Source organism: Allobosea sp. OK403 (assembly GCF_900113835.1).
GTDB lineage: Bacteria > Pseudomonadota > Alphaproteobacteria > Rhizobiales > Beijerinckiaceae > Allobosea.
In genome coordinates this window covers 225,586-281,051 of record NZ_FOQV01000004.1, presented here as the reverse complement: position 1 = coordinate 281,051, position 55,466 = coordinate 225,586, and the positions used below count along the sequence as shown (strand labels likewise).

At 64.8% G+C, this 55,466-nt stretch carries 56 protein-coding genes and 1 tRNA gene (2 of these 57 only partly in view); 41 read left to right on the top strand and 16 right to left on the bottom strand.

Annotated features, from left to right (window positions below):
* The 3 genes from BMZ97_RS17435 to BMZ97_RS17425 all read left to right on the top strand — a co-directional run.
* Positions 1-274, top strand: the final stretch of a protein-coding gene (locus BMZ97_RS17435; RefSeq protein WP_092172150.1) for an ABC transporter permease. The gene continues 590 nt to the left of window position 1, outside the view; only the last 274 of its 864 coding nucleotides appear in the window; its start codon lies beyond the left edge, outside the window; the stop codon is at positions 272-274.
* Positions 271-1,689 (top strand): ABC transporter ATP-binding protein, encoded by a 1,419-nt coding sequence (locus BMZ97_RS17430; protein ID WP_092172147.1) that lies wholly within the window; start codon positions 271-273, stop codon positions 1,687-1,689. The genes BMZ97_RS17435 and BMZ97_RS17430 overlap by 4 nt, the downstream gene beginning before the upstream one ends.
* 117 nt (positions 1,690-1,806) lie before the next feature.
* On the top strand, positions 1,807-2,421 hold the full coding sequence (locus BMZ97_RS17425; RefSeq protein WP_175525603.1) for a GNAT family N-acetyltransferase: 615 nt from the start codon (positions 1,807-1,809) through the stop codon (positions 2,419-2,421).
* Between the two features lie 184 nt (positions 2,422-2,605).
* On the opposite strand, the gene BMZ97_RS17420 is transcribed toward BMZ97_RS17425, so the two are convergent.
* A complete protein-coding gene (locus tag BMZ97_RS17420; protein ID WP_175525610.1) occupies positions 2,606-3,271 on the bottom strand; it encodes an AprI/Inh family metalloprotease inhibitor in 666 nt (221 codons plus the stop codon).
* Positions 3,272-3,616: 345 nt separating this feature from the next.
* Between BMZ97_RS17420 and BMZ97_RS17415 the strand changes: the two genes are divergently transcribed.
* Both BMZ97_RS17415 and BMZ97_RS17410 read left to right on the top strand, forming a co-directional pair.
* Positions 3,617-4,006 carry a RidA family protein gene (locus BMZ97_RS17415; protein WP_092172141.1) on the top strand — a complete coding sequence of 130 codons (390 nt, stop codon included), beginning with the start codon at positions 3,617-3,619 and terminating at the stop codon, positions 4,004-4,006.
* 99 nt (positions 4,007-4,105) lie between these two features.
* A complete protein-coding gene (locus BMZ97_RS17410; RefSeq protein ID WP_092172138.1) occupies positions 4,106-4,675 on the top strand; it encodes a DUF4337 domain-containing protein in 570 nt (189 codons plus the stop codon).
* A 183-nt stretch (positions 4,676-4,858) separates the two neighbouring features.
* Here BMZ97_RS17410 and BMZ97_RS17405 read toward each other — a convergent pair whose 3' ends face one another.
* The gene (locus BMZ97_RS17405) at positions 4,859-6,445 is read right to left on the bottom strand and encodes an OpgD/OpgG family glucan biosynthesis protein (RefSeq protein ID WP_092172135.1); all 1,587 of its coding nucleotides are present in this window, start codon (positions 6,443-6,445) and stop codon (positions 4,859-4,861) included.
* 790 nt (positions 6,446-7,235) lie between these two features.
* Here BMZ97_RS17405 and BMZ97_RS17400 point away from each other — a divergent pair.
* From BMZ97_RS17400 to BMZ97_RS17370, 7 genes are all read left to right on the top strand, one after another.
* Positions 7,236-8,381 carry a type III PLP-dependent enzyme gene (locus BMZ97_RS17400; protein WP_092172132.1) on the top strand — a complete coding sequence of 382 codons (1,146 nt, stop codon included), beginning with the start codon at positions 7,236-7,238 and terminating at the stop codon, positions 8,379-8,381.
* A gap of 299 nt (positions 8,382-8,680) precedes the next feature.
* On the top strand, positions 8,681-9,232 hold the full coding sequence (locus tag BMZ97_RS17395; RefSeq protein ID WP_092172129.1) for a GNAT family N-acetyltransferase: 552 nt from the start codon (positions 8,681-8,683) through the stop codon (positions 9,230-9,232).
* A gap of 136 nt (positions 9,233-9,368) precedes the next feature.
* Positions 9,369-10,277, top strand: a complete 909-nt coding sequence (locus tag BMZ97_RS17390; RefSeq protein WP_244546464.1) for a carbohydrate ABC transporter permease — start codon at positions 9,369-9,371, stop codon at positions 10,275-10,277.
* On the top strand, positions 10,274-11,107 hold the full coding sequence (locus tag BMZ97_RS17385) for a carbohydrate ABC transporter permease (RefSeq protein ID WP_092172126.1): 834 nt from the start codon (positions 10,274-10,276) through the stop codon (positions 11,105-11,107). Before BMZ97_RS17390 ends, BMZ97_RS17385 begins: the two co-directional genes overlap by 4 nt.
* Positions 11,108-11,119: 12 nt before the next feature.
* On the top strand, positions 11,120-12,451 hold the full coding sequence (locus BMZ97_RS17380) for an ABC transporter substrate-binding protein (protein ID WP_092172123.1): 1,332 nt from the start codon (positions 11,120-11,122) through the stop codon (positions 12,449-12,451).
* Between the two features lie 142 nt (positions 12,452-12,593).
* On the top strand, positions 12,594-13,421 hold the full coding sequence (locus BMZ97_RS17375; protein WP_092172120.1) for a phosphodiesterase: 828 nt from the start codon (positions 12,594-12,596) through the stop codon (positions 13,419-13,421).
* A gap of 162 nt (positions 13,422-13,583) precedes the next feature.
* Positions 13,584-15,020 carry a homospermidine synthase gene (locus BMZ97_RS17370; protein ID WP_092172117.1) on the top strand — a complete coding sequence of 479 codons (1,437 nt, stop codon included), beginning with the start codon at positions 13,584-13,586 and terminating at the stop codon, positions 15,018-15,020.
* A 138-nt stretch (positions 15,021-15,158) separates the two neighbouring features.
* Here BMZ97_RS17370 and BMZ97_RS17365 read toward each other — a convergent pair whose 3' ends face one another.
* The 5 genes from BMZ97_RS17365 to BMZ97_RS17345 form a co-directional block, all read right to left on the bottom strand.
* Complete coding sequence (locus tag BMZ97_RS17365; RefSeq protein ID WP_092172115.1) at positions 15,159-16,556, bottom strand: MFS transporter; 1,398 nt, start codon at positions 16,554-16,556, stop codon at positions 15,159-15,161.
* Positions 16,553-17,224 carry an LON peptidase substrate-binding domain-containing protein gene (locus BMZ97_RS17360; protein ID WP_092172112.1) on the bottom strand — a complete coding sequence of 224 codons (672 nt, stop codon included), beginning with the start codon at positions 17,222-17,224 and terminating at the stop codon, positions 16,553-16,555. Before BMZ97_RS17360 ends, BMZ97_RS17365 begins: the two co-directional genes overlap by 4 nt.
* Positions 17,225-17,244: 20 nt before the next feature.
* Positions 17,245-18,144: a thioredoxin gene (gene trxA, locus BMZ97_RS17355; RefSeq protein ID WP_092172109.1), complete on the bottom strand. Its 900-nt coding sequence runs from the start codon at positions 18,142-18,144 to the stop codon at positions 17,245-17,247.
* 525 nt (positions 18,145-18,669) lie between these two features.
* A complete protein-coding gene (locus BMZ97_RS17350; RefSeq protein WP_092172106.1) occupies positions 18,670-19,233 on the bottom strand; it encodes a prolyl-tRNA synthetase associated domain-containing protein in 564 nt (187 codons plus the stop codon).
* Positions 19,233-19,925 (bottom strand): DUF2459 domain-containing protein, encoded by a 693-nt coding sequence (locus BMZ97_RS17345; protein WP_175525602.1) that lies wholly within the window; start codon positions 19,923-19,925, stop codon positions 19,233-19,235. Before BMZ97_RS17345 ends, BMZ97_RS17350 begins: the two co-directional genes overlap by 1 nt.
* A gap of 206 nt (positions 19,926-20,131) precedes the next feature.
* Here BMZ97_RS17345 and BMZ97_RS17340 point away from each other — a divergent pair.
* From BMZ97_RS17340 to BMZ97_RS17285, 11 genes are all read left to right on the top strand, one after another.
* Positions 20,132-20,206, top strand: a tRNA-Gly gene (locus tag BMZ97_RS17340).
* A gap of 600 nt (positions 20,207-20,806) precedes the next feature.
* Positions 20,807-21,502 (top strand): 8-oxoguanine DNA glycosylase, encoded by a 696-nt coding sequence (locus tag BMZ97_RS17330; protein ID WP_244546463.1) that lies wholly within the window; start codon positions 20,807-20,809, stop codon positions 21,500-21,502.
* Between the two features lie 49 nt (positions 21,503-21,551).
* Positions 21,552-21,914 (top strand): hypothetical protein, encoded by a 363-nt coding sequence (locus BMZ97_RS30780; RefSeq protein ID WP_139221247.1) that lies wholly within the window; start codon positions 21,552-21,554, stop codon positions 21,912-21,914.
* Positions 21,914-23,095 carry a nucleoside 2-deoxyribosyltransferase gene (locus BMZ97_RS17320; protein ID WP_092172093.1) on the top strand — a complete coding sequence of 394 codons (1,182 nt, stop codon included), beginning with the start codon at positions 21,914-21,916 and terminating at the stop codon, positions 23,093-23,095. Before BMZ97_RS30780 ends, BMZ97_RS17320 begins: the two co-directional genes overlap by 1 nt.
* Positions 23,092-23,694, top strand: coding sequence for a 7-cyano-7-deazaguanine synthase (locus BMZ97_RS17315; RefSeq protein ID WP_092172090.1), 603 nt, complete (start codon positions 23,092-23,094; stop codon positions 23,692-23,694). The genes BMZ97_RS17320 and BMZ97_RS17315 overlap by 4 nt, the downstream gene beginning before the upstream one ends.
* Complete coding sequence (locus tag BMZ97_RS17310) at positions 23,694-24,041, top strand: hypothetical protein (RefSeq protein WP_244546462.1); 348 nt, start codon at positions 23,694-23,696, stop codon at positions 24,039-24,041. The genes BMZ97_RS17315 and BMZ97_RS17310 overlap by 1 nt, the downstream gene beginning before the upstream one ends.
* Before the next feature lie 212 nt (positions 24,042-24,253).
* Positions 24,254-25,228: a carbohydrate kinase family protein gene (locus tag BMZ97_RS17305; protein WP_092172088.1), complete on the top strand. Its 975-nt coding sequence runs from the start codon at positions 24,254-24,256 to the stop codon at positions 25,226-25,228.
* A 38-nt stretch (positions 25,229-25,266) separates the two neighbouring features.
* Positions 25,267-26,001, top strand: a complete 735-nt coding sequence (locus tag BMZ97_RS17300) for an FRG domain-containing protein (RefSeq protein ID WP_244546461.1) — start codon at positions 25,267-25,269, stop codon at positions 25,999-26,001.
* A gap of 4 nt (positions 26,002-26,005) precedes the next feature.
* Positions 26,006-26,335 carry a pPIWI-associating nuclease domain-containing protein gene (locus BMZ97_RS17295; RefSeq protein ID WP_092172082.1) on the top strand — a complete coding sequence of 110 codons (330 nt, stop codon included), beginning with the start codon at positions 26,006-26,008 and terminating at the stop codon, positions 26,333-26,335.
* Between the two features lie 368 nt (positions 26,336-26,703).
* Positions 26,704-27,747 (top strand): SIR2 family protein, encoded by a 1,044-nt coding sequence (locus tag BMZ97_RS17290; protein ID WP_092172080.1) that lies wholly within the window; start codon positions 26,704-26,706, stop codon positions 27,745-27,747.
* Positions 27,740-29,581, top strand: a complete 1,842-nt coding sequence (locus BMZ97_RS17285; RefSeq protein ID WP_092172077.1) for an ATP-binding protein — start codon at positions 27,740-27,742, stop codon at positions 29,579-29,581. The genes BMZ97_RS17290 and BMZ97_RS17285 overlap by 8 nt, the downstream gene beginning before the upstream one ends.
* 226 nt (positions 29,582-29,807) lie before the next feature.
* On the opposite strand, the gene BMZ97_RS17280 is transcribed toward BMZ97_RS17285, so the two are convergent.
* Positions 29,808-30,680: a MurR/RpiR family transcriptional regulator gene (locus BMZ97_RS17280; protein WP_092172074.1), complete on the bottom strand. Its 873-nt coding sequence runs from the start codon at positions 30,678-30,680 to the stop codon at positions 29,808-29,810.
* Positions 30,681-30,798: 118 nt separating this feature from the next.
* Here BMZ97_RS17280 and BMZ97_RS17275 point away from each other — a divergent pair, with 118 nt between their 5' ends.
* The 6 genes from BMZ97_RS17275 to BMZ97_RS17250 are packed head-to-tail and all read left to right on the top strand — an operon-like array spanning position 30,799 to position 37,206.
* Complete coding sequence (locus BMZ97_RS17275) at positions 30,799-32,424, top strand: ABC transporter substrate-binding protein (RefSeq protein WP_092172071.1); 1,626 nt, start codon at positions 30,799-30,801, stop codon at positions 32,422-32,424.
* A 28-nt stretch (positions 32,425-32,452) separates the two neighbouring features.
* Positions 32,453-33,430 carry an ABC transporter permease gene (locus BMZ97_RS17270; protein ID WP_092172068.1) on the top strand — a complete coding sequence of 326 codons (978 nt, stop codon included), beginning with the start codon at positions 32,453-32,455 and terminating at the stop codon, positions 33,428-33,430.
* Positions 33,427-34,335 (top strand): ABC transporter permease, encoded by a 909-nt coding sequence (locus tag BMZ97_RS17265; RefSeq protein WP_092172066.1) that lies wholly within the window; start codon positions 33,427-33,429, stop codon positions 34,333-34,335. The genes BMZ97_RS17270 and BMZ97_RS17265 overlap by 4 nt, the downstream gene beginning before the upstream one ends.
* Positions 34,336-34,349: 14 nt before the next feature.
* Positions 34,350-35,333 carry an ABC transporter ATP-binding protein gene (locus tag BMZ97_RS17260; RefSeq protein ID WP_092172481.1) on the top strand — a complete coding sequence of 328 codons (984 nt, stop codon included), beginning with the start codon at positions 34,350-34,352 and terminating at the stop codon, positions 35,331-35,333.
* Complete coding sequence (locus BMZ97_RS17255; protein WP_092172063.1) at positions 35,330-36,337, top strand: ABC transporter ATP-binding protein; 1,008 nt, start codon at positions 35,330-35,332, stop codon at positions 36,335-36,337. The genes BMZ97_RS17260 and BMZ97_RS17255 overlap by 4 nt, the downstream gene beginning before the upstream one ends.
* Positions 36,334-37,206, top strand: a complete 873-nt coding sequence (locus BMZ97_RS17250) for an alpha/beta hydrolase family protein (protein WP_092172061.1) — start codon at positions 36,334-36,336, stop codon at positions 37,204-37,206. The genes BMZ97_RS17255 and BMZ97_RS17250 overlap by 4 nt, the downstream gene beginning before the upstream one ends.
* Before the next feature lie 534 nt (positions 37,207-37,740).
* On the opposite strand, the gene BMZ97_RS17240 is transcribed toward BMZ97_RS17250, so the two are convergent.
* Together BMZ97_RS17240 and BMZ97_RS17235 are read right to left on the bottom strand one after the other, a co-directional pair.
* Positions 37,741-38,922 carry an NnrS family protein gene (locus BMZ97_RS17240; RefSeq protein WP_092172056.1) on the bottom strand — a complete coding sequence of 394 codons (1,182 nt, stop codon included), beginning with the start codon at positions 38,920-38,922 and terminating at the stop codon, positions 37,741-37,743.
* A gap of 100 nt (positions 38,923-39,022) precedes the next feature.
* Positions 39,023-39,478: a pseudoazurin gene (locus BMZ97_RS17235; RefSeq protein WP_092172053.1), complete on the bottom strand. Its 456-nt coding sequence runs from the start codon at positions 39,476-39,478 to the stop codon at positions 39,023-39,025.
* Between the two features lie 356 nt (positions 39,479-39,834).
* Here BMZ97_RS17235 and BMZ97_RS17230 point away from each other — a divergent pair, with 356 nt between their 5' ends.
* Positions 39,835-40,533, top strand: coding sequence for a Crp/Fnr family transcriptional regulator (locus BMZ97_RS17230; RefSeq protein ID WP_092172050.1), 699 nt, complete (start codon positions 39,835-39,837; stop codon positions 40,531-40,533).
* Between the two features lie 50 nt (positions 40,534-40,583).
* Here BMZ97_RS17230 and BMZ97_RS17225 read toward each other — a convergent pair whose 3' ends face one another.
* Positions 40,584-40,784, bottom strand: coding sequence for a DUF1858 domain-containing protein (locus tag BMZ97_RS17225; protein ID WP_092172047.1), 201 nt, complete (start codon positions 40,782-40,784; stop codon positions 40,584-40,586).
* 195 nt (positions 40,785-40,979) lie between these two features.
* Between BMZ97_RS17225 and BMZ97_RS17220 the strand changes: the two genes are divergently transcribed.
* The 11 genes from BMZ97_RS17220 to BMZ97_RS17170 all read left to right on the top strand — a co-directional run bounded on the left by BMZ97_RS17220 (position 40,980) and on the right by BMZ97_RS17170 (position 51,503).
* Entirely contained in the window at positions 40,980-41,315 is a 336-nt protein-coding gene (locus BMZ97_RS17220) for a metal-sulfur cluster assembly factor (protein ID WP_092172045.1), read from the top strand.
* The gene (locus BMZ97_RS17215; RefSeq protein ID WP_092172042.1) at positions 41,315-41,563 is read left to right on the top strand and encodes a DUF2249 domain-containing protein; all 249 of its coding nucleotides are present in this window, start codon (positions 41,315-41,317) and stop codon (positions 41,561-41,563) included. Before BMZ97_RS17220 ends, BMZ97_RS17215 begins: the two co-directional genes overlap by 1 nt.
* Positions 41,529-42,674 carry a hypothetical protein gene (locus tag BMZ97_RS17210; protein WP_210188273.1) on the top strand — a complete coding sequence of 382 codons (1,146 nt, stop codon included), beginning with the start codon at positions 41,529-41,531 and terminating at the stop codon, positions 42,672-42,674. Before BMZ97_RS17215 ends, BMZ97_RS17210 begins: the two co-directional genes overlap by 35 nt.
* Before the next feature lie 87 nt (positions 42,675-42,761).
* Complete coding sequence (locus tag BMZ97_RS17205) at positions 42,762-43,157, top strand: hypothetical protein (protein WP_092172040.1); 396 nt, start codon at positions 42,762-42,764, stop codon at positions 43,155-43,157.
* A gap of 102 nt (positions 43,158-43,259) precedes the next feature.
* Complete coding sequence (locus tag BMZ97_RS17200; RefSeq protein WP_092172037.1) at positions 43,260-44,351, top strand: LacI family DNA-binding transcriptional regulator; 1,092 nt, start codon at positions 43,260-43,262, stop codon at positions 44,349-44,351.
* 64 nt (positions 44,352-44,415) lie between these two features.
* Positions 44,416-45,291 (top strand): carbohydrate ABC transporter permease, encoded by an 876-nt coding sequence (locus BMZ97_RS17195; RefSeq protein ID WP_092172034.1) that lies wholly within the window; start codon positions 44,416-44,418, stop codon positions 45,289-45,291.
* On the top strand, positions 45,281-46,114 hold the full coding sequence (locus BMZ97_RS17190; protein WP_092172033.1) for a carbohydrate ABC transporter permease: 834 nt from the start codon (positions 45,281-45,283) through the stop codon (positions 46,112-46,114). The genes BMZ97_RS17195 and BMZ97_RS17190 overlap by 11 nt, the downstream gene beginning before the upstream one ends.
* Positions 46,115-46,137: 23 nt before the next feature.
* Positions 46,138-47,433: an ABC transporter substrate-binding protein gene (locus tag BMZ97_RS17185; RefSeq protein ID WP_092172031.1), complete on the top strand. Its 1,296-nt coding sequence runs from the start codon at positions 46,138-46,140 to the stop codon at positions 47,431-47,433.
* Positions 47,434-47,513: 80 nt separating this feature from the next.
* Complete coding sequence (locus BMZ97_RS17180; protein WP_092172030.1) at positions 47,514-48,953, top strand: FAD-dependent oxidoreductase; 1,440 nt, start codon at positions 47,514-47,516, stop codon at positions 48,951-48,953.
* Between the two features lie 169 nt (positions 48,954-49,122).
* On the top strand, positions 49,123-50,778 hold the full coding sequence (locus BMZ97_RS17175; protein ID WP_092172028.1) for an FGGY-family carbohydrate kinase: 1,656 nt from the start codon (positions 49,123-49,125) through the stop codon (positions 50,776-50,778).
* Positions 50,775-51,503, top strand: a complete 729-nt coding sequence (locus BMZ97_RS17170; protein WP_092172027.1) for an SDR family oxidoreductase — start codon at positions 50,775-50,777, stop codon at positions 51,501-51,503. The genes BMZ97_RS17175 and BMZ97_RS17170 overlap by 4 nt, the downstream gene beginning before the upstream one ends.
* Here the strand turns inward: BMZ97_RS17170 and BMZ97_RS17165 are convergent.
* From BMZ97_RS17165 to BMZ97_RS17145, 5 genes are all read right to left on the bottom strand, one after another.
* Complete coding sequence (locus BMZ97_RS17165; RefSeq protein ID WP_092172025.1) at positions 51,500-52,132, bottom strand: response regulator transcription factor; 633 nt, start codon at positions 52,130-52,132, stop codon at positions 51,500-51,502. The genes BMZ97_RS17170 and BMZ97_RS17165 overlap by 4 nt on opposite strands.
* Positions 52,133-52,136: 4 nt before the next feature.
* Positions 52,137-53,201 (bottom strand): sensor histidine kinase, encoded by a 1,065-nt coding sequence (locus BMZ97_RS17160; RefSeq protein WP_092172023.1) that lies wholly within the window; start codon positions 53,199-53,201, stop codon positions 52,137-52,139.
* A 100-nt stretch (positions 53,202-53,301) separates the two neighbouring features.
* Positions 53,302-54,003 (bottom strand): MgtC/SapB family protein, encoded by a 702-nt coding sequence (locus BMZ97_RS17155; RefSeq protein WP_092172022.1) that lies wholly within the window; start codon positions 54,001-54,003, stop codon positions 53,302-53,304.
* Entirely contained in the window at positions 53,987-54,361 is a 375-nt protein-coding gene (locus tag BMZ97_RS17150) for a hypothetical protein (RefSeq protein WP_092172020.1), read from the bottom strand. The genes BMZ97_RS17155 and BMZ97_RS17150 overlap by 17 nt, the downstream gene beginning before the upstream one ends.
* Positions 54,362-54,430: 69 nt before the next feature.
* Positions 54,431-55,466 carry the 3' portion of an ABC transporter ATP-binding protein gene (locus BMZ97_RS17145; RefSeq protein ID WP_092172018.1) on the bottom strand. Its footprint extends 287 nt past the window's final position, so 1,036 of the gene's 1,323 nt are visible here — the last part of the coding sequence; the start codon falls outside the window, past its right edge; the stop codon is at positions 54,431-54,433.

The following is a 55,466-nucleotide window of genomic DNA, read 5'->3' as shown; positions in this document are numbered from 1 at the left end:
CCTGCCCGCCGTGCTGCGCCAGACCACGACGCTGGCGACGCTGGGGCTGGGGGCCGCGATCATGTCGATCTCGGCGCTCGGCTTCCTGGGGCTGGGTCTGCAGCCGCCAACGCCGGAATGGGGCGCGATGATCAGCGAACTCCTGCCTTACATCTCGGAGGCGCCGGTGCAGATGGCGGCGCCTTGCCTGGCGATCTTCATCTCCGTGCTCGGCGCGACCCTGCTCGGGCAGGTGCTGTCGGAGCCCGATTCCGGCCAGGAGGCCGAACGATGAGCCCGCCCGCCCTCATCATCCGCGGTCTCGCCATTCGCGAAGGCCATGGCGCATTGGTGGTCGCGGGCGTCGATCTCGAGGTCGAGGCCGGCGGGACGCTGGTCCTGATCGGCGAGACCGGCAGCGGCAAGAGCCTGATCGCCCAGGCGGTGATGGGCCTCCTGCCGCAGGGGTTCGCGGCAAGCGGGACGATCGCGATCAACGGCCATGCGCCGGTCGATGCCGGGCAGGCCGGGCTCCTGCGGCTGTTCTGGTCGCGCGAGACCATGCTGCTGCCGCAGGAGCCGCGCGCGGCGCTCGATCCGACGATGCGCATCGGCCGCCAGCTCTTCGAGAGGACGCGGCAAAATGATGCCGTGGCGGCGCTGCAGGCCGTCGGGCTCGCGCCGGAGATCGCGCAGGCCTATCCGCCGATGCTGTCGGGCGGCATGGCGCAGCGCGTGCTCGTCGCCTCCGTCCTGGTCGGGCGCGCGCCGCTGCTGATCGCCGACGAGCCGAGCAAGGGGCTCGATTCCGAAAGGCTCGGCCAGACGCGCGATCTCCTGCTCTCGCTTGGGCAGGCCGGGCGCGCGCTCCTGGTGATCACGCATGACATCGCGCTAGCGCGCGCGCTCGGCGGGCGGCTTGCGGTGCTGCGCGAAGGCCGCATCGTCGAGCAGGGCGAGAGCGCGGCCGTCTTCGCAGCGCCGCGCCAGAGCTATACCCGCGCCTGGATCGAGGCCGATCCGTCGCGCTGGCGGCCGAGCCTGCGCTGCTGCGCGGTCGATGCTCCGGTGCTTGCCGGCCATGGCCTGCGTTTCGGCTTCCGGGACCGGCCGGCGCTGTTCGAGGGGCTCGACATCCATGTCCCGCGCGGTGGCGTGCTCGCGCTCACCGGCCCCAGCGGCTGCGGCAAGACCACGCTCGGCAACATCCTGCTCGGGCTGCAGGCGCCCGATGCCGGCCAGGTGAGCTGGGCCGGCTGCGACCCTTATCGCGATCGCGCGGCGCTGAAGCGCCTGCGTCGCCGCTACCAGAAGCTGCATCAGGATCCCGCCAGCGTCTTCCTGCCCGGCCGCAGCACCGGCCTGCAGCTCGCCGACCTCAAGGAGGTCGCGCCCGAGCTCGATCTCGCCCGCGATCTGCCGCCCCTGCTCGAGCGGCTGCGGCTTGATCCGCGATTGCTGCGGCGCCAGGCCGGGGAGGTCTCGGGCGGGGAAGCGCAAAGGCTGGCGCTGGCGCGCATCCTGCTGATGAAGCCGGAGCTGATCGTCGCCGACGAGCCGACCTCGCGGCTCGATCCGTTGGTCCAGCGCGAGACGATCGCGCTGCTGCGGGAGATCGTTGCGGGCGAGGGGGTCGGACTTGTGCTGATCGGGCATGACCGGGCCCTGCTGGCGGCGACGGCCGACGATGTGATCACGATCGGGCGTTGAATTCGGCAGTACGCCTCTTGCATTGTGCGCTGCAACATACGATCTAACGCTCAAGTTAGGGAAGACACGCCTCCTGGTCGGTAGCGCAGCGATTTCGCGCTGTTACAGGAGATGACATTGGCAAGTTCCAAAAAGGCCGGCGCTGTGACCGGCCATGGTGAAATCCGTCGGCTTTGGCCCACGGAACGCGACATCTTCACCGCCCATCTGCTCCGGCTCGACGCGGTGACGCGGCGCGAGCGCTTCGGCACGGCCGTGAACGACGATTTCCTCGTCAACTATGCTGCGACGACCTTCGGCGTCGGCGGGCTGGTCTATGCCTATATCGAAGAGGGCGAGGTTCGCGGCGCGGCCGAATTGCGCGGGCTGGAGGACATTGTCACCCAGACCGGTGAGGCCGCCTTCAGCGTCGAGAAGGCCTGGCGCCGGCGCGGGCTCGGCGAGCAATTGTTCAGCCGCCTGATCACGGCCGGACGCAATCGCGGCATCCGCACGCTCTACATGACCTGCCTGCCGGAAAATGCGGCGATGCGTCGTCTCGCGCGCAAGTTCGAGGCCGATCTCGTCGGCGGCTACAACGACGTCGAGGGCTCGATCGCGACCGGCGGACCGACGCCCTTCACCATCCTCGACGAGGCCTTCGACAACGCCAAGGGCTTTGCCACGCTGGCGCTCTCGTTGCAGCGCAAATTCTGGCCGCAGGCGCTGTTCGGACGCTCCTCGCGCGCCTGACCGGCTCGCGCCGCCAGAGCGCTTTTAAATCGTCATTGCGAGGAGCGTCAGCGACGAAGCAATCCAGGAGGGCTTGCTCGACGGCCCCTGGATTGCTTCGCGGAGCTTGTACTCGGGCTTGCCGAAGGCAAGACCCGGGTGCTCGCAATGACGGGTCAAGGCGAAGTCCGAATATCGGCTAGACCTAGCGGTTGAGCGAGAGCGCGGCGCCCGATTTCGTCACGGCGCCATTCATGGCGCCGCCATCGGAGGCGCGCAGGCGCGCGACCACCGAGCCGCCCTGCTGATAGAGATAGACCTCGCCGTCGCGATAGTCCCAGGCGGTGACCTTCTGCAGGTCGCGATTGGCGCAGCCGGCTGCATTGGCGCGGTAGAGGTCGAGCGCGGGCGCGCTCGAGAGCTGGACCTTGCAGGAACTGCCGGTGGCTTCGCGCGCCGTCCAGTTGCCGACGACGCCATCGCGCGACGAAACCGCGCCGCGTGCCGGGCCGGCTCCGCCGCCGAGGGTGGCGACCTGGCCGCCGCCGCCACGCAGGGCCGGCACCTCGCCGGGCTGGGCGGATGGCGGAGCCGCGCTCACGGGAGCGCCAGCATTGGGGTTGTAGTAGGGGTCCTGCGGCGGCGGCAAGGCGCCGGGCGAGGCCGGCGCAGAGGCGACCGGATAGCCGCCCGGCGGGGGCAGGGGCTCCGAGGTCACGGGCGCGGAGCTGATCGGCGGCGCCGATTGCAGCGGCGGCGGGTCGTAGGTCGGCATGCCCGATCGGCCGGGGCCGTCGAGGGTGAAACGCTGCGAGCCCGCGCAGGCGGTCAAGGCGAGCAGGGGCACGAGGCCGACGGCCTTGAGGAGCATGGCCGCGCCTGCGGTGCGAGGCCTGCCTGCGGTCTTGGTGGTCATGCGGCGTTCCGTCCGATCATCATTCTGCACGTCCCGTCTCCGATCATGGCCACGCCGGCTGAACATGGCATGAGCAGGACGTCGTCGCGTCCCTTTTACAGCATCAGACCGAATATCGTATTCGGTCTGATGCTGTAAAACTTTGATTATGCATCGGCTTGCCCCGGACAGCGGGAACCGGTTCGGGGGCCAAGCCGATGGTCTAGAGCGGGGCCGGCTGCTTGCGAACCCGCGACGTGCGCTCTGGTTCCAGGCCCGCTCGCAAGGCATAGTCTTGCCGCCTGCCTGGAGACCTTTGCCATGAAGCCGCTCGCGCCGTCCACGATCGCCAAACCCTTCGCCCGCTACAGCCATGGCGTCGAATTGCCGGCCGGCCAGCGGCTTGTCTTCTGCTCGGGCCAGCTCGGCGTCGCCCCGGACGGGACGGTTCCAGAGGATGTCCGCGCCCAGGCCGATCTCTGCTTCTCCAATATCGCGGCGATCCTTGGTGAAGCCGGTATGACGCTGGCCGATATCGTGCGCATCAACGCCTATGTCACCGACCGCGCCCATATGAAGGGCTATATGGAATCGCGCGACGCTCATGTCGGTTCGCCGCCGCCGGCCTCGACGCTGATGATCGTCTCGGGTTTCACGCTGCCGGCGTTCAAGGTCGAGATCGAGGTCGTTGCAGCAGCTTCGGACGGGTGAGAGCGGCCGCGCGGGGCGCGGTCGAGAGATTCCGGGGCGGGATACCCGCACGCGCCGGGAATCAGCTATTGCAGGCTTGGACGGAACAAGCGGGGCATCATGGATATCGAGACCAAGAGCGACAGCGCCAATAAGCGCATGAACAGCCTCGTCGCGGTGACGGTGGTCATCCTGTCGGTGTTCACCGCTGTCTCCAAGATCAAGGACGACAATATCGTCCAGGCCATCCAGACGGCCAAGGCCGATTCGGTCGATAGCTGGAACGAATATCAGGCGGCGCGGATGAAGCTGCACATCGTCGAGGCGGCCAATCAGACGATCCGCCTCACGGCGAACCTGCCTGGTCTCGATGCGCAGGCCGTCGCGACGGAGCAGAAGCGCAACGACGAGGCGATCGCCGGTTACGACGCCTCGTCCAAGACGCTGTTCGAAAAAGCGAAGGGGCTGGAGGCCTCGATCGAGAAGCTCAATTTCCAGGACGACCAGTTCGACATCTCCGATGCGCTGATCTCGATCGCCATCGCGGCCGCGGCGGTCGCGGCCTTGACCGAGAGCTGGATGCTGCTGTGCCTTGCCTGGGTGTCGGGCGGCACCGGCATCGTGATGGGGCTGGCGGGTTTCCTCGGCTGGGGTCTGCATCCGGACTGGCTGGTCAAGCTGCTGACCTGATCCTCAGAGTCTGGCCGATAATGTGAGCGCGCCGCTAACGCGGCTTGTCCGGGATGACGGCGCGTTTTTCCTTGATGTTCAAGCTTATGAAAACAGCGGCATCACTATCGGCCAGCCCAGTTCCTTGTTTTGACGCGTTTTCGAGCGAACCGGTATCCGCTTCGCTCGAAAACGCTCTGGGCCTCAGCTTTCCGCCTGCCAGGGATAGCTCCAGGTTTCCGTCAAGGTCTTCTCGCCGCTCTTCAGGAAGGCGCGCATCTCCGCGACCTGGCCGGGCTCGACGACGATGTCGATGAAGGCGCGGAAGCCTTGCGTCTTGGGGTTGGGCACGATGAAGGCGCGGTCGATGCGGCCATAGGCGATCGAGGGCACGATCTCGACCTTGTCGGGCTGGCGCAGATGGTATTCGAGGTCGCCGCCGGCGAAATCGACAATGAAGCGGCGGGCGCCCTCGGTGACCGGTTCGCCCGAGCCGAGCGCCTTGGGCTTGGCCTGATAGGTGTTGATGATGCGCCCGCCGGGATGCAGATCGGCTGAATCGAGCATCGCGGTCAGCTTGTAGCCGAAGGAGAATTCGCGGCCGGGTTCGAGCGGCGTCTTCGGGGCCCAGAGCGCGACGACATTGTCGTTGGTCTCGTCGGTCGTCGGCAGTTCGACCAGTTCGACGACGCCCTCGCCCCAATCGCCCAGCGGCTCGATCCAATAGGACGGCCGCAATTCATAGCTCAGGTCGAGATCCTGATAGTGCTCGAAGACGCGGTCGCGCTGCATCAGGCCGAAGCCGCGCACATTGCGCTCGACGAAGGAGGAGACCGCCTGCTGGCGCGGATTGCGCAGCGGCCGCCAGATCCATTCGCCGGTGCCGGAATGGATCATCAGCCCGTCGGAATCATGCAGCTCGGTGCGGAAATCGTCATGGAAGCGGCGGTCATTCTCGCCGGTGAAGAACATCGAGGTCAAAGGCGCGAGGCCGAGCTTCTCGATGGGCTTGCGCGGGAACAGGGTGACGGCGATGTCGACCACGCTGTCGACATCCGGATAGATGTGGAAGCGATAGGCGCCGGTGACGGAGGCCGAATCGAGCAGGGCGTAGACCGTGATGCGCTCGGCATTGGCGGTGGGCGCCTCGACCCAGAACTCCCGGAACATCGGGAACTCCTCGCCGCCGGGCACGCCCGCGCCGATGGTCAGCCCGCGCGCGGAGAGGCCATAGCGCTGCTCGCGGCCAAGCACCCGGAAATAGCTCGCGCCGATGAAGGAGATCAATTCGTCCAGCACGCGCGGGTCGTTCAGCGCGTAGTGCAGCCGGAAGCCGGCGAAGCCGAGATTGACCGGCAGCGGCTTCTCGAACTTGACCTTGCCGTAATCGAACAGGCTGGCGGAGTAGGGCACCGGCGTCGGCACGCCGTCGCGCACCACATTGACCACCACCGGCCGGGTGAACAGGAAGCCGGGATGGAACATCTGCATCCGGAACGGCGAGCCGTTCTGCGCCAGCAGCGCCCGGTCGGGCCGGAAGCGGATATCGCGCCATGAATCGAAGTCGAGCTTCGAGAGCGGTTCTGGCAGCGTCGGGCCGGGCTCGTAGGGAACGCCGGAGATCTCGCGGGCGCGGCGCACCACCTCGTCGAAGCCGAAGCGCGGCTGCGGCGGCGCGGGGGCGGGCTGCTGCGGCTCGGGCTGCTGGGCCAGCAAGGCGGAGGGCGCCGCTGAGAGGCTCAAAACGGCGGCGAGGCCTGCCAGGATCTGGCGGCGGTCGGTCTGGATCATGTGACGCGGAAACCCTATCGCGATTGCCCGTGAAGGCATGTCGAGACAGTGACTTAGGCGATGAATTGGGGCCGGTCTAGGGCACAGGCGCGGCAGCTTGCGGTGCCGCGCGCCGTTGACATGCCGCAGGCGGAATGCCCCGATCTCCATGCAGCTCTCGCGCTCCGGTCTGAAGCTGCACCCGTTCGGAAGCCGCACCCGCTTCTGCGAGAAGCGGGCCTGAGTCCTTTGCCGGCAGGACGGACGCGGTCCGCTGGCCGCGTTCGTCAAAAAATCCGCGGCGCAAAAATCCACGGCGAGGGGGCAAAAAAAACTTGTAGTCGCGGTCCGCAATCCGTATATCGCGTTCACCCAATTCGCACGTGCCTGTGGCCGCGTGTCAGTCGGTGGGCATCCGGACAAGAGGCCGGACAGCCGCCAGGTGTTGGAGACGGATGGAGGGGGATGGATATCCCCTCAAATCACGCTCCCGGTTCCTCCCAAGGGAACTGTCACCGAACAGCGACTGGCAGCCGGAGGCGAAACCGGCGAACCCCGAATCTCCACGGGGGACGCAGCTTAAAGCAACGACGGAACGGGCTTTTTTTGGTCTCGCTGGTCCTCCAAAGACCAGCACCGAAGAGGCTTGTCCTTCATTGCCGGGCGTGCGGGGTCTCCCCAAGCGACGGTTATCAGAGTCCGAACTTAGTTGTTCGGCTGTTCTTGGCGTCTCCATCGCGCCTTGAATCGCCGACGGCTTAGCCGGCTTCATGTCGCATCGGCGCCGCCTGCGCCGGAGGAGCAGCGTCTCATGACCGAGCGCATCCGTGAATTCCTTCGCACCCGCCGTGAGGATGGGCCTTGCGTCGTCATCGACCTCGATGTCGTGCGCGAGAACTATCATGCCTTCTCGCGGGCTCTCCCCGACACGCGCGTGTTCTACGCCGTGAAGGCGAATCCCGCGCCGGAAGTGCTCGGGCTCTTGGCCAAGCTCGGCTCCTGCTTCGACTGCGCCTCGGTCGTCGAGATCGAGCTCGCGCTCGCGGCCGGCGCGACCGCCAACCGCATCTCCTTCGGCAACACGATCAAGAAGGAGCGCGACGTCGTGCGCGCCATGGAGCTCGGCGTGCGCCTCTTCGCCGTCGACTGCACGGCCGAGGTCGACAAGGTCTCCCGTTCGGCCGAGAAGGTCGGCGTGGCGGATGCGCGCATCTTCTGCCGCATCCTCTGCGACGGCGCCGGTGCCGACTGGCCGCTCTCGCGCAAGTTCGGCTGCGTGCCCGAAATGGCCGCGGACGTGCTCGAGCACGGCCATCGCCTGGGCCTGACCGCCTACGGCATCTCGTTCCATGTCGGCTCGCAGCAGGCGAATGTGAACGCCTGGGATTCCGCCCTGGCCTCGGCCTCGGCGGTCTTCAAGGAATGCGCCACCCGCGGTCTCTCGCTGTCGATGGTCAATCTCGGCGGCGGCTTCCCGGCGCGCTACCTGAAGCCGATTCCGGGCGTGCCGTCCTATGGCGATGCGATCTTCCGGGCGCTGTCGAAGCATTTCGGCAACCAACTGCCCGAGACGATCATCGAGCCGGGCCGCGGCATGGTCGGTGAGGCCGGGCTGATCGAGGCGGAGGTCGTGCTGATCTCGAAGAAGGCCGAGAGCGACGATGTGCGCTGGGTCTATCTCGACATCGGCAAGTTCAACGGTCTCGCCGAGACCATGGACGAGGCGATCCGCTACCCGATCCGCACTGCCCGCGACGGCGATGCGACGGTGCCTTGCGTGCTCGCTGGCCCCACCTGCGATTCGGTCGACGTCATGTACGAGAAGACGCCGTACATGCTGCCGTTCAGCCTGGAGATCGGCGATCGCGTGCTGATCGAGGGCACGGGCGCCTATACGACGACCTATTCGGCCGTCGCCTTCAACGGCTTCCCGCCGCTGAGGCAATACGTCATCTGACGCAGAGCATGATGCCGAAAAGTGGGAACCGGTTTTCGGACCACATCATGCACCTGAACTAGGGGCGCGTATCCCGCGCCCCTCACCAATCGGGTCCGGCGAAGCGCCCTGCCATGAGCGGCAGGCCGCCCAGCGATTTCGGGCGGAGCGTCCGCGCCTCCAGAAGGGAGCGTCGCGGCCGTGGCTCCCGCCGGACCCTCTATCCCACATCGTTTGCCATTTGTGGCCGCGTTCGCGCGGCGCCGGGAAGGTCTGCGCAACCTTGGTTGTCTTGCAGGCGCTCCGGCCGGAGGTGCGTCATGATCACGATCCGCGAGGAAATCCCCTCCGATGTCGCGGCCCGCGAGGCCCTGCTCGATCTGTGCCTCGGCGAGCGCCGGGCGGCGAAGTCGAGCGAGCGCCTGCGCGAGGGCCGGCTGCCGGCCCAGGGTCTCGCCCTGATCGCCGAGCGCGACGGCGTCGTCGTCGCGACCGTGCGGCTCTGGCATGTCGAGGCCGACGGTGTCCCGGTGCTGCTGCTCGGCCCGCTGGCCGTCGCGCCTGAGCTCCAGGGCGAGGGCGTCGGCAAGGCGATGATGCGGGAAGTGATCTGGCGCACGGCCTGCCGTGGACATGGCGCGATCCTGCTCGTCGGCGACGCGCCCTATTACGAGCGCTTCGGCTTTTCCGCCGCGCTGACGCGCGATCTCGCCATGCCGGGCCCGGTGGAGCGCGAGCGCTTCCTCGCACTCGAATTGCGCGACGGCGCGCTCGCCGGCGCCAGGGGCATGCTGGCTGCGACGGGGCGTCTGGACACCGCGCCGGTCCTGGCCGTGCCGGTCTTGGCGGAGCCGATCCGGCGCGCTGCCTGAAAATAAGCCACTTGGACCCGGCCTTTGGCCGGGTCTGTCATGGTTTCGTCATTGATCTGTAGCGGCTTCGTCGCCCGTCGCCGCCATGACCCCCGCCAAAGGTGGGATGATGGCGGACGCGGTACTTGTGACGGGAATGGCAACGCAGTGGCGGGTCGCGAAATGGCGGCCGCGGCGCACGACCCTGCTCGCCTTCGCGATGCTTTCGCCCTCGCTGCTGTTCCTGGCGCTGTTCACCTATTGGCCGGTGGTCGAGGTGGCCTGGCAGGCGCTGCACAACCAGCAGAAGATCGGCGGCCCGCAGGTCTATGTCGGGCTCGACAACTTCCTCAAGCTCTTCGGCGACGCGGCCTTCCGCAAGGCGCTGGCCAACAACCTGGTCTATGCCTTCGGTACGGTGGTCCCGAGCCTCGTCCTGGCGCTCGGCTTCGCCATGGCGCTGGCCAAGTCGAACCGGGTCAATACGCTGCTGCGGGCGCTGTTCTTCCTGCCGGTGCTGATCCCGCTGGTCGCTGCGGCCTCGATCTTCCTGTTCCTGTTCCTGCCCAATGTCGGGCTGCTCGATTACCACCTCGCCAAGCTCGCCTTGAGCGGGCCGAACTGGCTCGGCGATCCCGATGTCGCGCTCTACTCGATCATGGGCCTGACGATCTGGAAGAATGCCGGCTACTACATGCTGTTCTTCCTGGCGGGCCTCCAGGCCGTGCCGGCGGACGCCTATGAGGCGGCGATCCTCGACGGCGCCGGCCCCTGGCAGCGCCTGCGCTACATCACGCTGCCCTATCTCAAGCCGACGATCGGCTTCGTGCTGGTCATCGGCCTGCTCAATGTGGTGACGCAGGTCGACCATGTCTTCGTGCTGACCAAGGGCGGGCCGTCGGATTCGACCAATCTCCTGCTGTTCTATGTCTATCAGCAGGCGGTCGAGAGCTATGACGCCGGCCGCGCCGCGGCGGGCACGCTGGTGATGCTGGCGCTGCTGCTTGCCATCACCGCCTCCTCGCTGCGCACGCTCGAACGCTCCTTCGGGGAGCGCGAGGCATGAGCGTCGCCAATCGCGAGATCTCGCCCAGGCTCGGCTATGGCGCGACGCTCGCCATCGCGGCGCTCTGGATGGTGCCCTTCATCTGGATGCTGGTCGCGGCCTTCAATCCCGAGAGCATGGGGGCCGGCATGGCCTCTTTGGTGCCGCGCTACATCCCGACGCTGGCCAATTTCGCCGAGGCCTGGAGCTCGGCCGATTTCCCGCGCTACACGCTGAACACCATGATCATCAGCTTCGGCATCCTCGCCGTCCAGCTCGTCACGGTGACATTAGCCGGCTATGTCTTCGCGCGGATCGAGTTTCCCGGCCGCACGCTCTGCTTCTATCTCTTCCTGCTCCAGCTCATGCTCGCGCCGGTCGTGCTGATGGTGCCCAATCTGGTGATGGTCGCCAAGCTCGGGCTCTACGACACGCTGCTTGGCGTGATGGCGCCCTATTTCGCCTCGGCCTTCGGCACCTTCCTGATGCGCCAGGCCTTCAAGGTGATCCCGCGCGAGCTCGAGGATGCGGCGCTGATCGACGGCGCCAATGTCTGGCAGCGCATCGGCTTCATCTATCTGCCCCTGGCGAAGCCCTCGCTGATCGCCTTCTCGATCGTCTCCGTCACCGCGCATTGGAACGAGTTCCTCTGGCCGCTGATGGTGATCAATTCGCCTGATCTGCGCCCGCTCACCGTCGGGCTCGCGACCTTCACGCGCGGCGCCGAGGGCGCGCAGGCCTGGGGCGTCATCGCGGCCGGCACGCTCATGGTGAGCGCGCCGCTGCTGATCGCCTTTGCGCTGTTCCAGCGCGCCTTCGTCAATTCCTTCGTCTCATCCGGTATCAAGTAAAAGGTAGCCAACATGACGACCACCCGTCGCTCCGTCCTCGCAGGCGCGGCCTTCGCCGCGAGCTTCGCGCTCTCTCCGGCTTTCGCGCAGGCTCCCACCGAGATTGAATTGTTCTTCCCGGTTCCGGTCGACGGGCAGCTCGCCCGCGACATGGCCACCATGATCAAGGAGTTCAACGAGACGCATCCCGCGATCAAGGCGACGCCGGTCTATACCGGCAGCTATGACGAGACGCTGATCAAGACCCGCGCCGCGATGAAGGCCGGCAAGCCGCCGGCGGCGGCGATCATGTCAGCGAACTTCCTGCTCGATCTCAAGATCGAGGGCGAGATCCAGAAGCTCGACGATCTGGTCAAGGCCGACGGCAAGAGCAATGACGAGTTCATGGGCCAGTTCTTCCCGGCGCTCTACGGCAACGCCGTGATCGACCGCTCGGTCTATGGCGTGCCCTTCCACAATTCGACGCCGCTGCTCTACATCAATGCCGAGCATTTCAAGGAAGCCGGCCTCGATCCGGAAAACCCGCCCAAGACCTGGGAGGAGTTCGCCGAGGCCGCCAAGAAGCTGACCAAGCGCGAGGGCGACCGCGTCACCCGCTGGGGCGTGATGGCGCCGTCGAATTACGACACCGGCGGCTGGCTGCTGCAGGCGCTGACCTATTCCAATGGCGGGCGCTGGTTCAATCTCGATTATGCGGGCGAGGTCTATTACGACGCGCCCTCGACGCTGGGCGCCCTGACCTTCTGGTCGGACCTCGTCACCAAGCAGAAGGCGCATCCGCCCGGCGTGCAGGCCGGCGGCGCGGTCTCGGCCGCCTTCCTCTCCGGCCAGACCTCGATGATGCTGCAGTCGACGGGTTCGCTGACCTATATCCGCAGCAATGCGAAGTTCCCTTACAAGGTCGCCTTCGTGCCGAAGAACGTTCGCAACCAGGTGCCGATCGGCGGCGCTTCGCTGGTGATCCCGACCGGCGTCGAGGAGGCCCGCAAGAAGGCGGCCTGGACGCTGATCACCTGGATGACGGCACCCGAGAAGTCCGGCTGGTGGAGCCGCGCCACCGGCTATTTCGCGCCCAATATGAAGGCCTATGACCTGCCCGACATGAAGGCCTTCATGGCGAAGAACCCCGATGCGCAGGTGGCGGTCGACCAGCTCGCCTTCGCCAAGCCGTGGTTCGCGACCTACAAGACCGTCCCCGTCCGCAAGGCGATCGAGGACGAATTGCAGGCGGTGCTCTCCGGCAAGAAGTCGCCGAAGGAGGCGCTGGTCGCGGCGCAGAAGACCGCCGACGAGGTCATGCGGCCTTATGTCGAGCAGACCGCGCTGAAGCTGCCGACGAACTGAGCTCGGTCTTCCCGCGCACAACTGTCATGCTCGCCCTTGTGGCGAGCATCCACGTCTTGAACACCACCCTCGGCAGATGAAGACGTGGATGGTCGGGACAAGCCCGACCATGACGGCGGATCTGCCATCTCAGAGACCAGCCATGCTCATCGCCCATATCACCGACCTGCATATCCGCCCGCGCGGCAAGCCGGCCTATCGCGTCTCCGAGACCAATGCGCTGACCGAACGCGCGCTCGATGCGGTAGCCGCCTTACGGCCGCGCCCCGACGTCCTCGTCATCACCGGGGACCTGACGGATTGCGGGCTGGCCGAGGAATATGAGTTGCTGCAGAGCTTGCTGAGCCGGCTCGACATGCCGATTCTGCTGCTGCCGGGCAATCATGATCGTCGCGAGACGCTGCTCGCCGGGCTGAAGCTCGATCCGCACACCGTGCGCGATGGCGGCTTCATCCAGTTCGTCGCCGATCTCGGGCCGATGCGCCTGATCGGCTTGGACACGCTGGTGCCGGGGCAGAGCTTTGGCGGGCTCTGCTCGGCGCGGCTTGCCGTGCTCGAACGGGCGCTCGCCGAGGCGAACGGCAAGCCGGTGGCGATCTTCATGCACCATCCGCCCTTCGATTGCGGCATCGCGCATATGGATGCCATCCGCCTGCTCGAGGGCGCGGCGGATTTCGCCGCCATCGTCGCGCGCCATCCCAATGTCGAGCGCATCGTCTGCGGCCATCACCACCGGCCGATCGTGACGCGCTTTGCCGGCACCATCGCGCAGATCGCGCCCAGCGTGACGCATCAGGTGACGCTCGATCTGAGCGATGACGGTGCGGCGACTTTCCATATGGAGCCGGCGGCCTATCTGCTGCATAGCTGGCGCGAGGGCGCGGGCTTCGTCAGTCACACGGCTTATGTCGAGCGTTTCGCGGGGCCTTATCCCTTCGTGCTCGATGCCGATTATCCCGGAGCCCATTAGAGCAGGATGCGAAAAAGTGGGAACCGGTTTTTCGTATCCGGCTCTCGCAAAGCCGGCCTGTCATGATTTGACTCAAGGCGCGCTTCCCCCCTACGAGCCGGCGATGGCCATGCACGGCCATTTCCACCAACGACGCGTAATCGCGAAGGAGACAACCCGAGAATGAGCAACTGGCCTGTACACGGAAAGATCACCGGCCCGATCGTGATGATCGGCTTCGGCTCCATCGGCCGCGGCACGCTGCCGCTGATCGAGCGGCATTTCGAGTACGACCGGTCGCGCTTCGTGGTGATCGCGCCCGATGATGCTGATCGTGACCTGCTCGACGAGCGTGGCATCCGCTTCATCCAGGAGGCGGTGACGCAGGACAACTACAAGACGCTGCTGGAGCCGCTGCTCACGATCGGCGGCGGCCAGGGCTTCTGCGTCAACCTGTCGGTCGATACCGGCTCGCTCGACATCATGCAGTTCTGCTCCGATCTCGGCGCCCTCTATATCGACACCGTCAACGAGCCCTGGCTCGGTTTCTATTTCGACCACAGCAAGGGCGCGGCCGAGCGCTCCAACTATGCGCTGCGCGAGGCGACGATCGGCGCCAAGCATGCCCGCCCGGCCGGCACGACCACGGCGGTTTCCTGCTGCGGGGCGAACCCCGGCATGGTCTCCTGGTTCGTCAAGCAGGGCCTGCTCAACATCGCCGCCGATCTTGGCCTGCAGACGCCCGAACCCAAGACCCGCGAGGAGTGGGGCAAGCTCGCCCAGCAGGTCGGCGTCAAGGGCATCCACATTGCCGAGCGCGATACGCAGCGCGCCAAGCACCCCAAGCCGCGTGGCGTCTTCGTCAACACCTGGTCGGTCGAGGGCTTCGTCTCCGAGGGCATGCAGCCGGCCGAGCTCGGCTGGGGCACGCATGAGACCTGGATGCCGGAGAACGGCCGCGAGCATGAGGTCGGCTGCAAGGCCGCGATCTACCTGCTCCAGCCCGGCGCCAACACCCGCGTCCGGAGCTGGTGCCCGACGCCGGGGCCGCAATACGGCTTCCTGGTGACCCATAACGAGTCGATCTCGATCGCGGATTATTTCACCGTGCGCGACGAGGCGGGCAAGCCGGTCTACCGGCCGACCTGCCATTACGCCTATCACCCGGCCAATGACGCCGTGCTCTCGCTGCACGAGATGTTCGGCAATGCAGGGCAGGTGCAGGAGGAGCAGCACATCCTCGAGGAGGACGAGATCGTCGACGGCATCGACGAGCTCGGCGTGCTGCTCTACGGCCATGGCAAGAATGCCTATTGGTATGGCTCGCAGCTCTCCGTCGAGGAGACGCGCCGGATCGCTCCTTACCAGAACGCCACGGGCATGCAGGTGACCTCGGCCGTGCTCGCCGGCATGGTCTGGGCGCTGGAAAACCCGAATGCCGGCATCGTCGAGGCCGACGAGATGGACTTCCGCCGCTGCCTCGAGGTGCAATTGCCCTATCTCGGGCCGGTCACCGGCGCCTATACCGACTGGACGCCGCTCGACAACCGCCCGGGCTTCTTCCCCGAGGATATCGACGAGAGCGATCCCTGGCAGTTCCGCAACATCCTGGTGCGGTGAGGGATGTCATTCCGGGGCAGGCGCGCAGCGCCTGAACCCGGAACCCACGACCGGGCTCGCGATCGAGGCCGGTCGACATCGTACCCCGTCATGGGTTCCGGGTTCGGCCCTCCGGGCCGCCCCGGAATGACATGCGCCCTACAGTCCGCGTTTCACGTTGACGCCGGCCAGCAGCACCCCGCCGGCCAGGAAGAAGGCGATCAGTACGGCGAGGCCCGCGCGCTGGCTGTCGAAGATCGTCGTCGCCAGCGCCACCAGCGTCGGCCCCAGGAAGGATGTGACCTTCCCCGAGAGCGCAAACAGCCCGAAGAACTCGCCGACGCGGCCTTCGGGCGCGATCCGCGCCATCAGGCTGCGCGAGGAGGCCTGCAAGGGGCCGGCGACGAGGCCGATCAGCAGGCCGAGGCCAAGATAGACCCGCTCCGGCAGCGAGGCGAAGAGGCCGTCGCCTGCAGTGGCGGGAGCGGCAGGGATGACGAAGAGGATATGGTCGAGCCCGAGCGAGAGGATGCCGAGGCAGGCGAGCAGCAGGCAGGCGATCGCGCCCAGCACCACGGGCTTGCCGCCGATCGCATCGTCGAGTTTGCCGCCGAGCCAGGCGCCGAGCGTGCCGGTGACGGTGAGCAGGATGCCGAAGATGCCGAGCTCGATGGTCTGCCAGCCGAAGACGCCGGCGGCGTAGATGCCGCCAAAGGCGAAGAGCGCTACCAGCGCATCCTGATAGATCATATTGGCGAGCAGGAAGCGGCCGAGCGAGGGCAGGCGCGGCAATTCGGCGAGCGTCGCCTTCAGCCGGCCGACGCCGCCCTTGGCCGCTTCGCCAAGCCGCATGCCAGTCTTGGCCGAATCCGGCGTCAGCCAGAACATCGGCGCGACGAAGATGATGAACCAGAGCGCGGTCAGCGGTCCGGAGAAGCGGTCGCCCTCGCGGGCGGCGGCGTCGAGACCCAGGATCGGCGTCAGCCCTGCCAGGGTCTTGCCGGTCTGCGGGTCGGCGGCAAGCAAGGCGAGCGTGATCGCCAGGGACAGCAGGCCGCCGAGATAGCCGATCGCCCAGCCGGTGCCCGAGAGCCAGCCCAGCCGCTCCGGCGGCACCAGCCGCGTCATCATCGCATTGTTGAAGGTGGTGGCGAATTCGGCGCCGATCGTGGCGATGACGAAGCCTGCAAGCGCGATCGGCACCGCCGAGCTAGAGCCCGGCACAGCAAACCAGAGCATGCCGGAGCCCAGCACCAGCAGCGCCCCGAAAGTCGCGATCCAGGGTTTGCGCGGGCCGGTGCGGTCGGCGATGCCGCCGAGCAGCGGCGAGAGCAGGGCGATGCAGAAGCCGGCAAAGCCGGTCGCATAGCCCCAGAGCGCCTGGCCCTCGATCGGGTCCGAGGCCAGCGCCGCCGCGAAGAAGGGCGCGAAGACGAAGGTCGTGATCAGGGTGAAGAAGGGTTGGGCCGCCCAATCGAAGAACAGCCAGGCCGTGACGGCGCGGCGGGGCGGATAGCTGATGGGCTGCGCATCCGCGCTCTTGACGGCCAGGTTCACTGCAGCGTGGTCTCCGGGGCGCCGCCGCCGCGCGCGATCTCGATCTCGGTGATCGCGACCAGCACCTCGGCGCGGTTCTTCAGGCTGGGCGCCTCCAGCAGCGCCTGTTTTTCGCGCGGGCCGAAGGGGCACATCATCGAGAGCGCGTTGACCAGGGCCTCGTTGGGCGCCTCGTTGACGCCTTTCCAGTCGATCTTGAGCTCATTGGCCTTGGCGAAGGCGCGCAGCGCCTTGAGCAGGCCGTTGCGATCGACCTCGTCCTCGCCGGCCCGGGCGGTGAAGTCGATCAGGAAATCATCATAGGAGATCCGGGCCTGGCGATAGGCCGTGCTGACCGAGAGCTCCTCGACGATCCGGAAGCGGCTGATGCCGGTCAGCGTCAGCACATAGCGGTCGTCGCCGGTCTCGGCGAATTGCGTGATCCGCCCGAGGCAGCCGACCTGGAGCAGGCCGGGCTCGCCGGTCTGGCGACCGGTCTCGGGCTCGGGCTGGATCATGCCGATGACGCGATGCGTGCGGATCGCGTCATCGACCATGGCGAGGTAGCGCGGCTCGAAGATATTGAGCGGCATCTGTCCGCGCGGCAGGAGCAGGGCGCCGGCCAGCGGGAAGACAGGGATCACCAGCGGGCAATCCTCGGCTCCGTTGTAGACGGCATTCATGCCCATCTGCGGTGGCTCCTTGAGCTTTATGAGAACAGCAGGGTCGAGAGCTTGCGGCGCCCGGCCTGGCTGTTCTCGTCCATCGGGCCCCAGGCCTCGAAGAACTGCAGCAGCTGCTTGCGCGCGCCATCGTCGTTCCAGGCCCTATTGGCCTTGATGATGGCGATCAGATGATCGACCGCCTCCTCGCGCCGGTCGCGGGCGTTGAGCGCCACGGCGAGGTCGAAACGGGCCTGATGATCCTTGGGGTTGGCCGCGACCTTGGCTTCCAGTTCGGCGGTGTCGCCGAGCGAGGCGGCCTGTTCGGCGAGCTCGATCGCGGCGCGGACCGTGGCGATCGCCGGGTCGGCCGCCTTGTCTTCCGGCACCATGGCCAGGATGCCTTTGGCGCCTTCGAGATCGCCGATCTCGAGATGCAGCCGGGCGAGGCCGGCGATGGCGGCGAGATTCTCCGGCTCAAGTTCAAGCACCCCGGCATAGAGTTCGCTCGCACCGGCGCTGTCACCGGCCTCTGCGGCGGCCTGGGCGGCGGCGATCAGCTCCTCGGCCTCGCCCGGCCCCACCGGCCCGACCAGTTTCTCGATGAAGGCCTTGACCTGGCTTTCCGGCTGGGCGCCCATGAACCCGTCGATCGGCTGGCCCTGCTTGAAGGCGATCACGGCGGGAATCGACTGGATGCCGAGCTGGCCGGGGATCTGCGGATGCTCGTCGATGTTCATCTTGACGAGCTTGACCTTGCCCTTGGCGTCCTTGACCGCCTTCTCGATGATCGGGGTCAATTGCTTGCAGGGGCCGCACCAGGGCGCCCAGAAATCGACGAGCACGGGCTGCGTCATCGATTCGGTCACGACATCCTGGCGGAACGCTTGCGTCGTGGTGTCCTTGATCAGGCCGGGTTGTTCGGTCGCATCGCCATTGACCAGCATGGGTCGTCCTTCGTCGCTATCAGATCGTCGGAATTAGAGCATTGCGCGAAAAAGTGGGTACCGGTTTTTCGCTGGAGCAATGCTCTTAAATTTTAGCCTCGGACCGGGCCATCGCCGCAATCCCGCCCATAGATGGGGAGGATGACCCGTTCTGTCCATCGGGAGTGCAGGAGCAGGATGCGAAAAAGTGGAAACCGGTTTTCGCATTGATCCTGCTCTCACGCGTTTGATTTCATCCGAAATCAGCGGGCTCCAGCGTCTGATGGCTTTAGAGCCCGTTCTCGATCTGACTGAACCGTCATTGCGAGCGCAGCGAAGCAATCCAGGAACGGCAGAGCTCTACGTCCTCCTGGATTGCTTCGCTGCGCTCGCAATGACGGTCTGTGTTTCACTCAGATCGAAAACCGCTCACACTTGGTGCCGGTTTGGACACTCGAGCCCTCATCCTGAGGAGCCGCGCAGCGGCGTCTCGAAGGATGGAAGCCGAGGAATTGTCCAAACAGTGCCTTACGGGGAACCACGCCATCATTCCGGGCTCAGGCCTGTGTCCTGCCCCGGACTGGCGGCGTGGTTCGAGCTGTCATCATCCGGCACCGGCAAATCGACGATCATCGGCTCATGGCCGGTGCCGCGCAGGAAGGCGAGCATGTCGTCGCGGCCGATTCGCAGCGTCGCGGTGTTGATCAGCGGGTGGAAATTCATCGCCTCGCCGGTCATCAGATTGGCGTCGAGCACCATGGTGACCGCCTTGGCGCGGTCGTTGATCACGGCAAAGGCGGTGACCGAGCCCGGGGTGACGCCGAGCGTCTCCAGCAGCAATTGCGCCGAGCCGAAGGAGAGCCGCCCGCTCGCGCCGATCACCTCATGCAGGCGCTTCAGGTCGATGCGGGCGTTCTCGCGCGCCGAGACCAGGAAGAGCCGGCCCTTCTTATCCCTGAGGAACAGGTTCTTGGAGTGCAGGCCCGGAACCTTGCCGCGTAGCGCCGCCGATTCCTCGACCGTGAACACGGCCTGGTGCTCGAGCCGGTGGAAGGACAGGCCCTGGGCTAAGAGATGGGCGCAGAGTTCGTCTGGCGTCAGGGGGTGCATCACGGCCTCGCTGCGACTGGCGCTTTCCAGCTCAGCGACCACATGAGCGATTGCGCCAGCGGCGTCCACAGCCCGACAGGCAACCCGGCCTTGCGCAGGCCTTCGCCGACCCAGACATTGCAACTGCGCAACAGCCAGAAGCGATCGCGCCCGCGCAGGAACGCATCGCCCAGGCCGTGGCTGAGCCCGTCCAGCACGATCGGCGCCCGCTCAGGCCCATATTGCAGGCTCTGCTCGATATGATCGACGAAGGCCCGGTAGCCGGCTTGCGTGATGGTGAGGCTGACAAGGTTCGGCCCGGCCCGGATGGCTGCGACCGGCTGCACATGCACGACCGAGGCGTCGAAGGCGGCAGCCTTCAGGAGCAGGGGCAGTGAAAGATCGGTGAGCGCGCCGAGTTCGGTATAGGCGCTCTGCGAACCCCAGCCGAAGGCGATCATCGGCGCGTCCGCCGATTCGCGGGTGATCGGGGATGCCTCAAGCAGCGGCCGCCAGTCCCTGGTCGCGGTGACTGATGGCAGCAGGATGTCGGTATGGAAGCCGTTGGTCGCGACGTGGATCGTCACGGCATCGCCTGGGGACGGTTGTGCGCCCGGGCCATAGGGCAGCGCGCCGAGAAACAAAGCCAATCCCGCTGCGAGCATAAGGGCGAGCAGGCCGAGCAACAGGTTTCGCACAGCGCGAAGCGGCACCTTCAAGCCTTTTCCCGTTCGGCCGAAGGCCGCATTTACCGTCATGATCTCAATGGTTTACTCGTGCGTCGCGCAGGGTCGTTAGGGCGCGGCGCGGTTCTTATTCGAGGTCATGCGCGAAGATTTGCAACAAGAGGCTTGCACTGGCTCCGGCTTTGAGGCAATAAGCCGGCCTCGCGCCGGAAACGACGCGACCATGTCCGGACGCGGGAGTAGCTCAGGGGTAGAGCACAACCTTGCCAAGGTTGGGGTCGAGGGTTCGAATCCCTTCTCCCGCTCCAGGACATCTTAGCACTGCAGACTGCCAAAGGCGCTGGGTTTCCCGGCGCTTTTTGCGTTTTGGGGCTCGGGGGCGTTCGCCACCTTTCCGAGATGCCTCGAAAGTCCGTGGTTGCATGGGCCGCTTCGCGCCGAGAGCTGCCATTGGCTGACTGCCCAATAGCGGACGTTTGGCTTCACGCCCAGGACAGTCGGTCTGAGTTTGAGCCAAGTCGCACGGCGGACGTCAGCCTTCGCAAACTGGCCTATAGCGTCACCGTTCCAAGCGCCTATGCAATTGCATCGCTGCACGCATCAAGGCCCGAAACGTGCTTGAGGAGCGCAGAGCCTGGATCAGCTCTACCTCTAAGTCTCGTAGCGAAGCAGGGGATGCCTCGTCACCTTGGAGCAAGCGCTCGGCCTTGGCTTTGAGTTTCCTCGATAGCGGCGCTTTGCCGGCCATTACCTTCGATAGATGCCCTTGGTCGATACCCAAGGCTGCCGCCAACTCGACCTGTGTCAGGGCGCCGTTTCGCTGACGCGCTTTCAGAGCCGCGATAATCGAGTCGTCCTTGTCTCTCATATGTATTACATATATGCTTTCCATATCGGAGGGCAATGCCATGCGTCGTCGTTGTTATGCACCCGAGGACGAGGTCGTCCCTGGCGTGCGGTATGGCCGCCAGGAATGGGTTCCGACACCGGCGTTTTGGGCTGCGATAGCCGACCTCGAAGGCGACGAAGTGGACGATTACGTCAGTCCGAAGGGAACGCCGCTAGCGGAGGACCTCGCATTCTGTCTCCTGGGCGGATACGGGGTGAAGATGGAGCTCAATCGCGCTGCTTGGGAACGGCTAGACAAGGCTGGAGCGCTGCAAGCGGGCGATGTGCCGAGCGCGGCCGATTTCGAGGCATTGCTCAGCGAGCCACTCATCGTGAATGGCAGACTGCAGAAGTATCGCTATCCAAAACAGAGAGCCGGACGGCTGCATGTCGCGCTCAAATCTGTTCGGGACACCCCGCCCGACACGAGTCATCCGATCGCGTTTCGCAACAGGATGATGGAGTTGCCCGGTATTGGACCCAAAACGGCGTCCTGGATCGTTAGGAACCATGTCGGCAGTGACGAGGTGGCCATTCTGGACGTGCATGTCCTGCGTGCCGGCACGATGATTGGGCTCTTCCCGGACGCATATCGGCTTCCGCGCGATTACGAGACTTTGGAGCGCAAGTTTCTCGACTTCGCACTGGCTCTGCAGGTCAGGGCGTCGGTCCTCGATGCTATCATGTGGCGAGAAATGCGCATTCTGTTCAGTTGACTATTTCTTGGGCTCCTTCGACGGGTATGATCTCGTGGGGGGTGATTCTATGTCCGGCAAGAAAACGCCTGCGCGAAAATCGTCTACGGCCAGCAATAGCGGTGGGGCACCTTCGGCAAGTTCGAACGTCGATCAGTGTGATCTGCTGATCGATGTCGATCTTGAAGGCGTTCGTCTCCCCCGCCTGGCGCGAGCGAAGATGAACGATCTGCTCCAGATCGTACTGGCAGCCGAAGGCCAATTCCCGACGGTTGTTTGCGTAGACGACGAAGGGGAGATCCTGGGCTCCTTGTCTGCATTCTTGAACTTGGCGCTGCTGATCAGGTGCCTTCGGGCCGGTGTAAAATACCAAGTCTTCGTCACTCAGCTTCGACCGGGCGGTTGCCACGTGGTCGGAGGCCGGGCGGTCTGATGATCATCGCAGGCGGCCTTTACCGCGAGGAGTGCATCCGTCCCGCTTGGTCGCGCATATTCGGCTCTGGAGGTAGGGCCGCCGCCGCTGTTTCGAAGCTGTCGCCCGGCACGCGACTCCTCGCCTATGCTTGCGAGCAATGGGCTGAGGACGCGGAGCACTCGATGGCCGCCTTCGGGGTGACAGCCGCGATTCACCGCATCCGCGAAGATATTGCCTTCCACTATCTGCACCCACTCTCGCCCGCCGAACTCTCAGGCGCTCCCGATGGCCGCTATAGCTCGCTGCAAGTCACAGGGGACACGGTGCTGCGATTTGGCTTCGTGGAGGGTGATGCATTGGTCGACGCCAAACGTGCGATCTTCGATCCTCAAAATCCAGACGAAACTCTTGGCTTCAGGGACAACGGTTCCAAGGCCGAAATCCTGGCGATCGTGCTAAACGAGGTGGAGCTTAAGTTGGCGATGGGTGACGCTGGCGAAAATGGCGTTCGCGGATTGATGCAGCATTCCGAGGCATCGGTCGTGGTGGTCAAGCGTGGGCCGCGCGGAGCAACGGTGTTCGCCGCAGGCTGTATTGCGGACGTTCCAGCTTATGCAGGGGATTCGGTCTTCAAAATCGGATCAGGGGACGTCTTCAGCGCGGTTTTCGCTCAACGCTGGGGCGAGGCGAACGAAGACCCGGTTGTGGCGGCTGACACGGCGTCCCGCGCCGTCTCGCGTTATGTGGAGACGCGCAACACACAGGTGGATCTTTCCCAACTGACCGCGGCCGCACCAAGAAAACTGCCCAATCCGGCGAACAAGATCTATCTGGCAGCTCCCTTTTTCACCTTGGCGCAGCGCTGGATGGTCGAGGAAGCACGCAGGTGCCTCTTGACCCTCGGCGCTAGCGTCTTTTCGCCAATCCATGACGTCGGGTCGCAGGGGGATGCTAGTTACATCGCCAAGCGCGACCTTGAGGGGTTGGAGCAATGCGCGGTCGTGCTCGCGCTTGTGGATGGCGAAGATGCCGGAACCCTGTTTGAGGTCGGCCACGCACGTCGGCACGGCATACCCGTGGTGGCGCTGGCTGAATCTCCGCGTCCGGAGAGCCTTACCATGCTGCAAGGTACTGGTTGCTCGATCGTATCGGACTTCTCAACTGCCCTCTATCAAGCGGTCTGGGAGACGGCCCGATGAAGGCGCTCCTGATGTCCGGCGGCCTGGATTCTGCGGCGTTGGCGCATTGGCTGCGCCCGGGCATCTGTGTAACGATCGACTACGGGCAGATCTCTGCCAAGGGAGAGATGGCTGCATCTGCCGCCCTATGCACAGCGATGAAACTCGCGCATCGCTTTATTACCATCGACCTCTCCCCTCTCGGTTCAGGCTCTATGGCGGATCGCCCCGTGGCCGCAGGAGCAGCGGCCCCCGAGTTCTGGCCATATAGGAACCAGATGCTTATCACCCTCGCCGCTATGATGCTGATGCCCGAAGGCGTTACAGAGATCATGGTCGGGGCTGTTTCCACCGATCGCCATGCCGATGGCAAAGCGCCCTTCTTCCGCGCCATCGATCGCGCACTGTCACTTCAGGAGGGCGGAGTTCGTGTCACTGCACCGGCACGCCATCTTTCGACGCCGTCGTTGCTGCGCAAGTCAGCTTTCCCCTACGACCTCATCGGCCTGACGTTCTCCTGCCACGTCCACGAGTTCGCTTGCGGCCAATGCAGCGGGTGCCTGAAGCATCGCGAATGCGTTGATGTCGTCTATTCCAGCGCAAAAAGGCGGGCGACCTGATGGGAGGGTACGCACCTGATCAGATTAAGAAGTCCAAGGGCGGCGCTGCACCACCTACGGTCGTTGGCGATGGGTGCGATCTCGAATTCCAGACTGATCTGGTGGGGGTGCAATCCATCGTCAGCGCCGAGCTCAACAAGGGCTGCGTTCTCCTGGTCAGCCTCCGCGCTCAAGGGCATATAAGAAGCGTCGTCTGCGAAACCACGGGTGGGGCGGTGGTTGGTACGCTGGCCGCATTCCGCGGTTTGTCCCAACTGATGGGTTGCCTGGAACAAGGCGTCGCCTATGTCGCCCTCATCGAGGAGGCATCCTTCTCTAGGTGCGCGGTCAAGGTGTTTCGTCAATGATCTCAGTTGCTGGGGGCGTCTATGCCGAACGCTGCCAATATCCGGCCTGGAACCAGATTTACGGTTCCGGGCTCAGGGCTGCGATCGCAGTCAGCTCGGTATCTAGTGCAGTTCGCTTGACCGCTTACGTGCCCCGCGAATGGATGGCAGACGTCGAATCAACCTTGGCCAGCTTCGGAGTTAGCGGGGATCTTCGCGCGTCTGAGCATCCGATGACGTTCGAATATCTGCATGCATTCTATCGAAAAACCTCCCCTGAGCCGCCGCCGAAACCCTATCCCGAGCTTTCGGTGCAAGACGAGGTGGTACTGCGGTTCGGCATGATGGAAGGCGATGCCCATGTCACAGGCGACAGGGTGGTCTACGATCCACAGTCCCAGAATGCGTCGTTTTATTCGAATGGATCTACCGCTGGTTCCTTGGCGATGATTGTGGGAGGTTGGGAACTGCCGGGGACGGCAGCCGCTCACGCCAAACGAAGGTCAGAGGGGAAGCCGGAAAGTCTTATGCCCGACGAGGGCACTCTCCTGAACGCCATAGTCGCTCTACGTGATCTTCCGCAGCCACCGCAGATAGTTTTGGTCAAAGACGGCTTGGGCGGCCTAACTGTATTTCAAGGGGATCAGCCGGTCAAAATCCCGAGCTACGCGGCTGAAAGCTTCTTCAGAATTGGCTCTGGCGATGTGACCGCGGTCGCGTTCGCCCATGCTTGGGGCGAACTGCATTGGGACCCGGTCGCGGCAGCAGACTATGCCGCCCGGTGCACCGCACATTTCGTGGAGGGCCCCCGCCTTCCTCTCCCTCGCGCGGTTGAAGTGAGCAGCCGGAAGCCGAGCACGGCTCGCCGCGGCGAGATCCGTATCGTCGGGCTGGGTGATTTCGAACAGCAGACGCTGGTGCTCATGACAAGAGATTGGTTGAGTTATCTCGGCGGTATCGTCAAGCATGTGACATTTGGATTGGATGATCTCGGTTCCAGTATTCATGAAGGCGTCGACCTCCTGTTAGTCGGATCCCGGTGTACGGAATGGGAACTCGAAGGCGCAGCCAGGGTGGGTCTTCAGCCAACAGTGGTCTTCTGGCCCTCCTCCCGGGCAGATTCTTCAAGACGGCACTTTCCGGATGCGGTGGTGGCCCGAGACTATGCAACTGCGCTCTATCACGTCATGAGAAGCCCGGAACGATGAGACCGCCTCCGCTTACGGGTGGCCCCGGGGAGGCGCCTTTGCGCGCCAACCGCTCAACAACGTCGGGTCAATCCCCCGAGGATTTCATTCGGGAGGCTCATGATCGATGGATCGAATTCATCGAGTTCATCGACGCACGCGCTCATACGCGATGGGTGTTTAGGGGCAGCGCATCACGTAGTCATCTGTTCATGCCTTCTGTAGGGCGCAGGCTCGACGCCTATTCTCGCTTGAACGAAGAGCGACTCTTTCGCGCGTTCCAGAGATCTGCGGACACGATGGTGGCTTCCCGTCCAATGTCTGACTGGGATTGGTTGGCCGTCGCGCAGCACCACGGTCTGCCAACACGTTTGTTGGATTGGTCCACCAATCCACTGGTCGCCTGCTTCTTCGCCGTGGCGAGCCTTCCCGTGGACGAAGACGCCATAGTGCACGCCTATAGCATTCCCGACGATGACATCATTGACCCGAAAAAAATCGAAGACCCATTCTCAATCGACCGCGTGATGTTCTTGCTGCCGTCAAAATCTGTCAGCCGCATCGTGAACCAACGCGGGCTGTTCTCCGCGCATAATCAACCCAACCTGCCTTGGGTCTCACCGAAGATGAATGAATTCATTATACCCAAGACGATGCGGGCGCGGTTTCGGCGCGGATTGTTCAAAATGGGCATCGACCACAGCCACATCTATCCCGACCTGGGCGGCCTGTGCGAGACTCTCAAGTGGCGATACGAAGCCGGCATCGGCATCGGCGATCCTATGATCGGGTGATGGGATGGACGAGTTGAAAGCCCTTCGAGAGGCTATCGTCGCAGCCGTAAAGGCTACCGACCTTGAGCAGACGGAAGCCTGGCAGGAACTGTCGGCGCTGTCGTCGAATACACACGTCGATACGTTCGAAACCTTCGACGACGAGGTCCGGATCAACGGCCAGCGTTTCGAAGGCCCTCTGACATGGCACGTCACGCTCCAATATGGGCAACACGCGTCCGAGGACGAACTAGTCATCTCGGATAGCTTCCCCGGGAGTTTCGAAGGCCGTCTTGAGAACGGCACGCCCGTGATCGAGCGCATGCTGGCCGACGTTTCATCCTTCTATAGATAGCTCCCGTGTAAATTGGTCCGCCCTCAATTATGCTGTACTTATATCTTTCATATACCGGAGTTTCCGGTATTGAATTGGATGATTATGTATTTTGATCTCGAATTGATCGAGATGCACGATGACTAATTCTCGACCTTTATGGGATGGATCTAAGCGCCATTTTCTTCCGCGGGCGGTAGAATGCACGCGCTGCAACAAGTACGAGAATTTGATGCCACTCGGTGAAATTCAAAGGCCGCGGAGTGGAGGCTAATTGGCGCCCTCTCATCTGCGGAAAAGGGCCAAGAAGCTGATGCCTATCGCTGCAGAAGAAAGGCAGCTAACCTATCTCTAGTTGTAGATGCTGCTGGCCTGAGAGACGCGTTTCCATGGTGCAATGCCACATAATCAGTAATGACGACGAGGAAGCAGCGAAGGTCCTGGCGCCCTACATCCAATCCGGCAATCTGAATTTCCTCATTGGGTCGGGGGCCTCCCTCCCGGCGATCAAAACAGCTGGCAATATCGAAAAGACATTGGACGAGCTGATCAAGAAGGGAAAGAAGGCGGAAGCCGACCGAGAAATGGTCGATTTCATCGAGGCGATCGGAGAAACGTACAAACAGCTCGTGAACGACACCATTTATTCCAACGAACTTGACGAGACAATTAATAATTACGGCCGCTTCATTTCGATCGTAGATCAAATTCTTTTCTTTCGCAAAAACGAGATATTGCCTCGCCAAGCTACGATCTATTCGACAAATTACGACACGTTCATCGAGTTTGCCGTCAGCAATTCACCCAGTATCATTATCAACGATGGCTTTGACCGCACCTCCGGTCAATCGGACAGCTTCGCGTTCGCCCCAGAAAGATATTTCGACAGGACCTACCGCGCGAGCTCCCTTTATGCCCGACGAGTTGAGATCCCGACCATTAACCTCATCAAACCACACGGGTCGCTGAACTGGGCGAAGAAGGGATCCAATCTTGTCTACAAGGCAAGCGCTGTTCCGCCGCTAACACCGGCTGAAAAGGCAAATTCAGCCAAAGTTTCTGAATACCTCAGCAAACATTTTCTGATTATGCCGCACTTTGGAAAATTCCATGAGACCCTCATGGAAAGAGTCTATTATGATCTGCTTCGCCTTTTCTCCAAATCGATGGAACAAGAGAATGCCATCCTGATGGCGTTCGGGTTCTCCTTTAGCGACGAGCATATCCTGGACATTACGAAAAGAACGCTCAGAAACCCGACATCTCAGTTGATCATTTTCGCTTATAGCCACGACGACATCGCTTCTTACCAAGCCAAGTTCGAGAAGCACCGAAACGTTAGCATCATTGGCCCCCAAGCTGGCATTAATATCAGCTTTCTGCGGCTGAATAACATCCTCTCCGCGGTCCTGCCGGAGATGCAGAATGGCTGACCGGCCGGACCGCCTTCAAAAGGAAGCGGTGCTTCGGGTCGGCGAAGTCTCGGCTGTGACCGGCCGGAAGGTTTTCATCTCCGTTGATCGCGACAAGAATCTTTCAGAGCTGTTTTTCGACGGCGACGTTATCAGGAATATTGGTGTCGGGAGTTATGTCGACATCCGAAAAGGCTTCTTGAGTCTGATAGGCAAGGTTGAGGGCGAAAACGCTCAGACAGACGACAAGCGGCCTAGCCAGCTAGCGTATATGAACGGCCAGCGGTTCCTATCCGTATCTCTGGTGGGCTTCCTCGACCGAAAGGGCGAGTTCTTCGGAGGCACAAAGGAGCTTCCGCTTGTCGGCAATGAGGCATTTCTTCTCACCAAAGAGAAGGTCCACCAGGTCCATAATCTCCTGCAAAATGGAGGAATCGCGCTGGAAATCGCGCGGTCGGAGTATGAGGGATACGACATTTCTCTCCCCGTTGACGGGTTGATGAACAGCCACATTGCCATCTTCGGAAACACCGGCAGCGGAAAGTCGAACACCCTCGCGATGATCTATCAGGAGTTCATCGCAAAGATGCGAGATCGCAACGCTGACGCGTTCCAAGCGAACTGCCGCATCGTCCTGTTTGATTTCAACAACGAGTACACTCGGGATAACTGCCTCACCCAGCACAAACGGGTGTTCAATCTGAGCACTAGAAACGACAACGGGGACAAAATCCCGCTCGGCGCCGGCGGCTTCAACGATATCGAGATCGTCAGCATTCTCGCCGATGCGACGGAAAAGACCCAAAAGCCGTTCCTAAAGCGGGCTCTCAAGCTTCAGCAGCAGGTGAACGACGCAGGCGGTCCTGTGCAGTATCTCCGGGGCATAGTGCGTCGTCAGGTCACCCAGGTCTTACAGATGTCGGATAAGATTCGAGCCGATCTGCTGCTCGACTATCTCCGGCAGGTGCTACCTGAGGCGAACGCTGCTGGGGAGGCCATCGAGCTCGCCGAAGACCTCGAATGGCACAACAACCAGTCCGAATTCCGGCTTCGAGGGCAGCAGGTCTATCTTCGGTCCACCCCGGATCGGATCACGGACACGATTGCTTATCAGACGGTGGATTTGCTTGAGCTCGCGGACGACGATATCAAAAATCTGATAATGCTGTGCTACGTCCAGTTGATTTCTGACGTCCTGGCAAATCGCGCTCAGAACGAGCACATCGCGCCTGCCATCAACAAGCTCAAGAGCAAGCAAGGCGATATTCGGAAGATTTTTGACCCCGCCCCGGCGGCAAACCTCTTCACGTCGAATGTCTTGGTATTTGCCCTGAGCGACATCAACCTGGAGATGAAGAAGACAGTCCCGCTGCTGGTCGCCAAGAAAATCTACGAGGATCATAAGCGGATCGGCGGCAGCCGTTCGCTGAATATCGTAATTGACGAAGCGCACAATATTCTGTCGCGGGAGTCCTTCCGGGAATCTGAGAGCTGGAAGGACTATCGCCTTGAGACTTTCGAGGAGATCATCAAGGAAGGTCGCAAGTTCGGCGTCTTCGTCACGATTTCGAGCCAGAGGCCCAACGACATCTCTCACACCATCACGTCCCAGGCCCACAACTATTTTATTCACCGGCTGATCAATCAGAAGGACCTCCAGTCGATCGCGAGCGCGGTGTCCTACATCGACAAGCTGACGGAAGAATCGATCCCGACCCTGCCAACCGGCACCTGCATTTTCAGCGGCATGGCAGGGCAGATGCCGTTGAAGCTAGCTGTTAAGCCGCTCGATGATCATTTGCGGCCCAAGAGTGAGACAGTGAAGTTCGTCGAACTGGTCCCGGCGGTCGGCTAGGCAGATGGGTCAATGCGCGAGCTGATGAAGCACGCAGCTCCCCGTTCAAAAGAGAGAGCTGCAAAACGGCCAGATCTCCAAGAGCGGCCGCACTGCCGGCTGACCTGCCCGAAAGCAAACTTGTCGATGGTTTGCAATGGGCCAATCTCAGTCGTATCGGGCTCCTATTGCAATGCCGCTCGTTCGGCCGCCCGCATACCGGAAACCCCAAAACCAGCCATCCCACCTAATAATGAAACGTCCAGAGCAGGCTTTCGCTCAGCCCCTTCAGCGCCTCGACGGCATCCGGGCGCTCGCGGGCGAGCGTGGTGATCAGCGCGTCGGCGACGGCGAAGGCGGCGGTCGGCGAGTTCGGCAGGAAGCTGTTGCGGGCCGGGGCGAAGAAGGTCATGTCGGCCAGCGGCACCAGCGGTGATGATGGCCCGTCGGTCAAAGCGAGCAGGACGGCGCCGCGCTTTTTGGCGAATTTGGCGAGCTCGAGCGTGTTGCGCGAATAGCGCGGCAGCGAGATCGCGATGACGACGTCCTCCGGACCGGCCGAGAGCATATGGCGGACGGCGCGTTCCGGCCCGCCGCGCGAGGAGGCGAAGACGACATCGGCGTCGAGATAGAGCGCAAGCCCGTCCTCCAGGAAGGCGCCGACATAGTAGCTCGCGCCGGAGCCGACGATGAAGAGGCGGCGTGCCTTCAAGAGCAGGGCGATGGCGCGGTTGACCGTTTCCTCCTCCAGCGTCGCGATCGCCTCGTCGAGATTATTGGCCTCGCGCTGCAGGGTCGTCGCCATGGTGGCAAAGACCGAGCCCGCCGTGGCGCGGGCATCGGCGAGACCTTCCACCGGCCCCATCGCGACCTTGAGCGCCGCCGACAGGGCGCCGCGGAAATCGCCGTAATTGCGGTAGCCCAGGGCCCGGACGAAGCGGGTCACGGTCGCGGTCGAGGTGCCGCTCTTTTCGGCCAGCCCCTCGATCGTGACGGTGGCGGAATCGAGCGGGCTCTGCAGCACGAAATCGGCCGCCTTGCGATGGCCCTCGCTGAGCGAGGGGTAGATCTGGGCGATGCGGTTGGCGAGATCCGTCGTCGGCTTCAGGGCGCGTGACATGGCTCTCCTGCTGGACTTGGCTTGCCCACCGATTGACGTCGGATTATTTTCATGTTTCCTAACTCGTGAAAATAAGGCTGTCAAAAAACGACTGGCTCAGGGAACGGAGACCAAGACTATGCGTCAGCGCGCGCTCACCACCATCCTGCTCGGCGCCACCCTGATGAGCGCCAATATGCTCAGCGCTCCTGCCATGGCGCAGACGCTGCGCATCGCGCTGGCTTCCGAGCCGACTGCCGTCGACCCGCATTATCACGATCTCACCCCCAACAACGCGCTCGCGATGCATCTCTTCGACGGGCTCGTGCTGCAGGATGAGAAGCAGGCGCTCAAGCCCGGCCTTGCCGCGTCCTGGGAGAATGACGGCCGGAATCGCTGGACCTTCAAGCTGCGCCAGGGCGTGACGTTCACGAACGGCAAGCCCTTCACCGCCGAGGACGTGGTCTTCACCTTCTGCCGCACACTCAAGAACGAGACCAAGGTCTCCGGTTCCTTCGCCGACATCACCGGCAATTTCGCCTCGGTCGAGACACCCGATGCGCACACGCTCGTCATCAACACGACCGAGCCCGAGCCGCTGCTGCCGACCCTGCTCTCGGGCCTGCCGATCCTTTCGGCCTCCATCGTCGAGCATGGCCCGATCAGCTACGACGTCGCCAAGAATTGCGGCGTCACCGGCCCGTGGCCGACGGTCAATAATTTCAACGACGGCACGGCCGCGATCGGCACCGGGCCCTACAAGCTGAAGTCCTATGTCCGTGGCTCGGCGATCGAGCTCGAGCGCAATCCGACCTATTGGGGCCCTGCCGAGCCCTGGGCCACTGTGCGCTTCCTGCCGGTGACAAATGCCGGCCCGCGGCTGGCCGGCCTGCTCGCCGGCGATTACGACGTGATCGAGAACCCCGCCGCGCGCGATCTCGCCCGGATCAAGGGCGACAAGCGCTTCGGCCATGTCATCACGCCCTCGACCCGGGTGATCTATTTCCAGCTCGACGTCGCCCGCGACGAGAGCCCCTTCGTCAAGGCGCCGGACGGCAAGAATCCGCTGAAGGATGCGCGCGTCCGCAAGGCGATGTCGCTTGCGATCGACCGCGACGCCATCGTCAAGCGCATCATGGATGGTGCGGCCGAGCCGGCCTACCAGTACCTGCCGACCGGCATGTCCGGCACGCTGGCGAACCCGCCCAAGCTTGCCTATGACCCGGCTGCTGCCAAGAAGCTGCTGGCCGAGGCCGGCTACCCCAACGGCTTCCAGCTCACGCTGTCCTCGACCAATGACCGCTACATCAATGACAGCCAGATCACCCAGGCTGTCGCGCAATACCTGACCCAGATCGGCATCAAGACCGAGGTCGATGCGATGACGCGGGCGATCTATTTCCCGCGCCGCGCCAAGAAGGAATTCAGCGTCGCGCTTGGCGGCTGGGGCTCGGGCACCGGCGAGGCCGCTTCCTTCCTGCGCCAGTGGCCGCCGACCCCCAATGAGGCCAAGACGCTCGGCGGCTCGAATTATGGCGGCTACAAGAACGACGCGTTCGACAAGGTGATCCGCGCCGCGGTGACGACGCTCGACGACACGAAGCGCGCCGAATTGCTGCAGCAGGCGATGACGCTCGTCCTCAACGACGGCGCCTTCATCCCGCTCCACTTCGAAAGCGGCATCTGGGCCTTCAAGTCCGAATTGGCGGTCGCCGGCCGCGCGGACCAGTACATGCTCGCCATGTCGGTGAAGCCGGCGAAGTAAGCCGGCGATCTCCTTTTCGAGGTTCGGCATGACCGCTTATGTCCTGCAGCGATTGATCCAGAGCGTGCTCGTGCTGCTCGCGGTCTCGGTCGTGGTCTTCTTCGCCGTCTACGGCATCGGCGACCCGATCGAGCTCCTGGTCTCGCCGCAGGTCAGCGATGCCGAACGCCAGGCGCTGATCCGGCGGCTCGGGCTCGATCTGCCGGTCTGGCTGCAATACCTGACCTTCATGGGCAACGCCGTGAAGGGCGATCTCGGCAGCTCCTTCGTCCATGGCGTGCCGGCGCTGCAACTGATCCTGGCGCGATTGCCTGCGACCTTCGAGCTGGTGCTGCTGGCGATGACGCTGGCGCTCACGGCCGGTATTCCGCTCGGGCTGATGGTCGGCCTCAACCCCGACAGCCGGCGCGCCCGCATCGTCATGGCCGGCACCGTGCTCGGCTTCTCCTTGCCGAGCTTCTGGAAGGGCATGATGCTGATCCTGCTCTTTGCCGTGCTGCTCGGCTGGCTGCCGACGGCCGGGCGCGGCGAGACGGTCTCGCTGCTTGGCCTTAAGACCAGCCTGCTGACGCTCGACGGGCTCAGGCACATCGCCTTGCCCGCGCTCAACCTGGCGATCCCGAACCTCGCGCTGATCGTGCGCTTGGTTGCGGCGGGCACCGCGGAGACGATGACGCAGGACTATGTGAAATATGCCCGCGCCAAGGGCGTGCGGCCCCGGCGCATCGTCAACCGGCATGTGCTGCGCAACATCCTGATCCCGGTCGTCACCGTGGTCGGCGTCGAGTTCGGCAGCCTCGTCGCGTTCTCGACCATCACCGAGACCGTCTTCGCCTGGCCGGGCATGGGCAAGCTCCTGATCGACTCGGTCTACCAGCTCGACCGGCCCGTGGTCGTCGCCTATGTCCTGCTGGCGACGCTGCTCTTCGTCACCGTCAACTTCCTGGTCGATGTGCTCTATGCCGCGCTCGACCCGCGGGTGAAGCTTGCGGGAGAGCAGGCATGAGCGTGGATACGCCCCGCCTCGCCGGCCCGGTGCAGGCCGATACGCCCTTGCGTGAAAAGGTGCTGCGCCGGCTGCGCAACCGGCCGACGACGCGCGGCGCCGTGATCCTGCTCGGCATCATGGTGCTGCTCGCTTTGCTCGCGCCGGTGATCGCGCCGCAGAACCCGCATGATCTCGGCGCGCTCAGCGTGATGGACAACCGATTGGCGCCGGGCGAGCAGGGCATGGCCGGCTTCACCTATTGGCTCGGCAGCGATGCCCAGGGTCGCGACATGTTCAGCGCCATCCTCTACGGCCTGCGCACCAGCCTGCTGGTCGGCCTGGCCTCGACGATCGGCGCGCTTTCGATCGGCATCCTCGCCGGGCTCACTGCTGCGCAGTTCGGCGGCGCGGTCGACGCCGTGATCATGCGTATCGTCGATTTCATGCTCGGCTTTCCCTCGATCCTGGTCGCGCTCGTGCTGCTGGCCTCGATCGGGCGCGGCGTCGACAAGGTCATCCTCGCCATCGTCTTGGTGCAATGGGCGCAATATGCCCGCCTGATGCGGGCGGCGGCGCTGGTCGAGCGGCGCAAGGAGTATATCGAGGCCGCCGTCAATTTCGGCCTGCCGACCCGGCACATCATGCTGGCGCATCTGCTGCCGAACTCGGTCGGCGCCGTGCTCGTCGTCGCCAGCATCAGCATCGCTTCGGCGATCACGCTGGAGGCGACACTGTCCTTCCTCGGCGTCGGCGTGCCGGTGACGCAGCCTTCGCTCGGCCTGCTCATCGCCAATGGCTTCGAGTTCCTGCTCTCCGGCGAATACTGGATCGCCGTCTTCCCCGGTATCGCGCTGGTGCTGCTGATCATGTCGCTCAATCTCGTCGGCGACCGCCTGCGCCGCAGCTTCAACGTGCGCGCATGAGCTTCGACGTGGACATGAGCGAAACCCCTCTTCTGTCCGTGCGCGGCCTCAAGACCGTGTTCCATGCGCAGGACGGCGCCTGGCCGGCAGTGGACGGCGTCGATTTCCACGTCGCCAAGGGCGAGGTGCTCGGCCTTGTCGGCGAATCCGGCTCGGGCAAGTCGGTGACCGGCTTCTCGCTGGTGCAACTGATCGACCCGCCGGGCGAGGTCGTCGCCGGTGAGATCCTGTTCGAGGGCGAGGATCTGCGCGCCGCCTCCGAGGAGCGCCTGCGCCAATTGCGCGGCGACCGGATCGCGATGATCTTCCAGGACCCGCTGATGACGCTGAACCCGGTGCTCAGCATCGGCGAGCAGATGAGCGAGGCCGTCCTCGAGCATCGCGATTGCAGCCGCAGCGAGGCGCTCAGCAGGGCGGCACAAGCGCTGGCGCGGGTCGGTATCTCCTCGCCGGAAACCCGGTTGAAGCAGTTCCCGCATGAATTCTCCGGCGGCATGCGCCAGCGCGTGGCGATCGCGACCGCGCTCCTCAACGACCCCGACCTGATCATCGCGGACGAGCCGACGACTGCGCTCGACGTCACCATCCAGGCGCAGATCCTCTACGAGGTGCAGAAGCTCTCGCGCGAGACCGGCTGCGCGGTGATCTGGATCACGCATGACCTTGCCGTGGTCGCCGAACTCGCCGACCGGGTGGCGGTGATGTATGCCGGGCGCATCGTCGAGATCGGCGATGTCGAGACCGTGCTCGACCGGCCGCGCCACCCCTATACACTCGGCCTGCTCAATTCCTCGGCCAGCATGGTCGAGCCGGGCGAACCCCTGCACCAGATCGACGGCGTCGCGCCGCGCATCGATTCGCGCCCCTCCGGCTGCCCGTTCCGGCCACGTTGCGAGCGGGCTCTGCCCGTCTGCGCCGAGAGCGATCCGCAGCCGCAGGCCTATGACGGCCGCACCCTGCGCTGCCACAACCCCGCGGCGGAGCAGGTGGCGGCATGAGCGAGCCCCTGTTCGAGCTGCGCGGCATCAGCAAATACTTCCGCGGCAAGGCCAATATCGCCGAGCGCATCCTGACCGCGCTCGGCCGGCACGCGCCGCCCGCGACCCTCAAGGCGGTCGACGGCGTCGATCTCAGCATCGCTAAGGGCGAGGTGCTCGGCCTTGTCGGCGAATCCGGCTGCGGCAAGTCGACCCTGGCGCGCATCGCCACCGGCATCCTGCCGCCGAGCGGGGGCGAGGTGTTCTACAAGGGCCGCTCAGCGGCCGGCCTCAAGGGCAAGGAGCGGCTCGATTATCTGCTCAAGGTGCAGATGATCTTCCAGGACCCTTACGCCTCGCTCGATCCGCGGATGCGGGTGAGCCGCATCGTCGGCGAGGCGCTTGCGGTCCATAAGCTCGTGCCGAAGGCCGAGCTCGATGGCGCGGTCGACCAGGCGCTCTCCGAAGTCGGGCTCGATCTCGCCTATCGCGAGCGCTATCCGCACCAGTTCTCCGGTGGCCAGCGCCAGCGCATCGGCATTGCCCGGGCGCTCGCGGTGAAGCCCGATTTCCTGGTCTGCGACGAGCCGGTCTCGGCGCTCGACGTCTCGATCCAGGCGCAGGTGATCAACCTGTTCATGGATGTGCGCGCGCGCCACGGGCTGACCTATCTCTTCGTCAGCCATGATCTCGGCCTGGTCCGCCATATCAGCGACCGCGTCGCGATCATGTATCTCGGCCGCATCGTCGAGATCGGCAGCGCGACCGCGATCTTCGCCGAGCCGGCGCATCCCTATAGCGCGGCGCTGATCAAGGCGATCCCCTCGGCGGCGCGACGCAAGAGCAGCTTCCAGCCGCTGAAGGGCGAATTGCCGTCGCCGCTCGCCCCGCCTCCGGGCTGCCCCTTCCACCCACGCTGCGAGCACGCCATGGCTGTTTGCCGCGAGGTCCGCCCGGACCTCGTCGAGATCGCGCCCGGCCGCAGCGCCGCCTGCCACCTGCACACCACAGGGAAAGCCGCATGACCACGCTTGTTCTCGATCCGCAGGAGGGGCGCAGCACCCTGCCTTTCATCGACGCCCGCCACCCGCAGCGGCCGTTGCAGGTCAACTTCTACCGTCCGGCGCGCCATCGCCCCCAGGACGAGGTCGTTTTCGTCCAGCATGGCATGCTGCGCAATGGCGACGACTATCGCGACTTCTGGATCGAGGCCGCCGAGAAGCACAATTTGCTGATCGTCGCCCCGACCTTCGGCAACGACCATTTCCCGAAGGCGGAAGGCTATAATAATGGCCTCGTCATCGGCGAAGACGGCGCCATCGCCGCTGCGCAGGACTGGCTCTATGCCGTGCCCGCCCGCGTGCTGGCGGCGCTGCGCCAGGCCGGCGTGACCACGCGCGACACCGTCAGGCTGTTTGGCCATTCCGCCGGCGGCCAGTTCGTCCACCGCCTGCTGGCGACGCAAGCGCAGACGCCGTTCGAGACGGTCTTTGCCGCGAATTCGGGCTGGTACACGCTGCCGACGCTGGAGCGGCGCTTTCCGGAGGGCCTCGACGGGCTTGGCCTCGGCGAGGCGGAGCTGGCGCGCTGGCTGGCCTGGCCGATGGTGATCTTCGCCGGCGACCAGGACATCGTCACCAGCGATCCCAACCTGCCGGCCCAAGTCGAGGCCCTGGCGCAGGGGCCGATGCGCTATGCGCGGGCGCATTTCGCCCTCGACTTCGCAAGGGCGGAGGCGGCGCGGCGCGGTCTTCCCTGTAACTGGTCGCTGATCACCGTGCCCGGCATCGGCCATGACGGGGCGGCGATGTCGCGCGCCGCCGCGGCTTACTGGTTCGAGGGCCGGATTCCGACGGTCGAGGAGTTGAAGCCGGAGGCATCGACGGTGGCCTGAGGTTTTGCGCTCGCGGGCAGGCCTATCCCGAGACTATCCCTGCGCCCGAGCTCGTCGCCGCGCTGCGGACGGATCGAACGTCCTCGAAGAACGGCGTGTTCGGGCAGAATGACGGGCCGCGGGCTGCAGAGCCGGTCTCCTCAAGCCAGCGTTCGCATTGCTGCGATGCGGCGCACCAGAGGCAACGGCGGCCAGCCGCTGTGAAGGACCGGCCGCTGAGAGCGGCAAGCCCGGGATCGACGCCGATACGCTCCATCATCGTGCCCATCAGGCGCGCCCGCCGCGCGACCCGACCTCTCAACCATCCCCGCATTTTCGCATCCTTCGCATTCAGTGCCTTGGTCGACACGGCCTTGCCAGGCACGATCCCGGTCCCGTCACAGGCCAATGCCTCCGGGGCCCAGGTTGCGGCGACCATGATGCAGAGCAACGCGCATTTTGCATTGCGCCAGCGCAAACTGCGGGACGCTCGGGCTTTTTGTCTTAACGCGTTTTCTTCACGCGAACCGGTAGCCACTTCGCTGGAAAACGCAGCTAGTGCCCCAGGCGGGGCTGGGTCAGAACGCGCCAATACGCCAGTGCGAAGCCCAGAAATGCCCCCGCCCAGGCAAGGCCGGCGACATGCAGCAGGCCCAGGCTCCAGGCGGGATGGAGCGAAGCGCAGATCCGGGCCAGCGCCGCAAGAACGACCAGGGCATAGAAGGCCTGGACCGCGCGGCTCGCGGCAAGGGGCCGCCCGGTGTGTGCGAGGCTTGCCCGGGACATGACTGCGAGCGTCATGGTGCCGACGGCGCCACCGGTCCAGGCATGGATGCCCGCGGTTGCCGATCCGAAGCCGAGCGACGCCAGGCCGAGCAGCATGAAGCCCAGCGGCACGAACGCATAGGCGACGTGAAGGATGAGCACCAGCGGGTCCCGCCAGGTCCGGTATCCGGCCCAGCGCGCAAGCCGCACGGCCTGAAGGACGCCCGCCACAAACAGGGCCGCACCCGTCGTAGGCGCCTCCGGAACCGCGATCCAGGCGAGGAGGGCCGCCCCGGCGCAGATCATCGAGGCGATGTCGAATCGCCCGAAGGATGCAGGCAATCGTCCGGGGTTCTCCCGGGCCAGCCAGTTGCGCGTGAAGCTCGGCACGATTCGGCCTCCGACCAGCATCACCAGCAGGATGGTCGCAGCGATGCCAAGCCGGACGCCATAATCGGAGGCGCCGTACAGATGGGCTTCCAAATGGAACATCGCGTTGCCGCCCAATAGCAGACCCAGGACAACCAGCACCTTCAGGTTCCGCCAGTTTCTTCCGACGATGATCTCGCGCCCGGCCGCCCCGGCGACAAGGAGCAGGAAGGAAAGGTCGATCGTGGCGGCGGGAAGCCAACCGATCCAGGCAGAGCCGGTCACGGCGACACGGCCAAGAATCCAGGCTGCGACGAGAACCAGCAGCGGCTTGCCTTGCAAGGGCAACCGCCCTGTCCAATTGGGGATCGCGGTCAGGAGGAAGCCCGTCACCACGGCCGGGAGATAGCCGTAGAGCATCTCGTGGATGTGCCAGTCGCGATGCGAAAAGAGGGTCGCGATTTCAAGCTCGCCATAGAACATCGGCAGCCATGCCAGAATGGCCAGGCCGGCATAGATCGAGCCCAGGAGGAAGAACGGGCGGAAGCCGTAGGAGAGGAGCGCAGGGCCGACATATTCGCGCAGGCGTGGAATCGGAGCCATCACCGGCTTCCTTCATGGACGAGGACAATCTCGACGAGATCCAGGGCGGGCAGGCAGCCGCAACGGGGCGTCGCGGCGGCACAGCGTCTGCGATGAGCGCTTACTTCGCCGCGACGGTCATGGTGGCCAGCTTGTCGAAGAGTGCCGCAAAGACCTGTTTCGCCTTGCCGGGATGGCTTGCGGCCTTGGCCAGATCAAGATTGGGCGCGTCGCCCACGACGACCATCGCGACCATGCCCATCCCGTAATGCGGCTTGCATTTGTAGCCGTAGACGCCGGGCTTATCGAAGGTGATGGCGAGCTCTTCATTGACCTTGCCGACGAACGCCTTCGCGCCTTCCGGCAGCATCGTCTCGACGGTCTCGACGTTATGGCCCTTGTCCACAGCCACGAATTTCACGGTGTCGCCAGGGGCGATCTTCACCAGCGCCGGCTCGAAGACCATGACGCCTTCGGTGCCCTTGTTGAGCATCCGGACCTGGACCTCGGCTGCCTGTGCCATGCCGGTCAGTCCAAGGGCCGCAGCGACGGTCCCGAGCATCATCGCCTTGCGCATTGTCGTCTCCTGTTGCGATGCAAAAATCGCGAACCGCATCGAGGCTCTTGGGGGAGGTGATACTCCTGGCCCTCGGGCTGCTGTTTGCTGCCGCGCAAAGAGAGCCGCTTTTGTGTGGGACGGCCCGGTCGCGTCCTGTTTGCGCAGCAATAAGCCAGGCCGGAAAATCCGCTTCGGTTGCGTCAGGACGAACCTGGCTGCTGTTTGCGACAGCGGCTGTCCCAGCTATTGTCACTGTTGCCCTGCCAATCCGGCCTTGCCGGATCGAGCCCGCATCGGCGAGACCAGCCGCGGGCGCTGGCGTCCGTCCAGATCCGTGAAGACGTTAGCTTACACCCTGCTTCGGAGTGCTCGTCATGGCCAGCGTCGACCGGACCGTTATTGCCGACCTGCCGCTGTTTGCCGGTCTCGCGCCAGAGCAACTCGACGAATTGCTGCGCGAGGCGCAGTCCGTGCGCTACCCGAAGGGAACGACTGTCTTTCAGCAGGACGCTGAGGCGCACTCGTTTTTCGTGCTGCTCCACGGACATCTGCGCGTCTACAAACTCACGCCGGACGGGCAGCAGGTGGTGGTGCGGTTCGTTTCCGCCGGCGAAGTGTTCGGGGTCGCGATGGCCATCGGGCGGACGACTTATCCCGCCACCGCCGTCGCGGTCGTCGACAGCATCGCGCTGGTGTGGCCGTCCGTCGCCTGGCCCCGCCTCATCGCCAAGCATCCGACCCTCGCCGTCAACACGCTCCAGACCGTCGGCAGCCGGTTGCAGGATGCCCATGCACGCGTTGTCGAGATGTCGACCGAGCAGGTCGAGCGGCGGATCGCACATGCCTTGCTGCGCTTGGCGCAGCAGTCTGGACGCAAGGTGGAGGCTGGCGTGCAGATCGATTTCCCGATCTCGCGTCAGGACGTCGCCGAGATGACGGGCACCACTTTGCATACGGTCAGCCGGGTCCTGAGCGCGTGGGAGGACCGAGGCTTCGTCGCAAGCGGGCGTCAGAAGATCACGATTCTCGAGCCGCACCGGCTGTTCGTACTGGCCGAGGGCGGCCTGCCATAGGCTTCGGCTGCCGTGATGTCCCGCCTCCGCGCGTCGGAGGCTGACGGACGTCACTGCCGCGCAGCGACCGTCCGGAGATCGGCCAGGACTTGGCCGCGGTCTGCGCCGTGCTCCCGGCATGCGTCATCGATGGTGTGAAAGCAGGCGATCGGGCAGCCGACGCAATGCATCTTGTGATCGAGGAAGATCCGGATGGTTGCCGGCCATCGCCGCATGACCTCGTCGACAAGCGTCGTGAACTCGATGGGCATGGCCGCCTCCTTCCGTAAATCTGGCATGGCGGATGCTGCGTCCTTGGGGCCCGGCGATCGTTGCGCCGGCACAAATCCGCCAAGGGTGAGGCCGGCGGCCCTGCAAAGGTTCGGTCGTTCTGTTTGCGCGGCCGCAAAGAGGGATGGCGAAGCTGCGGGCATTGTCCAAGCCTCCAGCCCGGATGCAGACCAGCCATGAGCCCAACAGCGAAGCCGCCCCTCGATCCAGATCTGCTGGAATGCCTTGTTGGAGTCATGGATCCCGAGATCGGTCTGAGCGTGGTCGATCTCGGGCTCGTCTACCGCGCGACCCGCGACGAGAGCGGGATCGACGTGGCCCTCACATTGACCAGCCCGGCCTGCCCGCTCGGGGAGATGATACTCGAAGATGCGCGCGAACGGCTGGCCAGCCGGTTCCCGGATGCCGCGCGCATCGCACTCGATCTGGTCTGGCATCCGACCTGGAGCCCGGACCTGATCACCGACCGAGGCCGAAGACTGCTGGGACATCAACCGAAGGAAGCTGCCTGATGAGCGTCCGCAATGCGTCCGAAACCGTCATCGACGTGCGCCAGATCCTGCCGCGCATGAGCCGTCACCCGCTGATCTTCGCCACCTTCGGTCAGCTTGAGCCAAGCGACGCCCTGGTCCTGGTCAATGATCATGATCCCTGGCCGCTGCTCTACCAATTCAACGTCCGCCATCCCGGGGCGTTCATGTGGCGCTACGAGGAGGAGGGGCCTGATGTCTGGCGTGTCCGTATCACCCGCGCGGCCTGATCAGGCGGCAAGGCGCCTGCACAGCCGTCTCGCGGTCCGGGCGCCGCTGCTCGTACTGGCCGCTGTCGCCTTGCTGACGGGTCTCTGCGGTGGCTTTGGGCGGCTCGGACTGAACCTTCCCCACACAGCGTCCTTGGCCGAATTGCACGGACCGCTGCTGGTGTCGGGCCTCTTCGGCACATTGATCAGCCTCGAGCGGGCCGTCGCGATCAATCGCGGCTGGGCTTATTGCGCGCCAGCGCTTTCAGGGCTGGGAACGCTCGCTCTCCTGGCGGGAGCGCCGATTCCGGTTGGCGCCGGCGCCTATGCGCTCGCGGCGGGATCCCTCGCGGCGGGATCGCTCGTGATCACCATCCGCCAGCCGGCGCTGTTCACGGGAACGCTCCTCGTCGGCGCCCTGGCCTGGCTCGCCGGAAACCTGCTCTGGGCTACGGGCCGGCCGATAGCAGACGTCGTCGGATGGTGGCTCGCCTTTCTGGTTTTGACCATCGCCGCCGAGCGCCTGGAGCTCAGCCGCCTGGTGGCGCCGAAATGGGGCGGCGAGGCGCTCTTCCTCTTCGCGCTCGGCATGCTCCTCGTCGGAGCGCAGAACGGCGTCATGACCGGGAGTGGCTCAACCCTGTTCGGCATGGCCCTGCTGAGCATCACAGTCTGGCTGCTGCGACACGACATCGCCTGGCTGAGCATTCGCCGAACCGGGCAGACGCGATTCATGGCGGCCTGCATGCTCGCGGGCTATGTCTGGCTTGCGGTGGCCGGGGTCGCCCTGATTGCCGGCCGGCCGGGAACCACCATGTTCGGGTATGATATCGCCCTGCACGCGATCCTGATCGGCTTTGTTCTCTCGATGGTGTTCGGGCACGCCCTCATCATCCTTCCTGCAGTCGTGCGCCTGCGTTTGCGCTATACGCCGGCGCTGTATGCCCCGTTGTTCCTGCTGCATGGAGCCGTCGCCCTACGCGTGGGCTCCGGGCTTGCGGAATGGGAGGTTGGCCGGGCGTCCAGCGGCGCCCTGACCGCGCTGGCCCTCTTCGGTTTCGCCCTCGCGCTGCTGCTCCCCTCGCGGCACCCTCGCGCTTCTGTGGTCGAAGTGGTGGAGCCCGCCCCATGACCGCGCTCCCCCGTTCAATCTGCGGACAAGCCGCACTCCGCGAGGCCCCGATTCCGTTTTCCGGGCGCCCGGCATGGGGAGACTGTGATGATTGAGGTGACGCCTGCCTCATCGCAGGGTTTGGAGGCGCCACCCACAGCTGCAGGCGTGATCCAGCGCGTGCGCGGAATCGTTCAGGGGCTGGAGCTCGATTGCGAGTGCCGGAGCAAACTCGACAGCGCCCTGCTGCGGTTCGAGGCGTTGGAGGATCGGCGTCAGCTCCGGCGGCTCATCCTCGACGCCCGCCACCAGACGGAGCGCATCGCCGCACTGCTTGATCTCGCCCGCGAACTCGACGAACTCCCGATGGATGAGCCGGACCTGAGTGTGTTCGAGGAGGTCGCCCTGCTGTTTGAAGGCATCGAGGAGGCAGCTGCGCGCGGCGCAGCGGATATGCGGGCGGCACGGGAGGTCCGGAGACCGGACGAGACCGCCCCGGAGTGAACCGCGCGCGGGCCTGATCGAACCCGTGAACACAACATTTGCAAAGCCGCGATCAGCCTGTTAAACGTTTTACTGTAAAACGTTTAACAGGCTGTGGACCGCATGTCGGAGAGGCGCGTCACGATCAAGGATGTTGCGGCGCGCGCGGGCGTTTCGATCGCCACCGTGTCGAATGTCTTCAGTGGCAACAAGCCGGTGAATGCCGATCTGCAGGAGCGCGTGCAGAAGGCGGCTCGCGAATTGTCCTATCAGGTCGACCGCGCGGCCTCGCAGCTGCGCTCGGGCCAGGCCAAGGTCGTCGGCGTGCTCGTGCCCGATCTCGACGACGTGTTCTTCACCTCGCTCGTCTCGCAGCTCGAAGTCATGGCGCAGAAGGACGGCTACGACATCATCGTCGCCAGTTCGCGCGACGACATCGGGCTGGAACAGTCGCGCTTGCGGACGCTGCTGGCCTGGCGTCCCTCGGGCCTGATCGTCGTACCCTGTTCGGATGCCGTCCCCGCCGGGCTGGACAGCGAGTTCGCGCGCCTGCCGATGGTTTTTGCCGACCGCGTGCCGCCGGACGGGTCGATCGTCGACACGGTTGCGATCGATAATTGCGAGGCCGGCGAAATCGCCGCCCGCCATCTGCTGGAGCTGGGCCACCGCGACATCGTCGTCGCGGCCTCAAACCTGGCGATTTCCCCGATCCGGGAGCGCGTCCGCGGCGCCTCCGCGCTGATCCGTGCGAGACTGGGGGCCGACCCCACTGTGATCGAGCTCGGATCGAATGCGGAGCGCGGCACGGAGGCCTTCGCGCACTGGCTCGAGCGGCATAAGCGGCCGAGCGCGGTCATCGCCCTGACCAATGTCACCACGCTCAGCACATTGTCGGCCCTTGCGCGGCTGCGCATCGATATCCCCGATCCGGTCTCCGTCGTCGGCTTCGACGACTATCCCTGGATGAGCGCGCGCAAGACCGGCCTCACCGCGATCCGTCAGCCGATCGCCGAGATCGCCGCCGCGGCCTGGGAGCGGCTGCGCCGGCGCATGTCCGGCGATGCCTCGCCGCCATTGGGCAGCGTTCTGCAGACCAGCCTGCAGGTGCGCGATTCCGTGCGCGATCTTTCGCCCGCCGCCAAGGACGACGCCGGTAGCCACACTCTGACGCAGGACCAGGAGACGAAGACCGCGGCGGCGAACGCCGTGCACTGAAAGACAATTGCGACCTGATCACCGGGCCGACAGAGCCCGGATCAAGAGAGTTCTGGAGGAAATAGTGCAGCTTCGAACAACGGCACGGCTCCTGCCGCTGCTAGCGCCGGTGCATCTGCTCATCCTGAGCGTGATCGTGCTGCCGTCGCTTTATGTGGTCTGGCTCAGCCTGAACATGTCGAGCTTCGGCCAGGCGCCGAGCTTCGTCGGGCTGCAGAACTATGTTCGCGTCCTTGCCGATCCCGCCTTTCACCGCGCCTTGCTGAACACGGTCGTGCTCGTCGTCGTCGCGGTCCATTTCGAACTCGCTGTTGGACTCGGCATGGCGCTGCTGTTCGCGAGCGGCCTGCCGTTTCGACGCTTCCTGCTCGTCGCGGTGCTGGCGCCTTACGCGGTGAGCGAGGTCACCGCCGTAGTGATGTGGCGCTTCCTGTTCGATCCCGATGCCGGGCCGATCACGCTGGCGCTGCGCGCGCTCAACCTGCCGACGCTGGATTGGTCGTTCGAGCCGTCGCATGCGATGACCCTGATCGGGCTCCTGACGATCTGGCTGCACCTGCCCTTCACCTTCGTCATCGTCTACGCGGCGCGCCTCGCCATCCCCGCCGAACTCTATGAGGCGGCCAGGATCGACGGCGCGACGCGCTGGCAGGCCTTCCGGCGCGTGACGCTGCCGCTGCTTGCGCCCGCGATGCTGATCGCGCTGCTGTTCCGCTACATCTTCGCCTTCCGCCTGTTCTCGGAGGCCTGGCTGCTGACGAAAGGCGGTCCGGCGCGCTCAACCGAGGTCGTGGCGATCTACCTCTACCAGGAGGCTTTCAGCTTCAACGCCTTCGGCTCGGCCGCCGCGACCGCCTGGATCATGGTCGTGATCTCGCTCCTGCTGGCGGGGGCCTATGTCCTGCTGCTCAGGCGGGGAGGGCTTGCTCATGCGCATTGAGCGCTGGCTCATCGGGCTGGGCAAGGCGATCGCGGTCGCAGCGATCCTGCTCTGGTCGCTGTTCCCGATCCTGTTCATCGCCGTCTCCTCGCTGAAGCCGGGGCAGGACATCTTCGCGGTGCCGCCGAAATGGCTCTTCACCCCGACGCTGAAGCATTATGTCGAGCTGTGGCGCTCCTGGGGCGTCTTCTTCGAGGCCTTGCTCAACAGCCTGCTGATCACGGTGGGCGCGACGCTGCTCGCGATCGTCGCCAGCACCTGCGCGGGTTATGTCTATTCCCGTCATTCCGGGCGCTGGTTCGGCGCCAGCATCGCCGGGCTGATCATCGTGCGCCTGATCCCGCCGATCGTGGTGACGCTGCCGCTGTTCCCGATCGTCAACGCGCTCGGCCTCAACGACACGCATCTCGTGCTGATCCTGCTCTATGCGAGCTTCTTCGTGTCGCTCGGCACGGTGCTGATGCGCACCTTCATGGACCAGATCCCGCGCGAGCTCGACGAGGCGGCCGCCATCGACGGCGCCAGCCGCCTGACGATCCTGCGCAAGGTGATCGTGCCGCTGGCGATGCCGGGCGTGCTGGCGGTCGCGGTCTTCGTGATCGTGTTTTCCTGGAACGAGTTCCTCTTCGCCTTCGTCTTCACGGCCACGCGCGCCAAGACGGCGCCGCTCGTCATCTCCGAGATGATCGGCTCCATCGATGGCGTGGATTGGGGGATCCTGTTTGCGGCCTCGACCGTGCAGCTCGTGCCCGTCCTGCTCTTCGTCGTCTTCATGAACCGCTACCTCGTGGCCGGCCTCACCGCCGGTTCGACGAAGGGGTAGCCAACCATAAAAGGGAGGAAACCATGTCGAAGCAGCCTGAAACGACACTGACCCGCAGAACCTTCGTCGCCGGCACCATCGGCGCGGCAGCCGCGTTCTCGGCCCGGCCGGTGCTCGCCGCCGGCAAGATGCTGAACGTGCTCAGTCACAAGGTCCACCAGACCGTGCTGGGCTCCGGCGAAGGCGATCTGCTGAAGGGCTGGCTCAAGGCCAAGGACGCGGAGATCGCCTTCACGACCTTCGATTCCAACCCGTTGCAGGACCGGCTCTTCCGCGAGGCCAGCCTGAAGGAGACCGAGTACGGCGTCGGTTATCTCATCGACAACCGTCCGACATCGCAGATCGCGGCGCTGTTCGAGCCGCTGGAGCCCTATCAGAAGCAGGATGCGATCGAGGACTTCGCAGACATCGCGCCCGGTCTCGTGCAGGGCATGACGGTCGATGGCAAGCTGATCGGCATTCCCGTCCGCCATGCCACGCAGGGCCTGTTCTACAATGAGGCGCTGCTGGAGGAGGCGGGCATCTCTGCACCGCCGACCACGCTGGAAGAGCTGATCGAGCAGGCCAAGAAGACGAGCTTCACCTCCAAGGCCGGCACGCCGGTCACCGGCATGGTGCTCGCGAGCGATCTGGCGGTCTTCCCGGTGATGTTCGCGCGCGCCTATGGCGGGGATTTCGTCAGCTCCGATTTCAAGCTTGTCCCCAATCGCGAGGCGATGGAAAGCGGCCTTGCGGCGCTGCGGGGCATGTTCGAGGCCGGCAGCCTGCCGCGCAGCTATGCGACGACCAAGAACGACGATCAGGTGACGTGGCTGCAGCAAGGTCGGGCTGCCTTCACCATCCTGCCCTTCGCGCGCGGTGCGCAGCTCAACAACCCGGAGCAGAGCAAGTATCCGGGCAAGATCAAGGCGGTCGAATTCCCCGGCTCGGCTGCGATCAAGGGCAAGGTACCGATGGCTTCCGTCGTCGAGGCCTGGGCGATGGCGATCCCCCGGAACGCTAGGGATAAGGCGCTGGCCTGGAGCTTCATCAAGGAAGTCTCGAGCAAGCGCGTGACGCTGGGCATGGCGATCAACGGTAATGGGCCGGTGCGCGTCTCGACCTATGCCGATGCAGGGCTGAAGGCGAAGAACGCGCTCGCCGCCGTCGAGGCCAAGGTCCTGGCGACGGCGCGCGGAGCCTTCCCGCCATTTCCCGAGGCGGCGCGCGCCCAGGCGACCTTCCTCGAGGAGGTTCAGCTCGCCGTTCTCGGGCGCAAGCCCGTCAAGGACGCGGTCTCCGCCATCATCGAGCGCGTCAAGCCGATGATGCCGGCCTGATCCGACCGATAACGGTCGGCGCTACGGCGCCGGCCTCAACCCAATCAATCGACTCAATGCCAGTGGAAGGAAATCGCCTCATGTCCATGACCGGGGTTCGCTTCATCGAGGAGCCGGCGCGCTCCATCCCCGTCTCGGCCGAATATGACGTGCTCGTCGTCGGCGGCGGGCCATCGGGCCTCACCGCCGCGCTCGCCGCCGCCGAGGACGGCTTGCGCGTCGGGCTGATCGAGAGTCGCAGCTTCGTCGGCGGCAATATGACGATCGGCCTGCCGGTGCTGGGCTTCCTCGGCCAGAAGGGCAACCAGATCATCGACGGGCTGCCGCAGAAATTCATCGAACGCCTGCGCCGGGAGCGTGACGGTGCAAGCGAGCATCGGCCCTGTCCGCTGCATATGGGCATCACGCTGGTCGAGCCCGAAGCGGTCAAGACCGTGGCGCTGGAGATGCTGATCGAGGCCGGCGTCGATGTGCTGTTCTACACCTTCTTTGCCGGCGCGCTGGTCGAGAACGACATTATCCGCGGCGTCGTCACCGAGAGCAAAACCGGCCGTACCGCCATCCTCGCCAAGGTCGTGATCGACTGCAGCGGCGATGCGGACGTTGCCTATAGCGCCGGCGTGCCGACCGAAAAGGGCAATGCCGATGGCGGCATGCAGCCGCCGACGCTGATGTTCTGCCTCGCCGGCGTCGACACCGACGCGCTGCGCATGAGCATCGCCAATGCTCCGCCGGAGGCACGCACCTATCTCACCGATTTCATTCCCGCCGAGTATTTCGGCCAGAATCAGCAGTTCATCGTCGTCGGCATGCGCGAACTCATCGCCAAGGCCAAGGCCGAGCGCGGCCTGGCGATCCCCAATGAGCGCACGATCATCATCACCGGCCTGAAGAAGGGTGAGGTCTGGATCAACATGACCCGGGTCAAGGGCACCGACGGCACCAATGCCCGCAGCCTGACCAAGGGCGAGATCGAGGGCCGTGCCCAGATCGACGACATCGTGACCTATCTCATCAACTACGTGCCGGGCTTCGAGAAGGCCTATTTCACCAAGACGGCGCCCTTCCTCGGCATCCGCGAGACGCGCCGCATCCTCGGCCAATATGTGATGACGCAGGAGGATGTGCTGGCCTGCACGCATTTCGACGATGCGATCGCCGTCGCCAGCTATCCGATCGACATCCACCGACCCTCGGATGACGGCTGCACCTTAATCTGGTGCGGCGACTGCTACGATATCCCGTATCGGTCGCTGGTTCCCCAGAAGATCGGCAATTTGCTGGTCGCCGGCCGCAGCATCTCGGCCACGCATGAGGCCATGGGCGCGATCCGCGTCATGGCGACCTGCATGGCGATGGGCGAGGCCGCCGGGCGCGCCGCCAAGATTTCGGTGCGCGGCAACCGCCCGCCGGCCGATATCGATGTTGAGGAGCTGCGCCGCCAGCAGCTCGACCATGGCGTCTATCTGCGCAACCCCGACGGCAGCCGCGCCGGACCGCCGAACCGGGCCGCAGCCTGATGATCGGGCGGGCAGCGATGGTGGCGGACACTCAGCGTCATTCCGGGCTCAGGCCTGCGGCCTGCCCCGGAATGACGGCGTGGTTCCATCGGCATGACGCCTCATTTCATCATGGGAAAACTTGCAACGCGAGAGGCCCGCATTGCTCCGCTGACGGGATCGTCAATCCATGAGCACCCATTTCATTGGCATCGACGTCGGCACCGGCAGCGCCCGTGCCGGCATCTTCGACCGCAACGGGCGCATGCTCGCGACGGGCAAGCGCGACATCGCGCTCTATCAGGACGGGCCGGATATCGCGGAACAATCGAGCGCGGATATCTGGCGCGCCGTCTGCGCCAGCGTGCGCGCGGCGATGGCGCAAGCGAAGCTCGCGCCCGAGGCCATCGCCGGCGTCGGTTTCGATGCGACATGCTCGCTGGTCGTGCTCGGACAGAACGGGGCATCGCTGCCTGTCGGCGCCCATGGCGATGCGAGCCGCGACATCATCGTCTGGATGGACCACCGCGCCCTCGCTCAAGCTGACCGCATCAACCGCATCAATCATCCGGTGCTCGCCTATGTCGGCGGCACGATCTCGCCCGAAATGGAAACGCCGAAGCTGCTCTGGCTCAAGGAGCATCTGCCGGAGAGCTATGAGGCGGCCTGGCAGTTCTTCGACCTCGCCGACTTCCTGACCTGGCGGGCGAGCGGCTCATTGGCCCGCTCGGTCTGCACGGTCACCTGCAAATGGACCTATCTGGCGCATGAGGCGCGCTGGGACGCCGGCTACTTTCACCAGATCGGGCTCGGCGATCTGGCGGAGCAGGGTTTTGCGCGCATCGGCAGCGAGATCGTTCCCGGTGGCACGGCCTTGGGCCAAGGCCTGACAGCGCAGGCCGCAGCCGATCTCGGTTTGAAGCCGGGCACGGCGGTTGCGGCCGGGCTGATCGATGCGCATGCCGGCGGTCTCGGCTCGGTCGGCGTCCGCTCCGAACACGGTACGGCGTTGACCCGCATGGCCTATGTCTTCGGCACCTCGGCCTGCACCATGGCGAGCAGCCGTGAACCGATCTTCATCCCGGGCGTCTGGGGGCCCTATTTCTCGGCGATGGCGCCGGGGCTCTGGCTCAGCGAAGGCGGCCAATCCGGCGCCGGCGCGGCGATCGAGCAGTTGATCGGCTTCCATCCGGCCACACCCGAGGCGCAGCGCCTGGCCGCGCAAGAGGGTCTTTCGCTGCCTGCCTGGCTGGCAGACCGCGCGGCTGCAGGGAGCGAGGACCTCTCCGATGCCGTGCGATTGGCGGAAGGTCTCGTCGTCGTGCCCGATTTCCTCGGCAATCGCTCGCCCCATGCCGATCCGCAGGCGCGCGCCCTGATCGCCGGTCTTGGCATGGAGCGCGACCTCGACCATCTCCTCGCGCTCTATGTCGCGGGGCTCACGGGCATCGGCTACGGGCTGCGGCAGATTCTCAGAGCCAGCCGCGCCCGGGGTGCCACGATCGAAGCGATCGTGCTCAGCGGCGGCGCGGGCCGCCATCCGCTGATCCGGCAAGTGCTGGCCGACTGCGCCGGCTTGCCCGTGCTCGTGCCTGACGATGTCGACCCTGTCCTGCTGGGCGCGGCGATGCTCGGTGCAGCCGCGGCCGGCGCCTTCCCTGATCTCGCCAAGGTCATGACCGCGATGGCCCCGGCTGCGAGCGCCTTCACGCCAGCAGGCGGCGCTATCGCTGCGCTGCACGACAGGCGTTTTGCCGCCTTCGACCATTTGCAGGACGCCGCGCGCGTGGCGCGCGACCTGATGCACCCAACCGACCATCACGCAGTATCGGAGTCGACGCCGTGACGCAGCAACTGGCCGGAAAAACCGCCGCGATCACGGGCGCCGCCTCGGGTATCGGGCTTGCCTGCGCAAAGCGCCTGCTCGCCGCCGGAGCCTGCGTCGTTCTGGTCGATCGCGATGAAGCAGCGCTGGCTCGCGCGTGCGGTCCGCTCAGTGCGGCGGCGATACCGCTCGTCGTCGATCTGACCGATGCCGCTTCGGTCGCCGGCATGATGCCGCAGATTCTCGCAAGGACCGGCCAGCTGGACATCTTTCACGCCAATGCCGGCTCCTATGTCGGCGGGCCGGTCTGCGATGGCGATCCCGATGCCTGGGACCGGATGCTGAATCTCAACGTCAACGCCACCTTCCGCAGCATCCACGCCGTGTTGCCGCATATGATCGCGCGCAAGACCGGCGACATCATCGTCACGAGTTCGGTCGCGGGCGTCGTCCCGGTGGTGTGGGAGCCGATCTACACCGCCTCCAAGCACGCGGTGCAGGCCTTCGTTCACACCGTCCGCCGTCAGGTCATCCCGCACGGCCTGCGTGTCGGCGCTGTCCTGCCCGGCCCGGTCGTGACGGCGCTGATCGCGGACTGGCCGCGCGAAAAGCTCGAAGCCGAGCGCGCCGCCGGCGGCCTGATCGAAGCCGAGGAGGTGGCGGAAGCCGTCTTCTTCATGCTCAGCCGGCCCCGCAACGTCACGATCCGCGATCTCGTGATCCTGCCGCAAAGCACGGATCTTTAGAGCATTTTCTTCACGCCCGGCGATGCCAGCCTGTCCGCCATGCGGATCAGATCGGCAAGCGTCGCGGCCTTCATCTTGCGCATGGCCTGGCCACGGTGGACCTTCACCGTGATCTCGCTGAGGTTGAGCTCGGCTGCGATCTGCTTGTTGAGGCGGCCCTGGACGACGAACGCCATCACATCCCTCTCGCGCATCGACAGCGTCTCGAAGCAGGCCTTGATCTCGGCCAGGGCCGCCTCTCCGGCGCGCCTCTCGCGATCGCTGTCGATGGCGGCGCGGATCGCGTCGAGCAGGTCCTGCTCGCGAAAGGGTTTCAGCAGGAATTCGACGGCACCGGCCTTGATGGCGCGCACGGCCATCGGCACATCGCCATGGCCGGTCAGAAAGATGACCGGCAGGGGATCGCGCAATTTTGCCAGCTCCGCCTGGAAATCCATGCCGCTGGGCCCAGGCATCCTGACGTCGAGAACCAGGCAGGACGGCTGGTCGGGGCGATGAACCAGTGCGAATTCCCGGACCGATGCGAAGCACGCAACCGCATAGCCTACGGACCGGAGCAGGCTGTCGAGCCCGTCCCGCACGGAGGGATCGTCGTCGATGACGAAGACGGTCGGGGTCTCCTGGCTCATGGCCCTAGGCTGTCCTCGTCATGTTCAGCGGGAGCGTGAAGCCGAACACCATGCCGCGCGGATGGTTGAGCGCGGCATAGATCGTGCCGCCGTGAGCCTCGACGATCGAGCGGCTGATCGCCAGCCCCATGCCCATGCCGCCGGGCTTGGTCGTGTAGAAGGCCTCGAAGACCTGCGCGATCGCCATTGGCGCGAGGCTGATGCCGGTGTCGCGAACGCTCACCGTGATCTTGCTGGCATCGGAAGCCGCGCTGACGAGCAGGTCACGCGGGCCGGTCTCGAGGCCACCCATCGTCTCGGCGGCGTTGACCACGAGGTTGAGGACGACCTGTTGCAGCTGGACACGGTCGACCAGAGGACGCGGAAGGTCGGTGCCGTAATCGGTGCGCAGCACGACGCGGTTCCGGCGGATCTCGGCCCGTGCCAGAACCAGGGCCTCGTCGATCAGTTGGACGAGGTCGACCCTGTCGCGCGAGGGCGGAGATTTGCTGACGAGGCGGCGGACGCGGCCGATGACCTCGCCGGCACGATCGGCATCGGTCACGACGCGGCCGAGCGCGCGTCTTGCCTCGTCGGGAGAGGGGGGCGATGCGTCGAGCCAGCGCAAGGCGGCATGCCCATTGGCGACGATGCCGGCAAGCGGCTGGCTGACCTCATGGGCGATCGAGGCTGTGAGTTCCCCCATGGTCGTGACGCGCGCCATATGGGCCAGATCCGCCAGGGCCTGCCGGGCGCGAGCCTCGGTTGTCTCATTCCTGATCGCGAGAAAGGTCGTCGTTGCGATGGCGAGCAGGCTCAAGGCGCCGTTCACCAGGCCAGATTGACGGTCGCCATGCGTGGTGAGGACATAGCTCACGACCGTGAGGACGGCGCATCCGATACCGATGCTCGCGACGAAACGCGTCCGGCCGGACTGTGCTGCGATCAGGATGACCGCGACATAGAGGACAGCAAAGGCGATCTCCCGATCCGTGACGGTGTCGGCCGCGAAGATGGCGGCGATGAACAGCGAAAGCCCCAGCCAGAGCAAGGGCCTCTCGATCGGGAACGTCAGCCTCTTGCGTCTCATGCGCCGACCTCTGCACCGACCCCGGCGAACCTGCCTTCGATCGATACCTTAGCTGATGAGACGGTCTGTCTCGACGTCGGGCTGCGATTTTCGGCAGCGGTCACTCGACCATCGCTTCCGCTCGCCAACGGGCGGCCGTGACGATCGGCTCCAGGCTCAGTCGCCCGACGATCTGCTCCAGGGCCGTGTCCTGACGGCGATCGGCGGTCACGCTGGCCGAGACCTCGACACGGTCGGTGTCCTCGATGTTCCGGCTGTCGAGGGCATGGAGGTGGAGAGATGCATGATCGATCCCCTTAAGCAGCAGCGCTCTGACATGGGCTTCGCCTTCGCTATGGCAGATCGCCGTCACCGCATAGCGCACGACGAGTTCTGTGGTCCCCATCGGCTGTCGCGCGATCAGGCGGATTAGGGGACGCAGCGCGAGGTTGACCAGGATAACGAAACCGGTCGCCAGCAGCGCATGTAGCGGAAACCCGATGCCGGCAACGAGACCCACCGCGGCGGAGCACCACAGGGTCGCCGCCGTGTTCAGGCCGCGGACGTTGAGCCCCTCCTTGAAGATGACACCCGCACCCAGGAAGCCGATGCCGGAAACGACCTGCGCCGCCACTCGCGTCGGGCTGGCGTCTCCCGGAACGAGGCCGGCGAACATGACGAAGATGGCCGAGCCCAGCGCGACAAGCGTGTTGGTGCGCAGTCCAGCAAGCCGCTGACGCCATTGCCGCTCGAACCCGATCAGGGCGCCGAGCGCGAAAGCCGTCCCGAGGTTGAGCGCCGCCTGCTCAAGGCCGATGATCATGGTCGCTCCGGATATCATCCCTGTCGTCGGTCCATTTCCGGTTCCGCATCAGCGTGAGGCTGTAACGGCTCAGCCGGTCCGAGATATGCAGGAGCCTGCGGGTCGTTCGCGGCGCAAACCAGCCGTCGAAATACAGGCGCGAGATAAGCCGCAACATGTGTTTCGACAGCCAAAGCAGCCCCCTCACCACGGGCCAGAACAACCGCGTCCCGACGAGCAGTCGCACCAGCCGCGATGGAGGCCGGGACGGCACGCGGCGATGGCCGGTCGTTGCAGCCAGCCGCAGCCGGCGCGATTCCAGCCAGACGCGAAGGAGGTCTTGGTCCTTCCTCATGGTGCACCTGATGTCGCGAGGCATGGGCTCCCCATCGCGAACCGGCTTCGAGGCCGATCCGCGGTGGGGCGATCATCGCGCTGGTTGCCGGGTTCAGTCGGGATCGTCGAGCGTGAACAGGTCGGCCTGCTCGTCATAGGCGAAGTACTCGGCATAGCGCGCCCAGTTCGTGACCGCCTTCAGGGTCGTGGCGGCGTAGTCTTCCGACATGTGATCCTCGAGCTCGTCGCGGAAACGCCGCGCCGGGGCGCGATGGCTCGGCCGCTCGTCGAGCACGCGGCGGATATGGGCGGCGAGCGGGACGTAAGTCGCCAGATGCTGCGAGAAGAGGCGCTTGCGCTCGTCGACGTCGCCGTCGGCGAAGCGCAGGCCTGGCGCCGTGAGCTTGATGTCGCCGCCCTCCAGATCGGCGAAGCGCAGGAGCTGGAGCGTTTCCGCAACCGGGAAGAGGTCATCGATCTCAAGATGCAGCTCGGCTGCTAGCGGCGGCAAATCGGCCTCGCCCTTGTACGGATCGGCCGCGATCGCCTCGATCATGCCGGCCATCAGATTGGTCGAGACGCGCGGCAGCGACATGGAGATGCCGGTGCCGGGGAAAAGGCCCTCGCGGACCGGTGCGCCCGACCTGGCGGTCATGCGGGCATAGATGTCCTCGACCAGCATGCGGAAAGCCGGGTCGAGCCGGTTGCGGGGCTGGGGCATATCGACCTTGATCTCGGCGATCACCCGCCCGGGGTTCGAGCCGAAGATCAGGATGCGATCGCACATCAGCACCGCCTCCTCGATGTTGTGGGTCACCATTAGGATGGCCTCGATCGGCATCCGTCCCTCGCACCAGAGGTCGAGCAGGTCAGTGCGCAAGGTCTCCGCCGTCAGCACGTCGAGCGCCGAGAACGGCTCGTCCATCAGCAGCACCTTGGGATGGACGACGAGCGCACGCGCCAGGCCGACGCGCTGGCGCATGCCGCCTGAAAGCTCCTTGGGGTAGGCGCTCTCGAAGCCGTCGAGGCCGATCAGGTCGATCGCCGCGAGCGCACGCTTGCGCCGCTCGGCCGGGACCACGCCCTGCGCTTCCAGCCCGAGCTCGACATTCTCCAGCACGGTCAGCCAGGGGAACAGCGCAAAGCTC

Coding starts and splice junctions, on each gene's coding strand:
- BMZ97_RS17315 (WP_092172090.1), top strand. CDS start 23,092: ATGAAGGCGCTCCTGATGTCCGGCGGCCTGGATTCTGCGGCGTTGGCG.
- BMZ97_RS17295 (WP_092172082.1), top strand. CDS start 26,006: ATGGACGAGTTGAAAGCCCTTCGAGAGGCTATCGTCGCAGCCGTAAAG.
- BMZ97_RS17205 (WP_092172040.1), top strand. CDS start 42,762: ATGATTGAGGTGACGCCTGCCTCATCGCAGGGTTTGGAGGCGCCACCC.
- BMZ97_RS17180 (WP_092172030.1), top strand. CDS start 47,514: ATGTCCATGACCGGGGTTCGCTTCATCGAGGAGCCGGCGCGCTCCATC.
- BMZ97_RS17380 (WP_092172123.1), top strand. CDS start 11,120: ATGACGACCACCCGTCGCTCCGTCCTCGCAGGCGCGGCCTTCGCCGCG.
- BMZ97_RS17330 (WP_244546463.1), top strand. CDS start 20,807: ATGCGTCGTCGTTGTTATGCACCCGAGGACGAGGTCGTCCCTGGCGTG.
- BMZ97_RS17230 (WP_092172050.1), top strand. CDS start 39,835: ATGGCCAGCGTCGACCGGACCGTTATTGCCGACCTGCCGCTGTTTGCC.
- BMZ97_RS17420 (WP_175525610.1), bottom strand. CDS start 3,271: ATGCTCCTCAAGGCCGTCGGCCTCGTGCCCCTGCTCGCCTTGACCGCC.
- BMZ97_RS17215 (WP_092172042.1), top strand. CDS start 41,315: ATGAGCGTCCGCAATGCGTCCGAAACCGTCATCGACGTGCGCCAGATC.
- BMZ97_RS17320 (WP_092172093.1), top strand. CDS start 21,914: ATGATCATCGCAGGCGGCCTTTACCGCGAGGAGTGCATCCGTCCCGCT.
- BMZ97_RS17290 (WP_092172080.1), top strand. CDS start 26,704: ATGGTGCAATGCCACATAATCAGTAATGACGACGAGGAAGCAGCGAAG.
- BMZ97_RS17430 (WP_092172147.1), top strand. CDS start 271: ATGAGCCCGCCCGCCCTCATCATCCGCGGTCTCGCCATTCGCGAAGGC.
- BMZ97_RS17220 (WP_092172045.1), top strand. CDS start 40,980: ATGAGCCCAACAGCGAAGCCGCCCCTCGATCCAGATCTGCTGGAATGC.
- BMZ97_RS17275 (WP_092172071.1), top strand. CDS start 30,799: ATGCGTCAGCGCGCGCTCACCACCATCCTGCTCGGCGCCACCCTGATG.
- BMZ97_RS17160 (WP_092172023.1), bottom strand. CDS start 53,201: ATGAGACGCAAGAGGCTGACGTTCCCGATCGAGAGGCCCTTGCTCTGG.
- BMZ97_RS17395 (WP_092172129.1), top strand. CDS start 8,681: ATGATCACGATCCGCGAGGAAATCCCCTCCGATGTCGCGGCCCGCGAG.
- BMZ97_RS17210 (WP_210188273.1), top strand. CDS start 41,529: ATGTCTGGCGTGTCCGTATCACCCGCGCGGCCTGATCAGGCGGCAAGG.
- BMZ97_RS17270 (WP_092172068.1), top strand. CDS start 32,453: ATGACCGCTTATGTCCTGCAGCGATTGATCCAGAGCGTGCTCGTGCTG.
- BMZ97_RS17415 (WP_092172141.1), top strand. CDS start 3,617: ATGAAGCCGCTCGCGCCGTCCACGATCGCCAAACCCTTCGCCCGCTAC.
- BMZ97_RS17350 (WP_092172106.1), bottom strand. CDS start 19,233: ATGCACCCCCTGACGCCAGACGAACTCTGCGCCCATCTCTTAGCCCAG.
- BMZ97_RS17235 (WP_092172053.1), bottom strand. CDS start 39,478: ATGCGCAAGGCGATGATGCTCGGGACCGTCGCTGCGGCCCTTGGACTG.
- BMZ97_RS17200 (WP_092172037.1), top strand. CDS start 43,260: ATGTCGGAGAGGCGCGTCACGATCAAGGATGTTGCGGCGCGCGCGGGC.
- trxA (WP_092172109.1), bottom strand. CDS start 18,144: ATGCTGGTCAATGGCGATGCGACCGAACAACCCGGCCTGATCAAGGAC.
- BMZ97_RS30780 (WP_139221247.1), top strand. CDS start 21,552: ATGTCCGGCAAGAAAACGCCTGCGCGAAAATCGTCTACGGCCAGCAAT.
- BMZ97_RS17240 (WP_092172056.1), bottom strand. CDS start 38,922: ATGGCTCCGATTCCACGCCTGCGCGAATATGTCGGCCCTGCGCTCCTC.
- BMZ97_RS17280 (WP_092172074.1), bottom strand. CDS start 30,680: ATGTCACGCGCCCTGAAGCCGACGACGGATCTCGCCAACCGCATCGCC.
- BMZ97_RS17165 (WP_092172025.1), bottom strand. CDS start 52,132: ATGAGCCAGGAGACCCCGACCGTCTTCGTCATCGACGACGATCCCTCC.
- BMZ97_RS17370 (WP_092172117.1), top strand. CDS start 13,584: ATGAGCAACTGGCCTGTACACGGAAAGATCACCGGCCCGATCGTGATG.
- BMZ97_RS17155 (WP_092172022.1), bottom strand. CDS start 54,003: ATGATCATCGGCCTTGAGCAGGCGGCGCTCAACCTCGGGACGGCTTTC.
- BMZ97_RS17410 (WP_092172138.1), top strand. CDS start 4,106: ATGGATATCGAGACCAAGAGCGACAGCGCCAATAAGCGCATGAACAGC.
- BMZ97_RS17260 (WP_092172481.1), top strand. CDS start 34,350: ATGAGCGAAACCCCTCTTCTGTCCGTGCGCGGCCTCAAGACCGTGTTC.
- BMZ97_RS17265 (WP_092172066.1), top strand. CDS start 33,427: ATGAGCGTGGATACGCCCCGCCTCGCCGGCCCGGTGCAGGCCGATACG.
- BMZ97_RS17150 (WP_092172020.1), bottom strand. CDS start 54,361: ATGCCTCGCGACATCAGGTGCACCATGAGGAAGGACCAAGACCTCCTT.
- BMZ97_RS17385 (WP_092172126.1), top strand. CDS start 10,274: ATGAGCGTCGCCAATCGCGAGATCTCGCCCAGGCTCGGCTATGGCGCG.
- BMZ97_RS17400 (WP_092172132.1), top strand. CDS start 7,236: ATGACCGAGCGCATCCGTGAATTCCTTCGCACCCGCCGTGAGGATGGG.
- BMZ97_RS17250 (WP_092172061.1), top strand. CDS start 36,334: ATGACCACGCTTGTTCTCGATCCGCAGGAGGGGCGCAGCACCCTGCCT.
- BMZ97_RS17175 (WP_092172028.1), top strand. CDS start 49,123: ATGAGCACCCATTTCATTGGCATCGACGTCGGCACCGGCAGCGCCCGT.
- BMZ97_RS17390 (WP_244546464.1), top strand. CDS start 9,369: ATGGCAACGCAGTGGCGGGTCGCGAAATGGCGGCCGCGGCGCACGACC.
- BMZ97_RS17255 (WP_092172063.1), top strand. CDS start 35,330: ATGAGCGAGCCCCTGTTCGAGCTGCGCGGCATCAGCAAATACTTCCGC.
- BMZ97_RS17405 (WP_092172135.1), bottom strand. CDS start 6,445: ATGATCCAGACCGACCGCCGCCAGATCCTGGCAGGCCTCGCCGCCGTT.
- BMZ97_RS17360 (WP_092172112.1), bottom strand. CDS start 17,224: ATGGGCATGAATGCCGTCTACAACGGAGCCGAGGATTGCCCGCTGGTG.
- BMZ97_RS17305 (WP_092172088.1), top strand. CDS start 24,254: ATGACGTTCGAATATCTGCATGCATTCTATCGAAAAACCTCCCCTGAG.
- BMZ97_RS17225 (WP_092172047.1), bottom strand. CDS start 40,784: ATGCCCATCGAGTTCACGACGCTTGTCGACGAGGTCATGCGGCGATGG.
- BMZ97_RS17190 (WP_092172033.1), top strand. CDS start 45,281: ATGCGCATTGAGCGCTGGCTCATCGGGCTGGGCAAGGCGATCGCGGTC.
- BMZ97_RS17185 (WP_092172031.1), top strand. CDS start 46,138: ATGTCGAAGCAGCCTGAAACGACACTGACCCGCAGAACCTTCGTCGCC.
- BMZ97_RS17310 (WP_244546462.1), top strand. CDS start 23,694: ATGGGAGGGTACGCACCTGATCAGATTAAGAAGTCCAAGGGCGGCGCT.
- BMZ97_RS17285 (WP_092172077.1), top strand. CDS start 27,740: ATGGCTGACCGGCCGGACCGCCTTCAAAAGGAAGCGGTGCTTCGGGTC.
- BMZ97_RS17375 (WP_092172120.1), top strand. CDS start 12,594: ATGCTCATCGCCCATATCACCGACCTGCATATCCGCCCGCGCGGCAAG.